Below are 53421 nucleotides of genomic sequence, written 5' to 3'. Positions count from 1 at the left end.
ACCGAGTGTCACGCGTCGGCGCTTGCCCGGCAAGACGGCCGGCGTAATATTGCGGGTTTGCTGGTGGCGTTTTAGGGCGAGGTGCCTGCAAGGAGGCCGGAGATGTTCGAGGACGAGGATGCGAAAAAACCGACGGCCCATGAGGTGGGCATGCCGCTCGATACCCTGTCGGTCGAGGAGCTGACGGCGAGGATTGTCTTGCTCGAGCACGAAATAGCGCGTCTCAGGGCGGCCATCGAGGAAAAGGGCAAGACGCGCTCGCAGGCCGATTCGATCTTCAAGTTCTGACAGCCGGTCCAGGAGGACCGGCTGTCAGAATTGCCTCAGCAGGAGCAGCGTACCTTCTGTACCGCGGGCAACAGCAGGCCGATGGCGACGTGCTCCCGGGTCTCGAGCTGCAGGTTGACGGGAGGTTCGGGCTGCGGGTTGAAGCCTGTCTCGTCGAGCGGGTGGACGAACTGGTGGCTTCCGGCAGGAACCTCGCCGAATTTGTGGATTGCGGCGGCGGCCGGCAAAGCCAGCGCGGCGCTAAGCGCCAGGATGCCGGCAACGGTGATGATGGATGCTTTCATGTCTTTCTCCTGCGTTACGTCGATCATCGACTGGGCGCAGGAAAGCACGGCCAACCCCAACCCCGCCGGAACGGCAGGTTCATCGACAGTTCATCGGCGGGACCCGGACTCGCGAGCTGGTTCACAAGCCCTCAAGCGGCAGGGTTAAGAAAGAGAGTCCCGTTAACGCACAATTAAGACCTTCGCGGTAACCTTCCGTTATTCAGAGCTTTTCTGGATTTCAGAGCGGTTTCTCCCTCTGTTTGACGCCTCCCTGTTAACTTCCGAGAGCCGTTTCGACGGCTCTTTTCTTTTGCGCCAGCCGTAAGCCTCTCGCATTCTGCAAGGGTCACGCTCAGCGGTTAAACCTCTCTTGAGCGTCGTGCGGCTCAGGGGGTGACGCGCAAAGCGAATGCACATAGGCTCGCGGCGTCCGGGTAGGCAGGCAGGACGGGGTTCTCTTGGCGGAAGCAGGCGAAAGCAAACCGGCGGTGGCGCTGGGTCCGAGGATCGTGGCCGCGGGAGGGTTCGATGCGCTCTACCGCGAGGGCATGGCTCTGATCGAACAGGTCGCCTCCTATCTTGATGGCGACGGGCGCGCCGACAGTCGCCTGCTGGCGCGCGAAACCTCGTTCCTCTATGCCAGTGAATCCATGCGCCTGACGACCCGGCTGATGCAGCTCGCCTCCTGGCTGCTGCTGCAGCGCGCCGTCAACGAGGGCGAGATCACGCCCGAGAACGCGCGGGTCGAAAAGGAAAAGGTCAAGTTCTCTGCCACCCCGTCGCAACGCGGCGGGCCGGGATACGAGCACCTGCCGGCAATGCTTCTCGACTATATCGCGCGCGGCGACAGGCTCTTCGAGCGGGTGCTGCAGTTCGACCGGCTCGAGCGCGGCAGCATGCCCGAGCTCGATCCGGGCACGGCCAATTCCATTGCCGACCAACTCAATCGGTTGAAAGCAGCGTTCGGCCGGCCGGATTGAGAGTTGGCGCTTTTCGTCGTCGCGAGATCTTTGCGAAACACCGGTACCCATCCCGAATCAAGCCCAGGACAGGCGTTTTCGCGTCCCGCTCTAACTTGACTTTATAGATCATAATTTATCTAACCTTCCTGTCTGATCGGACTGGAGGGAGAGAACATGAATCGCAAGATCGCTTTCGCCGCCATGATGCTGCTGCTCACGGCGGCGCCGGCAGCCGCGCAGAACTTTCCGGTAACCGTCGAGCACGTTTATGGCACCACCACTATCGAGGAGGAGCCTGTCCGGGTCGTGTCGGTCGGGATGCATGAGCAGGATTTTCTCTATGCCTTGGGTGTCGCGCCAATCGGCGTGAAGGAATGGTGGGGTGAGCGTCCCTATGCCACCTGGCCGTGGGCGGATGAGGCGCGCGAGGAACTGGGCGCCGAACCGGAGGTGATGTACGGATCGGGCATCAATTTCGAGTGGGTTGCAGCCCAGCAACCCGACCTCATCATCGCGATCTATGTCACCATGGACGAAGCAAGCTACGAGTTGCTCTCCAAGATCGCACCGGTCGTCGTCACCCCGGCTGGCTACGAGCACTGGGGTGCGCCCTGGCAGGCGGAGCTGACCATCATTGACGAGGCGACATCCGGCACCACGGAAAAGTCGCAGGCAATCATCGAGGCGTTGGCTGAGCGCTATGCCGCCGTGCGAGCCGAATACCCGGAGCTGCAAGGTAAGACGGGCACCAACATCTATTATCGAGATGGTGTCTTCATCGCCTGGGGAAGCGATGATCTGGCCAGCAAGTTCCTGGCCGACACTGGTCTTGTGCTCCCACCCGAGCTCGATACCTCGCCGAGGCGGACAACCGGATCGAAATCAGTCCCGAAAACATCCATCTCCTGGACATGGACGTCGTGATCTGGCCGATCGAGGATACGCAGAGCAGCGTGCAACCGGCCATCGAAGCCATGGGGCTTTATCAGTTGCTCGATATTGCCAAGGAAGGACGATCGGTCTGGCTCGACGATGGCGACGGGCTCGCCTACGCGGCGATGAGCTGGCAGACGCCGCTGTCGCTGGGTTACCTGCTCGACGTACTGCCGCCTAAGCTCGCCGCTGCCGTGGATGGAGATCCGGCGACGATCATACCATCATCGGATTGAGGCCGAGGGATTATTGCGGAAGTGAGGAGCGGACCATGTATCAGGTGCTGACGGGCGGGTGTCTCTGTGGCGGCGTGCGCTACCGTTATGAGGGGGAGGTGCGCGACGCCAACTATTGCCATTGCGAGGATTGCCGGCGCATTTCGGGCAGCGCCTTCGGCGTCAGCGTGCCGGTCGATGCCGCGGGCTTCGAGATCGTCAGGGGCGAGCCCAAGGGCTATACGAAGTCCGGCGACAGCGGCCGGGCGGTGACCCGCTTCTTCTGTCCGGAATGCGGTTCACCGCTGTTCACGGTTCCGCCCCTGCATCCTGAGGTCCGGTTCCTGAAGGCCGGAAGTCTCGACGATCCTTCCGCGGTGCGCCCGGCCCGGCAGAGCTGGACGCGCTCCCGGGTTTCCTGGGCGAGCATCGATCCCGAGCTGCCCTCGTTCGAAAAGGGCCGCAGTTGAAGGGCGAAAAAGCAAAAGCCCGGCGCGATGGCCGGGCCTTTGTGGAATTCCGTAAGGGCTCGGGCTCAGATGCCGAGGCCCTTGAAGCGCTCCTTGAAGCGCGAAACGCGCCCGCCACGGTCCATGAGCTGGCCGGTGCCGCCGGTCCAGGCGGGATGGGTGTTGGGATCGATGTCGAGCTGGAGCGTGTCACCTTCCTTGCCGTAGGTCGAACGGGTCTGGTAGGTGGTGCCGTCGGTCATCACCACGTTGATGGTGTGGTAGTCCGGGTGGATGTCGGTCTTCATGGGGCTCTGCCTCAAATCAAACGGGCGCCGCAGCGCCCGGTGAGCTGAATGGAATATCGTGGCGCGCTTCTTACAGAAAGCGCGGCGAAATCGCAAGGGTCAAGCTCCCGCCCCAATAGGTCGCAGGCAAGCCTGTTGCGGGCCGGGGCAGGGGAGCCTATTTAGAGGCGCCAAGTTTAGAGGCGTCAAGTTCAACCGCACGCAGGCAGCATGACAGACGAGGCCGGCAAGGTTTCCAGTTCGGCCGAGAAGGCCGTCGACGGCGCCGAGGCGCAGATGAGCAGGGTCGGGCCGCTAAGGCGCCTCCTGCCGTTCGTCCTGCGCTACCCGCTGCGCCTGGCGCTGACGGTCGCGTTCCTTCTGATATCGGCGATCGCCTCGCTCTCCATCCCTGCCATGCTCGGTGGGGTCATCGATGACGGCTTCCTCGAACAGAATCTCGAGAACGTAGCGCGCTACGGTTGGGCAATCGTTGCGATCGGCGTGGTGATGGCGGCTGCGAGCGGCGCGCGCTTCTATTTCATCTCGGTCATCGGCGAGCGGGTGGTGGCAGATCTGCGCCAAGCGGTGTTCTCGCACCTGCTCTCGCTCGACACGCGCTTCTTCGACACGCACCGGATCGGGGAGCTCACCTCCCGGCTCAACGGCGACGTGACCGTCATCCGTTCGGCTGTGGGTTCGAGTGCATCGCTGGCGCTTCGCTCTCTGGTGACCATCATCGGCGCGTTGATCATGATGTTCCTGACGAGCCCGATGCTGACCCTTGCCGTGGTCGTAGCGGGTCCGGCAATCCTCTTGCCTATCATTGCCTATGCGCGGCGGCTGCGCCGCATGTCGCGGCGTACGCAGGACGCGCTCGCCGAGCTTTCGGCCATGGCCACCGAAATGCTGGGCGCCAACCGCACGGTCAAGTCCTTCACCCAGGAGGATGAGCAGCAGCACATCTATGGGCAGCGCAGCCAGGCCAGCTATGATGCCGAGGTCAAGCGCCTTTTCGCGCGGGCGGCGCTCATTGCGCTGGTCATCTTCCTCGGCACGTCCTCGGTTGTCCTCATGGTCTGGTGGGGTGCGCGCTCGGTCTTCGACGGTTCGGTGACGGCCGGCCAGCTTGCGCAGTTCCTCGTCTATGCATTGATGGCCTCCGGGGCGCTGACCAACGTCTCAGAAGTCATGGGCATGCTGAACACCGTCGCCGGCGCCACCGAGCGGCTGATCGAGATTCTCGAGACGCAACCCAACATCCGCGTCCCCGCCAATCCCAAGCCCCTGCCGCAGCCGCCGCTCGGCACGCTCGCCTTCGAGCATGTCGGGTTCAGCTACGGTTCCGATGCGGAAGGGCCGGTCCTGCATGACCTCGTTTTTTCGGTCAGTGCGGGGCAGACGGTGGCGCTCGTCGGCCCGTCGGGCGCGGGCAAGTCGACGGTGCTGGCGCTGCTGCAGCGTTTTTACGACGTTACGAGCGGCGCGGTGACGGTCGACGGGATGGACGTGCGCGAGGTCGACCCGAAGGCGCTACGCGCCCGCATGGCCTATGTCGAGCAGGAGCCCACGATCTTTGCCGGCACGATTGCCGAGAACATCCGCTTCGGCAAGCCCGAGGCCAGCGAAGCCGAAGTAATGGAAGCAGCCAAGGCCGCACTCGTCGACGATTTCGTCTCCGAGTTGCCGGGCGGCTACGACACCGTTGTCGGCGAGCGCGGGGTGATGCTCTCGGGCGGCCAGAAGCAGCGGCTCGCCATCGCCCGCGCCATCCTCAAGAATGCGCCGATCCTGCTGCTGGATGAAGCGACCAGCGCGCTCGACGCGCAGAGCGAAAAGGCGGTGCAGACGGCGCTCGAACACCTGCGCGCCGGCCGTACGACCCTGGTCATCGCCCACCGGCTCGCCACCATCCGCGATGCCGACTCCATCCTCGTCCTCGATGGCGGGCGTCTCATCGACCAGGGCACACATGACGAACTGGTGGCCAAGGGCGGACGCTATGCCGAGCTCGCTCGCTTGCAGTTCCGTTTGCCCGAGGCCGCCGAATAGGCAGGCTCGCCTGTCATTGTCGTGAACGCGATGTGGCATTACCCATCTGCCTCACGCAGCTTGAATGAGCCTCGATCCCGGAACCGTGCCTTAGACTGAGAGGTGTTTTCAGCGAGTTCTGTATTCATCTCCAAGAGTATATTTTGAATCAAACGCCCAGTTGATAGAATATACTGTTTGCACCCGTCTCTAGTCAGGTGTATCATTTTTCAGTTTTGATAGGTCTTTACCTTCGCCAATCCCCCTTTGGCTGAGGTGCTGCGGTAGACCGCACAACAAGCCTTCGGCAACCCGGCCGACCGCGATCAGGTTGCTACCGGCTCTTTGCGAGCCGGTCGGTTTTGCTTTGGTTGCGGAGGTGTCGTTGGACGCCGGAGGAGACGAATTCTCACGCCATGCTCTGACCGCCATGGTCGTCGGGTCCATGGTCGGGGCGGGCATCTGCGGTGCGCTCCTGTTCGATGACGTGCTGTGGGGGGACGTTGCCAAGCGGGGACAGCGGGGCGAACCTCGTCTGCGTCGAATCCGGTGCGATCTTCGCCTACGACCGCAACACCTACACCAATACGCTGCTGCGCAAGGCGGGCATCGAGGTGATCACCATCTCGGGCGCCGAGCTGGCCGCGGACGCGGAGGTGGCATGACCTGTCCGATCATCCGCGACCCGGTGGAGTTCTGAACAGGCCACAGTCCAGCGAAAGGATCACCCCATGGCCGTTTCCCTCAACGCCGCGTCCGAAATCTACCGCCAGGCCCTGCAGGACAATGTCAAACGCTTCGCACTGCTCTACGCGGGCGAAGGAGTGCTGCTCGGCGTCGTCGGGCTCCTCGCCATCATCTATTCGTTCGCGACCTCCAGTGGCCTCGCCGTCCCGCTGGGTTGGCTGCTCATCGTCATCGCCGCACTGCAGGCGGCCATCCTGCTCGGCATGCGGTCGCTTCCGCATGCCGGATTCCAGCTCATCTCCGCGCTCATCACCCTCCTCATCGGCTTCCTTCTGCTACGCGACCCGCAGCAGGCGCGGCAGACCATCATCCTGCTCGCCGTTGTTTTCCTCATGCTGCAGGGCGTCTCGCGGCTGACTTTCGGCCTCAGCATACGACCCTTCCCGGGGTGGCAGTGGGTCATGGGGAGCGGCGTGCTCGGCATCCTGCTGTCCCTGGTTCTGGTCGGCAGCCTGCCGGACCCGGCCAACTGGCTGGTGGGCCTGCTGGTCGGCATCGAGCTCATCGGCGAGGGAACGGCATTGGCTCTGTTGGCGTGGCCCGGCCGGAAGGCAGCCGGGACCAAAGCATAGGAGGTGAACATGTCTTCGATGTTCTGGGAAATCATCTGGCTAATCCTGTTGAGCTTTTTCCTGCTTGCTTATCTCACGGTGCTCTTCAGGATCGTCGTCGACCTCTTCCGCGACGCGTCGATCGGCGGGTTCGCCAAGGCCATCTGGTTGATTGCCCTTTTCGTACTGCCGCTACTGACGGCGCTGGTTTATCTGGTGGTCCGTGGGCAGGGTATGGCGGAGCGGGATCTGGCCGAAGAACGCCGGCTCAAATCGGAAGCCGAGGCCTATATCAGGCAAGCTGCCGCGACGTCTCCGGCTGACCAGCTCGTACGCGCCAAGACGCTCCTGAAAGAAGGCGCCATCACCGACGACGAGTTCGAACAGCTCAAGCAAAAGGCCCTGGCCCATTAAGGCGCGATGCAATTCGTTTTCAAGCGGCGGCCTTACCCCTCGGTCAGCTTGAACTCGATGCGGCGGTTGCGGCGATAGGCTTCTTCGGTGTTGGCCGGATCAAGCGGGGCGAATTCGCCGAAACCGGCGGCGACGAGCCGGGCCGGCGGCACGCCCTGGTCGACGAGGTATTTGGCGACCGAGATGGCGCGGGCGGCCGAAAGTTCCCAGTTGGAGGGGAACTGGATGTTGGAGATCGGACGCCGGTCGGTATGGCCGTCGATGCGCAACACCCAGTTGATGTCGTCGGGTATCTCGTCTTCGAGCTGCAGGATTGCCTGCGCCAGGGCATCGAGGTCCGGCAGGCCCTGCGGCGAGATCGATGCTTCGCCCGGCGCAAAGAGCACTTCCGACTGGAAGACGAAGCGGTCACCGACGACGCGCACGTCCGCGCGTCCCTCGAGAATCTCGCGCAGACGCCCGAAGAAGTCGGAGCGGTAGCGCGTCAGATCCTGGACCCGCTGGGCGAGCGCCACGTTGAGGCGCCGACCGAGATCGGCGATCTGCGTGCGGTTCTCGGTGTCGCGGGCTTCGGAGGCTTCGAGGGCAGCCTCCAGCGCGCTGATCTGGCTGCGCAGTGCCGCGAGCTGCTGGTTGAGGAGGGCGACGGCGGCATTGGCTTCGTCCGAAAGTTCCTGCGCACCCGCAAGGTCCTCCTGGAGCGAGGCGATCTGCGCGTCCTTGTCATCGAGCCCGGTGCCCACCCCGGAAAGCTGTCCGGCCAACCGGTCGCGCTCGGCCTCGGCACCGGCAAGAGTTGCGGTCAGCATGGAGATAGTCGATTCGAGATCGTTCGAGTTGGCGCGCTCCAATTGCAAGAGTTCGGTCAGCTCGGCGATCTGGCTGTTGAGGCGCTGCAGCGCGGTGTCGCGACCCTGGATCTCCTGGCCGAGGAAGAACTGGGTGAGCATGAAGAGGCTCAGCATGAAGATGATGACGAGCAGGAGGCTCGACAGGGCATCGACAAACCCCGGCCAGTAGTTGCTCGATTCCCTGCGCCGTGCGCGTGCCAAGGTTGCCATGGGTCAGTTCCGCCGCTCGTCCTCGCCCTCGGCGAGCATGGCCTCGATGAGGTCGCGTAGCTTGCGGTTGGTCTCGCCCTGTTCAAGGATGTGGCGCCGCAAATCGTCCTGTTCGGTGCGGATGTGCTTGACCAGGCCGTCTATGCCGCGGGCAAGCTCGGCCATGGCGCGGATGGCGTTCTGCGAGGAACTGGTCGACTGCATGGTGGTGCCCAGCCGCTCGAGCATCGCCTGCATCTCGCTGCCCGAGACGCCGAGCCCGGTCGCCTGCATGGCGGTCACCGGATGGTCGAGCTCGGTCATCGAGGTCATCCAGTCCTCGAGGTCGGTATAGAAGGCATTCTGCGCCTGGCTCGTCTGCAGATCGAGGAAGCCAAGGATCAGGGAGCCGGAAAGGCCGAAAAGCGAAGACGAGAAGGCCGTGCCCATGCCGCCGAGCGGAGCGGTCAGTCCTTCCTTGAGATTGGTAAAGAGCGTGGTGGTGTCGCCGGCGGTAACGTCGAGGGCGTTGATGACGCCGGCCACCGACGTCACGGTTTCCAGAAGGCCGTAGAAGGTGCCGAGCAGGCCCAGGAACACCAGAAGACCGGTGAGGTAGCGGGAGGTATCCTTGGCCTCGTCGAGCCGGTTGCCAACCGAATCGAGAATGGAGCGCATGGCCGAGGGCGTGATCACCGCCTCCCCGATCCGCTCGCGTAAAAGTCCTGCAACGGGCGCCAACAATACCGGGGGACGTCCGCCCGGCAGCCCGCCTTCCTGCAGGGAGTTGACCCATTTGACTTCGGGGAACAGCCGCACGACCTGCCGGAAGGAGAGGAATATGCCCACCGCCAGGGTGAAGATGATCATCGAGTTGATGAACGGGTTGGCCCAGAAGAAGGTAACGAGGGTCGAATAGAGAATCGCGCCGACGAGGGCCGCCAGCACCAGAAAGATCAGCATCTTGATTAGATAGACGGTCGGGCTGCCGAGGCGATAAGGGTCGTATCCTTGCGTCATCGTCTGGTGAACCTTCGCCCCCCGGCCCTGCAAATCATCTGGAACTGTGGTTTGACACTAGTCAGACCAACGTGGCCTGACAATGACAAAGACTAACAACACGATAGCGCGTGGTGTTCCAAGTCGGTAACGCGAAACGTGAACGGGTAAGAGGTGACGAGGAGCCGATGACAGGACCATGCGGACAAACCGGTCTTCCGCTTCCATGTCGTGCTGTTTGTTCTCGACCTGATGTCGGGGCACGGGCAGCGGTTTCAAAGAAAGACCGAGCGATCCAGGGGTCCGGCAATGGTTGCAGACGGTATTCGACGGGGCCGGAGCGATGGGCCCTGCCGTTCTGACGGAGTCGGAACGGGAGCTTCAGGCTATTGTCGCGCTTTCGAGCCGCTCTATTTGACCGTCTTCAGCACCTTCATCAGCGCGGCCTGCGTGGTCTCGTTGCCGGCCACCACCTCGCCGTTCCAGATCGAGCCGGCCCCGCCCGAATAGTCGGTGACGAACCCGCCGGCTTCGCGGACCATCAACAGGCCGGGGGCCACGTCCCAGGGGGCAAGGCCGGCTTCCCAGAGCACGTCGTAGCGGCCGGAGGCCAGCCAGGCCATGTCGACGGAAATGGAACCCGAGCGGCGCATGCCGGCGACGGCCGGGTTGACTGCGGCGACCTGGCGGAGCGAGAGGGTGTCGTTGGCCGTCCCCTGCGTCTTGATACCGGTCACGGCGACGCAATCGGCCAGGTGCCGGCGGCCGGAAACGCGCAGGCGCTTGCGGTCGGAGAGCCACGCCCCGCCGCCCTTCTCTGCGGTATAGAGTTCCTCGAGGATTGGGTTGTAGATGACGGAGGCGACAATTTCATCACCCCGCTGCAAGGCGATGGCCACGGCAAACAGCGGGATCGAATGGAGGAAATTGGTGGTGCCGTCGAGCGGGTCGACGATCCAGCGGTGCTGGCCGTCGGTGCCCACGACCTCACCGCCTTCCTCCATCAGGAAAGCATAGGTCGGGCGGGCCTTCCTCAGTGCCTCGAAAACGATCTCCTCGGCACGCCGATCGGCGGCAGAGACAAAGTCGGCCGGACCCTTGCGCGAGACCTGCAGGTTCTCCACCTCGCCGAAATCGCGCGTCAGCGACTTACCCGCCTTGAAGGCGGCCTGGACCATGATGTGGAGAAGCGCGGAGCGGGCCATGCGGTGAGGTATTCCTGATTGGAATGGGGGGCGAACGAGCTAGCCGGCACGTCTGTCGAGGCCGGCGGTTGAGCCGGGATTGCGGGCAGGGCGCCTATTTGCCCGAGAACGCCGCCCGGTTCAAGGGCTTTGGGTCTCGCCTTCCTCTGTCGCCGCCTCGGGTCCGTCCGCATCGTCCTCGGCCGGCGGGTCTTGCGTTGTGGTTGCAGGCTCATCTGCGCCTGCGGCAGGACCTGGTACGAAGCCGGACGCGGGCGGCACGCCGTCGCTGGGCGGTTCGGCCGGCCAATAACGGGCGCGCAGTTCGGCACGGGCGATGGTTTCGGGCGGGACGGCGGCAAGCATCTCATCGAGGGCGGTGTCGTTGACGCCCTGCCGGCGAGCGAGTGCGCGCCACATGGCGGCCGTTTCGAGGTCGGGCTCGATGCCCTCGCCGGCGGCCAGGAGCTTGGCGTAGCGGTTCTGGGCGACCGGATTGCCGGCGTCGGCTGCGCGCCGGTACCACTCGACGGCGCCTTCGAGGTCGCGCTCCACGCCCTGACCCATATAGAGAATGGTGGCGTAGTCGACCTGGGCGGGGGGGAGGCCCTCTTCGGCGGCGCGCGCAACATAGCTCACGCCCTCGGCGGGGTTCGGGGCGATGCCCGCGCCTTCCATCAGCATCACGCCATAGTCGTATTGCGCCTGGGCAAGCTCGGCATCGGCCGCTTCTTTCATCAGCGCGGCGGCACGGGTGAGGCTGGGCTCGACATAGACGCCCTCCACATGCAGCAGCGCCAGATTGTATTTTGCCTCGATGCTTCCGGCCTCGGCCGCCTGGCGGAAGAGATCGGCGGCCCTCTGACGGTTGCGCGCGACGCCACGGCCGTCCTGGTAGAGGAGGGCGAGCTCGAAGGTGGCCAGCATGTCGCCGTTGTCGGAGGCGAGCTGATACCAGCTGGCTGCCCGCTCCACGTTCTGCCCGACGCCGAGCCCTTTGGCGAAGATCTCGGCGATCAGCGTCTGGGCGACGGCGTCATGCTCGGCCGCGCGCGGCAGGGCGCGCTCGAGCGCGGTCAGATAATAGCCGCGCTGGAAGGCGCCATAGGCCATGTCGACCGGCCGGCGGGACCCGAAGATGTCATTGCTGATGTCCCGGGCGGCCTCAGCGTCGGCGGGGTCCGGCGCCGTCGCGTCGGGGATCGGGGTGTCCTGCGCGGCCACGCTCACGGCGCCGAGGGCAAGGATCATAGCAAAGAGCAGCCCGCGGCCGGCCATCACGCGGTTTCCAACGTCTTGGCGGCGCGGACCGCGAGCGCGGCGGGCGATTCGGCGCCCGTCCAGAAGCTTTCGCCGAGTGCCAGGAACTCGCAGCCGGCCGAATCCTCGCCGGCGCGCCCACTCAGCACCGACGGGACCTCGAAAGTCTCGGCCCACCAGGCGCCCATCTCGCGCGCGTTGGCGTCGGCGGGGTCTGAAAGGTCGCCGAAGAACAGATAGTCGACGTTGAACTCGCCCAAGGACATGGCCTCATGACGGCTGCGGATCGGCCCGGCACCGACGATGAGGCCGGGTTTGACTGCCGCTACCGCGTCCTTGACGGAGCGGGCGTTGCCGGTCACGTGCACGCCGTCGGCCCCGATCCGCCGGGCGAGCGCCGCATCGTCCTCGACGAGCACGGCGCAGTCCGCGCCTTGCGCGGCCGGAAGCACCGCCTGCACCAGCGCGCGATAGGCCGCGTCGGTCCGCTCATGCCGGCGCACCAGGAGCGCGGCGACGGGTGCGGCGGCCAGCACTTCGGCAAGCGCCGGACCGAAGGTCGCCGGTTCGGCGGATTGCGGTGTGACAAGAAAGATCTGTGCAGCAGCCATGGTTTACCGGACGACGACGAACGCGCTCTCTTGCTCGGCCAATTTGGCGAGAAAAGGGTTCGCGCAGCAATAGAGCGTTTCGAGCAAAAGTGGATACCACTTTTGCGACTCAAAAACGCGGCAGGCGCAAAAAACTGCGTGACTGGTTGTAAATGCAAAGAAAACGGGCGCATGCCGTGACATGCGCCCGAAGCGACGTTGGGACGTCGAAAGGCTCTAAGTTAATTGTCGCGTTTTCGAACCGCAAAAAGTGGTATCAGCTTTTGCTGAAAACGCTCTAGGCGGCCGCCCGGTCGAGGGTGTTGCTCCACTGGCCGAGGGCGGCAAGGGAATTCATGTGAGCGCGATGCGTGAAGGCCGCCTGCGCCTGGGGGAAGTTCTCTCGCCGGCCGGCCCAGAGGCGCAGCGCCACGTTCTGCAGGGCGCGGCCATAGGAGAAGGTCAGCGGCCAGGGCTTGCCATCGATCTGGTTCATCGCCGAAAGGTGCGCGGTTGCTTCCTCGTCGGTCTGGCCACCCGAAAGGAAGGCGATGCCGGGCACCGCGGCCGGCACCTGCTCGCGCAGTACCTCGACAGTGCGGCGGGCGACCTCGTCGATGGAGGGGCGTTCGCGCGAGTTGATGCCGGGCAGGATCATGTTGGGCTTCAACAGCATGCCGGAAAGGTCGACACCGGCGAGACGCAACTCCTTGAAGACGTTCTCCAGGACCTCGGCGGTCACCTGCGCGCAGCGCTCTATCGAGTGGTTGCCGGGTTCGCCGTCGCCCACCACCTCCGGCTCGACCACCGGCACGATGCCCGCTTCCTGGCAAAGGATGGCATAGCGGGCGAGCGCATGGGCGTTGGCGCGGATATTGTTGCGGGTCGGGGCGATGTCGTTGATGGTGATGACGGCGCGCCACTTGGCAAAGCCGGCACCCAGTTCAGCATAACGGGCGAGGCGCTGGCGCAGCCCGTCGAGCCCTTCGGTGATCTTTTCGCCCGTGTCGCCGGGCATCGGAAAAGCGCCGCGGTCGACCTTGATGCCGGGAACGACGTCGGCATCGGCAAGGATGGCGCGGAAAGGGGTGCCGTCGGCGGCGGACTGCTCGAGGGTCTCCTCGGTCAGGATGACGCCGGAGATGTAGCTCTGCATCGCCTGGTTCGAGCGGAACAGCATCTCGCGGTAGTCGCGGCGCAGTTCCAGCGTCGAGGGCAGGTTGATCTTGGCGAAGCGCTTGGCGATGGTAGGTTCGGACTCGTCGGCGGCAAGGATACCCTGCCCCGGCGTCATCAGCTTCTGGGCAACGGCATTCAATGACATGGCGGGCATTTTCGTCTCTCGAAGGGTTGAGGCGGGAGCTTGAACTCAACGATAGAGCCGAAGGTTGCAGAGCGTCGATTAGACCAAGGGATATACGACGAAGGTGGGAGAAATGGACGTTGCCGGTCTGGCTATCCGCGCTGCGCAACCCGCGGATTTCGAGGCGATCCGTGATCTTCACGAACGCGCTTTCGGTGGCGAGACAGTTCCCCGCCTCGTCGAAGCATTGCTCGATGCGCCGGCCGCCATCGCGCCCGTCTCCCTCGTTGCAACCCGCGAGGGCGAAAAGGTGGTCGGCCACGTCCTCCTCAGCGCCGCGCGGCTTGATGCGCCGCCTCGCCTTGTCGACGTGGTTACCCTTTCTCCGCTGGCCGTCGCCGAAGAGGTCCGGCGGCAGGGGATCGGGGCCCGGCTGATCGAGAGCGCTCTCGCCGAGGCCGACAAGCTCGGCATCCCGCTGGTCTTTCTGGAAGGATCGCCGCGGTACTACTCGACGCGCGGGTTCGAGAATGCGGTTTCGCTCGGCTTCCGCCGGCCATCCCTGCGCATCCCGGAGGCGGCGTTTCAAGTGGCGCGGCTATCGGCCTACGAGCCTTGGATGACCGGCAGCTTCGTCTATTCGGAGACCTTCTGGGCCCACGATTGCGTGGGCCTCCGATAGGGGTAGGGGTCAGTTGGCCAGGGCGCGCTCGATCTCGGCGGCGAGCCGGTCGAAACCCTGTTCGGTACCCATCTGCCGTTCTGCCGCCCCCGCTCCCTCGAGCATCGCCAGGTGCTCGGTATAGAGCATGCGGGTGGCGGTGCCCTCCGGGACGAGAGCGATGGTCACCAGCGAGGCCGACACTGCCGTCTCGTCCAACCGCATGCTGTAGGCATAGACGATCCGTTCGCCCGGCAGGAGATCGAGGTAGTGGATGTCGACGGTCTGCACGGCTCCGTCGCCGCGGCGCAGGCGGGTCGTTTCGTTTCCGCCGATGCGGAAGTCGAAGGCCTCGTCCACAACCGTCCAGTCCGGGTGGCACTCGGTCCAGCGCCGCTTGAGGTCGGGTTCGGCAAAGAAGCGATAGGCGTGAGCGGGGCGCCCCGGCAGCTGCCTTTCGATGGTGAAGCTCGAATGCGCGCCGGCGGTGCCGGACATCATTGGGCGGTTCATTGCGAAGGTTCCTCGGGCATGCTGCGCATCAGATGTTCGAGCCGGTCAAAGCCCGCCTCGAGCTGGCGCCGGTGTTCGGCGAGCCAGTCCTCGATCGTCTCCAGGCCCTGGCGCTCGATGGCAAAGGTTCGTACCCGGCCGGCCTTTTGCGAGCTGACGATGCCCCCGCTCTCCAGCACCTGGAGGTGTTTGAGTGCCGAGGGCAGGGCGATGCCAAGCGGCGCCGCCAGTTCCTTCATCGAAGCGGGACCACGCACCAGCCGTGCGACCATGGCCCGCCTGTGTGGGTCGGCGAGCGCTTGAAAAAGCCGGTCGAGATTTGCGGTTTCAGCCTGCAGATCAGTCTCCGTCACTCGGCAAAAAAGCGTGCGGGGATGGCTTCGCGATAGGGGAACATAGCAAAATAGGACCGGGCTTCGGCAAGTACCCGCTGGATGCTCGGGCGCGCCATCAGCCGCTCAAAATAGCCGGCAAGGTGAGTCTTGTCTGCCGGCAAGGGTTCGACAATCATGGAATAGAACAATGCAGGTGCAGCGGCGCAATCGGCAAGGCTGAACTCGGCACCGATCGCCCAATTCTTACCGGAAAGATGCGCGTCAAGCATGTCGTAGGCGGTGCGCAGCGTCGCGCGGGCGCCGGCGACGCCGTGAGGATCGGCGGCGCCGGCCGGCCGGATGCGATCGGTCACGATCTTCTGCACCGGCACGGACACGTAGTGATCGAAGAACCTGTCCCACAGGCGCGCTTCGAGCTCTCCGTCGACGTCGCGCGGGAGCAGGCGGACCGGGCCGGGATGGTGTTTATCGAGGTATTCGATGATGACGCTGGTTTCCGGGACGATCCGGTCATGAGCCGTGTCCTCCAGAAGCGGGATCTTGCCGACGGGCCAGCGGTCGAGAACCTGCCGCGCCGACTGGGGATCCATCAGGTCGACGATTTGAGGCGTGAACGGCGTTCCATTTTCGTAAAGTGCGATGAGCACCTTGTGGCAGAACGAGGCCAGCGGATGAAGGTATAGCGTCAGGGACACGGCACGGCTCCAGATAGTTTCCAGATGCGGAAACTATCTGGCTTGGGCTTGCGGCGCAATATAAAGTTTCCGATCTCGGAAACTTTTATGCCCGCAACGCCTCCACACCCGGAAGTGCCTTGCCTTCCATCCACTCGAGGAAGGCGCCGCCGGCGGTCGAGACATAGGTGAAGGCGTCCTTGACGCCGGCGTGGGCGAGGGCGGCAACCGTATCGCCGCCGCCGGCGACGGATACGAGTTTCCCGGCCTTGGTCCGCTCGGCCACATATCTGGCGACTTCGACAGTGCCCCTGTCGAACGGGGCCAACTCGAACGCCCCCATGGGTCCGTTCCAGACGACGGTTTGCGCTTCGTCGATGGCGCCCTTGATGCGCTCGACCGAGCCCGGACCGATGTCGAGCACCATGCCGTCCGGATCGAGGCTGTCGACGCCATAGAGCCGGTGCGGCGCGTTGGCTTCGAAGTGCCAGGCGACTTGGGCGTCGATGGGCAGGATCACCGCGCAGCTCGCCTTGTCGGCCTTGTCGAGGATGCGCTGGGCAGTGTCGGCCAGGTCCTTTTCGGCCAGCGACTTGCCGATGCCGTAGCCCAGGGCATGAATGAAGGTGTTGGCCATGCCGCCGCCGATGATGAGCGCGTCAACCTTGGTCACCAGGTTCTCGAGCAGATCGATCTTGGAGGAGACCTTGGCACCGCCGACGACGGCGACCACGGGTTTCCGCGGCGCGCCGAGCCCGGCCTCCAGTGCCTCGAGCTCGGCCTGCATGGCGAGGCCCGCCGCAGCCGGGAGCGCATGGGCGAGGCCCTCGGTCGAAGCATGGGCGCGGTGGGCGGCCGAGAAGGCGTCGTTGACGTAGACGTCGCCGAGGCTTGCCATGCGCGCGACAAGCTCGGGGTCGTTGGCCTCCTCGCCCGGGTGGAAGCGGGTGTTCTCGAGAACCAGCACGCTGCCCACGGGAGCCTGGTCGATAGCCCGTGCGGCCTTGGCGACGTCAGTCCAGTCGGTGGCGATGAAGCCAACCGGGTGGCCGGTGGCGTCGGCAATGGCGGGGACGACGATTTCTAGGGAGAATTCGGGATCGACCTTTCCCTTGGGACGGCCGAAATGGGAGAGCAGGACGACCTTGGCATCATGCTTAACCAGTTCGCGGATGGTCGGGACGATGCGCTCGATACGGGTCGCGTCGGTGACCTTGCCGTCGGCGACCGGCACGTTGAGATCGGCCCGCAGCAGCACGCGCTTACCCCCAAAATCGAGATCTTTGAGGGTTTTGAAAGCCGAGGTCATAGGGTCACCGTTATCGTTGCCAAGCCGCGCCCACTCTAGCGCAAATCGGCGCTGGCGTAACAGAAGCGGGCGCGATGGAAAAGCCCGCAAGCGGCGGGAGAGGTGTTTCCGCCGTTCAGGCGAGTCCCAGCCGCTGGCGGGCGAGACCGGCAATCAGGAAGACGAGGACGTTGCCGGCGGCGTTGCGCAGCACAAGGGCGACGTCGGCAACGACGAGGAAGCGGGCGAACCCGTCGCTCGCCCAGGCTGCCGAGCCGATGCGTGAGCGGATCGCCTTGTCGCGCCAGACGACATAGGCGAGATAGCAGGCCGGCGGCACCGCAAGCCACCAGGCCTGCTGGTGCCAGCCGAAGAGCACGCTGCCGAGCGTGCCGGCGATGGCGATCCAACGCCCGGTTGCGAACATGATCCACTCCGATGCGATCGACGTGGGTGCGTTTGCACTGATTTGGTTTCGAGCGTGTGACGACTGTATGTCAGCTCGGTGACGGGGGTGGAGCTGCGCCCTCAGCCTTTCAGTCACACCCGCTCGAACAGCGGATCGTATCTCAGTACCAGCCCGTCGGAATCGACGGTGATGGTGCCCTCGAAGTCGGTCTCGTCGGACTGGTAGCGATAGCGGCCGTCGCCGAGGGCAGTGTAAACCTGGCCGTCGCGGAAGGGCTTCAACGTATCGAGGGGGATCCAGGCCATGTCGAAGCGGCGCGGCTCGCCGAGCTCGAGACCGACGCGGCGGATCGGCAGGGAATTGGTGAAGGCGCTCGCCGACATGTCGATGTCGACGCAGCCGCCGAGTTCAGGCAGGTCGATGCCATCGGCCGTCCAGTTGCCCAGGTCGTCGCGAACGAGATGCAGCTGGGTGCCTTCGACCGTCTCTATGGTGGCCTCGCGGAATCCCCAATCAGGCGAGAGCGTGACGGTGTAGTGTGCGGCAAACCTGCTGCCGTCATTGTCGCTGACGATCATGCCATGGGCGAGCAGACCGTCACCGGTCGCGGAAATGAAGAGATGTTCAAGGCCGTTGCCGTCGAGGGTGCGCCAGCGGATGGATCGGGAGAACATGGGGGGCCTCGCGTCTGAGTTTGCGGTGGAAGCCTAACGCGCTGGCGGCTGCGTTGTCTCCATCGCAAAAGAAAAGCGCCCCGTGTGGGGCGCGTTTCAAATCACATCCCAGAAGGGAGCTCTCAGAGCGTCTTGGCGAAGGCAGTCGTGACGTCGCACATGCGGTTGGAGAAGCCCCACTCGTTGTCGTACCAGCCGAGCACGTTGACAAAGTTGCCGTCCATGACCTTGGTCTGGTCGAGCAGGATCGTGGCTGAATGCGGGTCGTGGTTGAGGTCGCTCGAAACCAGCGGGTAGTGGGTATAAGTCATCACGCCCTTGAGCTTGCCGTCCGAGGCGGCGACCAGCGCCTCGTTGACTTCCTGTGCCGTCGTCGACTTCTTTGCGATGAACTTGAGGTCGACCAGCGAAACGTTCGGGGTGGGGACACGGATCGAGATGCCGTCGAGCTTGCCCTTGAGTTCGGGCAGGACGAGACCGATAGCCTTGGCCGCGCCGGTCGAGGTCGGGATCTGCGAGAGCGCCGCGGCGCGCCCCCGATAGAGGTCCTTGTGCATGGTGTCGAGCGTCGGCTGATCGCCGGTATAGGAATGGATGGTGGTCATCATTCCCTTTTCGATGCCGACGAACTGGTCCATCACCATGGCCATCGGTGCGAGGCAGTTGGTGGTGCACGAGCCGTTGGAGATCACGACGTGCTCCTTGGCGATCTTGTGGTGATTGATGCCGTAAACGACGGTGAAGTCCGCGCCTTCAGCGGGAGCGGAGATCAGCACCTTCTTAGCGCCGGCGGTGAGGTGTGCCGAAGCCTTGTCCTTGCTGGTGAAGAGGCCTGTGCATTCAAGCACGATATCGACGCCCATATCGCCATGCGGCAGCTCGGCCGGGTTGCGCACGGCTGTCACCTTGATCGGGCCGCGGCCGACGTCGATAGTGTCGTCCTTGACCGTCACCGTCCCCGGAAATCTGCCGTGTACGCTGTCGAAGCGGATGAGGTGGGCATTGGTCTCGACCGGGCCGAGATCGTTGATGGCCACGACTTCGATGTCGGTGCGGCCGGATTCGATGAGGGCGCGCAGAATGTTGCGGCCGATGCGGCCAAATCCGTTGATGGCGACGCGGACTGCCATGTGAGACGCTCCTTGGGGGACAAGGGTGGGAGGGGAGGGGTCGGGCGCTCTCTTACAACTGAGCGGTCGCCGCTTCAACAACGGCTTTAGGTGTAAGACCGAAGTGTTCGTAGAGGTCGCCGATAGGACCGGAAGCGCCGAAGGAGTGCATGCCGACGAACCGGCCCTTTTCACCAAGGAACTTGCCCCAGCTCATCTCGACACCCGCTTCGATGGCAACGCGGGCTCTGGCCGAGCCGAAGATTTCGGCCTTGTAGGCCTCGGACTGCTTGGCGAACAGTTCCATTGAGGGTACGGAGACGACCCTGGCGGAAATCCCCTGCTCGCCGAGCGCCTTCATGCCGTCGACGGCGATGGCCACTTCCGAGCCGGTGGCGAAGATCACCACATCCGCGTTCGCGTCGCCGGCGAGCGTGTAGGCGCCAAGCGCCGCCTTGTTCTCGGAGGAATACTCAGCGCGTACAGCCGGCAGGTTCTGCCGGGAAAGGGCGAGTATGGAGGGGCCCTGGTGCTCGAGCGCCAACTGCCAGCACTCGGCAGTCTCCATCGCATCGGCCGGACGAAAAACGGTAAGCCCCGGGATGGCGCGCAGTGCCGAGAGGTGCTCGATAGGCTGGTGGGTCGGGCCGTCTTCGCCAAGACCAATGGAATCGTGCGTCATCACATAGACAACGCGCTGGCCCATGATGCTGGCGAGGCGGATCGAGGGGCGCGCATAGTCGGTAAAGACGAGGAACGTCCCGCCATAGGGGATGAGACCGCCATGCAGCGCAATGCCGCTCATGGCGGCGGCCATCTCATGCTCGCGGATGCCGTACATCATGTAGCGGCCGCTGCGGTCGGCAGCGGTGAAGGGCAGGGTCTCGGGCGTGTTGGTGAGGTTGGAATGGGTCAGGTCCGCTGAGCCGCCAACGGTCTCGGGCACGACCTTGTTGATGACCTCGAGCGCCATCTGGCTCGACTTGCGGGTCGCAACCTTCGGTTTGTCCTCGGCGAGCTTCTTCCTATAGGCGTCCATGGCTTCGGCAAGGCCCGCGGGCAGGGTGCCGGCGATGCGGCGCTCGAACTCTGCCCTTTTGGGGGAAGCGGCCAGCCGTGCCTGCCATTCGCCGCGCACGTTCTGGCTGCGGGTGCCGGCGGCGCGCCATTTGGCCAGCGTTTCGGCCGGGATCTCGAAGGCGGGGTAGGTGATGCCGAGGTTTGCTTTGGCGGCGGCCAGTTCTTCGGCCCCCAGCGGGTTGCCGTGCACTTTCTCGGTGCCGGCTTTCTTGGGGGCGCCGAAGCCGATGGTGGTCTTGGCAGCGATCAGCGTCGGCCTGTCGGCGGCCTTGGCGGCAAGAAGAGCGGCTTCGGCGGCGGCCTGATCATGGCCCTCGATCTCGATGGTGTTCCAGCCACAGGCCTTGAAACGGGCAACCTGGTCGGTGGAATCGGCGTTGGAGACGGCCCCGTCGATGGTGATCGAGTTGTTGTCCCAAATGACGGTCAACTTGTTGAGCTTCAAATGCCCGGCAAGCGAGATGGCTTCCTGGGAGATGCCTTCCATGAGGCACCCATCACCGGCCAGCACCCAGGTGTGATGGTCGACGAGGTCGGCGCCGAATTCGGCGGCGAGCTTGGCTTCGGCGACGGCAAAGCCGACCGAGTTGCCGAGGCCCTGGCCAAGCGGACCGGTCGTCGTCTCGATGCCCGAGGCGTGGCCGTATTCGGGGTGGCCGGCGGTCCGGTGATTGAGCTGGCGGAAGTTGCGGATCTCCTCGATCGTCATGTCCTCATAGCCGAGTAGGTAGAGCGAGGCATAAAGCAGCATCGAACCGTGGCCGGCCGAGAGAATGAAGCGGTCGCGGTCGGGCCATTTGGGGTCAGCCGGATCGAACTTCATGACCTTGGTGAAGAGGACTGTCGCGACGTCGGCACAGCCCATGGGCAGGCCCGGATGGCCGGAATTGGCTTTCTCGACCGCGTCCATGGCAAGGGACCGGATGGCATTGGCCAATTCGTTCTGCTCAGACGTGTTGGTCATGATCGCTCGCTCTTAAATTCGCTCGAATCTGGGGAGAAGAAGGCCAAATGCCTCCTCGCCAAGGCGGGACAAGGGCATAACAGGTTCAAAAGCACTGTCAATGACAGGACGATGACGATCCGGACCTTGCCGGTTGCATTCGGTAAAGGGGTCGGGCTTACTGGTCAGGCCGGAGTCGGTGCGGGGGCGGTTCGGGGAGCCATGAGCGACAGCGAAAAGGACAGCGAGCTCGAGGTAGCCATCGCCCGTTTCGACCGGTCCGTTGGCCGGCTCGAGGCGAGCCTTCAGGGTCTTGAAGCGCGGGTGCGCACGCTCGCCCGCATCGAGGCGGACACCAGGCAGCTCATCAACGAGCGCGCCCGTCTTGCGACCGATCTCGACAAGGCTTCTGCACGCGCCAAGCGCCTCGACGATAGCGCCCATGACGTCTCGCGCCGGCTGGTGGTTGCCATGGAAACCGTGCGCGAAGTCCTCGCCAAATAATCGAACAGGAGTGCCGCATTGCCCGAGGTCAATGTCGAGATCAACGGTCGCAAATACCGTATGGCCTGCGAGGAGGGGCAGCAACAGCATCTCCTGGGTCTGGCCGATCGCTTCAACGCGCAGGTCGAAGGTCTCAAGGGGTCCGTCGGCGAGATCGGCGACGGGCGGCTGACGGTGATGGCCGGCATCGCCGTTCTCGACGAATTGGCCGAGGCGGAGCGGCGTATCGCCGCGCTCGAAGGGCACGTGGCCGAGCTTACGCGTGCCGGCGAGGCGCTCTCGGCCGAGATCGAGCGGATCGAGGGGCGGTTCGCCGCGACGCTCGACGAGGCTGCGGCAAGGATCGAGACGGCAGCCAGCGGCATCGACGAGTCGGCGGCACAGATTCCGCAGGGATGATTGGCAAGCTTTGCCAATTTTTGCTACTCTCCGGCTGAAGGAGAATAGCCATGGCCACCATGAACATTTCCCTGCCCGAGCAGATGAAGGAGTGGGTGGAAACCCAAGCCAGGTCTGGCAAGTACGGCAATGCCAGCGACTATGTGCGGGATCTGATCCGGCATGATCAGGAGCGGGCGGACAAGATCGCCGAGTTCCAGCGGCTGGTGCAGGAAGGAATCGATAGCGGTCCCAGCGACCTTACGATGGAGGACGTTCGTCGTCTGGCGCGTAAGGACCTGGGAATAAACGATTGAAGACGAACTATCGCCTGACTGCTCAGGCTTCGCGGGATCTCCGCGGGATATATCGCAAATCGGCCGAGCAATTTGGCCTGGCTCAGGCGGACAGATATTACGATGCACTTTTTGAGGCCATTCGGCTCCTGGTCGACTTTCCCGAAGCGGCTCCCGAACGCGACGAAATTCGGCCGGTAGTGAGAGCGTATCCGAAGGGATCGCATCTCATAGTCTATCGGGTCGATTCCAGAGGGATCGAGATCGTCAGGGTGTTCCATCAGAGCCAAGACTGGATCAACAAACTCTGACCCTGCTGTTCATCCCCTTTGCACCCACTCCGCAAACGTCTTATATCTCGCCTGCTGCCCGGCGCGTGTAGGACACCAATATCCCCGGGGCCTTATCGATCCTTAAGGGAGCTGTTCCTGACCGGGCCCGTGGGCTCGGACATACGGCGCCCACCTACGTGAGTAGGTTCCCGGGATCGACTGTCCCACGGCCAGGGCGGCACCTGAATTCTGGAGCTCCGGCTCCTTTGTTGTGTCGCGTTTCGGTCCAAAAGGCTGAATCGAAACGCACCAAATAACGGACCGGCAGCCGCCATGATCGATGACGATATCGAACGCGCCAAGGCGGCGCTGCGGGTAAAGGCCCATGACCTGCGGGCGGCGCTGTCGCATTCCGCGCGCGAAGAGGCCTCCAAGGCGGCGTGCCTGCATTTCTTCGAAGGCGTTCCCCTGGCCGAGGGCGAGGTCGTGGCCGCCTACTGGCCCATTCGCGACGAAATGGACTGCCAGCCGATCCTGGTGCGGCTGATGGATTCGGGCCAGCCGGTCTGCCTGCCGGTCGTCATCGGTGACGGCGCACCGCTGGAACTGCGGCTCTGGGAGGAAGGGGCGCCGCTCTATCCTGCCGGTTTCGGTACCCTCGCGCCCGAGGACCTGGCGCCAAAAGCCGAGCCTGACGTCATCCTCATCCCGCTCCTCGGGTTCGACGATCGCGGTACGCGGCTCGGCTATGGAGGCGGTTACTACGACCGCACGCTGGCGCAGCTCGCCAAGAGACCACGGCTCGTCGGCCTTGCCTTCGCCGCCCAGCAAGTCGACCTTATCCCGCGAGATGCCCATGATATTCCGCTCGATGTCGTGGTCACCGAGAACGGCGTGACGCATTTCGGCGCGGCGCAATGAGGCTATTGTTTCTGGGAGACGTCGTCGGCCGGGCCGGGCGCGATGCGGTGGCCGAGCGGCTGCCGGGCCTCATCGAGCACCTCGATCTCGATTTCGTCGTCGTTAACGGCGAGAACGCCAGCCATGGGCGCGGGCTGATCGAAAACCACTTCCTCGGCCTCAAGAATGCCGGCGCCGACATCGTGACGCTCGGCGACCATGCCTTCGACCAGCGCGACACCATAACCTTCATCGAGCGCGAGCCCAGCCTGCTGCGGCCGATCAATTTTCCGCCGGGGACGCCCGGCCGTGGCGCCATGCTCGCCGAGGGGCGCAGGGGCCATCGCGTGCTGGTGATCAATGCGCAGGGGCGGGTCTTCATGGATCCGATCGACGATCCGTTCCGCGCCGTCGAGGCGGCGGTCGCCGCCTGCCCGTTGAGCGAGCAGGCCGATGCGATCATCGTCGACTTCCATACCGAGGCGACCTCGGAAATCCAGGCCATGGGACATTTCCTCGACGGGCGGGTCAGCCTAGTCGTCGGCACCCACACCCATATCCCCACCTCCGACCACCGCATCCTCAGGGCCGGTACGGCGCTGATGGCGGATGCGGGCATGTGCGGGGACTACGATTCGATCATTGGCGTCGACGCGGAAGAGCCGCTCGGCCGGTTCCTGACCGGTATCGCCAACGCCCGCTTCACCCCGGCCGAAGGCGAGGCGACGCTCTGCGGGGTCGTGGTCGAGACCGATCCGGCGACGGGACTTGCCCTGCGAGCTGAGCCGCTACGCGTCGGCGGGGTCCTGGCCCAGGCGATCCCCGAGTTCTAAGCCGGACCACGCGGCGCCCGACTTTATTTTTGCCTTTTGTGCCCCTATAAGGCGCCAACTCCCAACTCACCACGTCGACCGAGGATCCGAATGGCTGGCCATTCACACGCCAAGAACATCATGCATCGCAAGGGTAAGAGCGATGCAATCCGCTCGAAGATCTTCTCCAAGCTCGCCCGCGAAATCACCGTGGCGGCCAAGCTCGGCGTGCCCGACCCCTCGATGAACGCGCGGCTGCGCCTGGCAGTAACCAATGCGCGCGCCCAGTCCATGCCCAAGGACAATATCGAGCGCGCCATCAAGAAGGCGGCGGGTAGCGACAGCGAGAACTATGAGGAGATGCGCTACGAAGGCTATGGGCCCGGCGGCATCGCCATCATCGTCGAGACCCTGACCGACAACCGCAACCGTACCGCATCCAACCTGCGCTCGTACTTTTCCAAGAATGGCGGGGCGTTGGGTGAAACCGGCTCGGTATCGTTCATGTTCGACCGGGTCGGGGAGATCTTCTATCCGGCGAGTGCCGGGGACGCCGATACGGTGATGGACGCGGCGATCGAAGCCGGGGCCCAGGATGTCGAGAGCGACGAGGAAGGCCACACAATCTACACGACCTTCGAAGGGATAGGCGAGGTCGCCAGCGCGCTGGAGAAGGCGCTCGGCGAAGCCGAGTCGGTCAAGCCGGTGTGGAAGCCGCAGAACCTGACGCCGGTCGACGACGAAAAGGGCGCAACGCTCCTGAAGCTCATGTCGATCCTCGAAGAGGACGATGACGTCCAGGACATCTATGCCAATTACGATATGAGCGACGAGACCGTGGAGCGCCTGTCCGCGTAGGCCGTCAGGCTGCCTGCGTCAGCGCGATGCAGTCGCGTCCGTTGCTCTTGGCCATGTAGAGGCGTTCGTCGGCCAGCCGGTAGATGTCTTCATAGGTTGCGGGCTTGGCAAAGCTGATGCCGCCGATGCTGACCGAGAGCGGACAGAGCACTTCGCCTGGCGCGAAAACGACAGCGGACACCGCGCGCCTGATACGCTCGGCTACCTGGTCGACGACGGCGTGGTCGGCCTCGGAAAGGTAGATGCCGAACTCCTCGCCGCCGAGGCGCCCGACGAGATCGCTCTGCCTGACGCTCAAGCGGATGGCCTCAGCTATCAGGCAGAGGGCCTCGTCTCCCCTCTGATGGCCGAAGCGGTCGTTGACCCGCTTGAAATCGTCGGCATCGACCATAAGCAGCGCGCCCGTACGGCCCGCCTGCGCGGGATCAGCGAGATCGGCCTCGACCTTTGCGGTGAAAGCACCGCGGTTAAGGCACGCAGTCAGCCAGTCGGTTTCGGCAATGACCCGCAACTGCCGGTTGGCGTGGCGCAACTGCTCGTGCCGCAGCGACAGGTAGAACATCATCGGCCCGCCGAGGACGATCGGCATGATCACCGCCGATGCGAGGCCCGGCACGTTGAGGCCGTTCGAGAAGACCTCGAGGATGAAATTGGTGATCAGCACCGACACGGCGACGGACGCCATCGTCAGCAGCCCGGTGAAGCGCCGGATGCGGATCCAGGCAGCCGGGGGCAATCTGCTGTTGATCTCGATCAATCTCGTCCCTCTTTAGCTTCCCGCACGGGAAGCTAAAGCGCACGCGTTGAAGAAGAACTTCCCTTAACGGCTGCAAGTTTATCCAATCCACAGCCCGCCGTTCTCGTTGCCTCTTTGTTCACTTCCGCCTTGGTAGGTTTGCCCAGCATGCGTAAGAGTGGTGAATGGGCGATTTCGTGCGAATCATCGGCATAGATCCGGGACTGCGGCGCTGCGGCTGGGGCGTCATCGAGGCCGAGGGCAACAGGCTGCGCTATGTGGCCTGCGGCGTTTTGACGCCAAAGGTCGATGCGGAGCTGTCCGTGCGCCTGGCGGAGCTCAATTCCGGGCTTGCCGACCTGCTCGACCGGTTCGTACCGCATGAGGCGGCGGTGGAAGAGACTTTCGTCAACCAGGGGGCACGCTCGGCGTTGATTCTCGGACAGGCCCGGGGTGTGGCGCTGATGACGCCGGCGGCGCGCGGGCTGCCAGTCGCCGAATATGCGGCCAATCTCGTCAAGAAATCGGTCGTCGGCACGGGGCATGCCGAGAAGGCGCAGGTCGGGCTGATGGTCAAGACGCTGCTGCCGGCCGCTGACTTCAAGGGCGCCGATGCGGCCGACGCGCTTGCTATTGCCATCTGCCACGCCCATCACCGCATTTCGCGCCAACGCTTGAGGTCTTTTGCATGATCGGCAAGTTGAAGGGTCTCATCGACAGTTTCGGAGACGACCACGTGCTCGTCGATGTGGGGGGCGTTTGCTATGAGGCTTTCTGCTCGGCAAAGACGCTGCAGTCCCTACCGCGGGTTGGCGAGGCGGCGGTCCTCTTTATCGAGACGATCGTGCGCGAGGACATGATCCGGCTCTTCGGCTTTGCCAGCGAAGCCGAGAAGGCCTGGTTCAACGTGCTGATGACGGTGCAGGGGGTCGGCGCACGCGTGGCGCTCGCCATCCTTTCGGTGCTCACGCCCTCGGAGCTCTCGAGCGCCATTGCCTTGCAGGACAAGGCCATGGTCGGGCGGGCCAACGGCGTCGGGCCGAAACTCGCCCTGCGCATCGTCTCGGAACTGAAGAGCAAGGTACCGGCTCTGGGCGCAGCGGAGGCCGGCGTGCTTGGGTTGCAGACAGCGCTGGGCGCGGGTGTTGCCGGCGGCAACGTTGCCGACGCGGTTTCGGCGCTGACCAATCTCGGCTATTCGAGCGCCCAGGCCTCGGCGGCGGTGGCGCGGGTAGTGGCGCAGGAAGGCGACGGGACTGCAACGGAGCGGCTGATCCGGCTGGGGCTCAAGGAACTGAGTGCGTGATTTTCTTGAAATTCCTGCGCCTCCTTACTATCTTCAGAAAGTAAGGAGAATGGGTATGCCTACGGCCACCGTGACAAGCAAAGGGCAGATTACGCTGCCCAAGGATGTTCGAGACGATTTGAAGCTCAGACCCGGTGACAAGGTCGAGTTTGAGAAGCGCGATGGTCGATACGTGCTGAGGCCTCGAAACCGGTCAATCATGGAGCTTGCTGGCATTCTACATCGGCCCGGCTCGAAGGCCATGACAATCGAAGAAATGGACGAGAAGCTCGCTCAGGCTCTCGCTGAAGACGACGAGCGTATCCGTGCTGGGCGTTGACACGAATGTTCTTGTCCGCTTCGTGACGCAGGATGATCCGCAACAGTACCGATTGGCGAGTGAGCTATTTGCGGGGGCGGGTGACGATGGACTATTTGCCAATCCCGTCGTCTTCGTTGAGCTCTATTGGGTGCTGAGGCGGGTCAAGAAAATGCCCAAAGTTGATATTCTTGCCGTGCTGGAGGGGCTGCTGGATTCGCGCGAATTGCTCGTGGAGCGTCGCGACCTGGTGATTGAAGCACTAGACCTTGCTGCGCGGCTTGGCGTCGATTTCAGTGACGCAGTGATCGGCCTGCTCAACCGGCAGTTCGGCTGCTCAGTTACGGCAACCTTCGACAAAGAGGCTCTTCGCCTGCCCCAGTTCCAATCGGTTCAGGACGCGATCGCGTGACTTCCCTTACCTCCGCCTCCGCTGGCCGCGACGATAGCCTCGATGTTTCGCTGCGCCCTTCCGGGTTCACCGATTTCATCGGGCAGGCTGATGCGCGTGCGAACCTTCAGGTGTTCATCGAGGCGGCCAGGCAGCGGGGCGCCGCGCTCGACCATGTGCTGTTCGTCGGCCCCCCGGGGCTCGGCAAGACGACGCTTGCCCAGATCATCGCCAAGGAACTGGGGGTCGGGTTTCGCGCCACGTCCGGCCCGGTCATCGCCAAGGCCGGGGATCTTGCGGCGCTCCTGACCAATCTCGAAGAGCGCGACGTGCTCTTCATCGACGAGATCCACCGGCTGAACCCGGCGATCGAAGAAGTGCTCTATCCGGCCATGGAAGACTTCCAGCTCGACCTGATCATTGGAGAAGGGCCGGCGGCGCGTTCGGTAAGGATCGATCTCGCCAAGTTCACGCTTGTCGGGGCGACGACGCGTGCGGGGCTTTTGACGACACCGCTGCGCGACCGTTTCGGCATTCCAGTGCGCCTCAATTTCTATACGCCTGAGGAACTGGTGAAGATCGTCGAGCGCGGCGCCAGGCTCATGGGGCTAGCGATGTCGCCGGACGGGGCGATGGAAGTCGCGCGCCGCTCGCGTGGCACGCCCCGCATTGCCGGGCGTTTGTTGCGCCGCGTCACCGATTTTGCCTTGGTGGACGGCGCCAAGGAAATCACCAGCTCCGTCGCCGATAAGGCGCTGTTGCGGCTCGATGTCGATGCGCGCGGGCTCGACCAGCTCGATCGGCGGTATCTGACCACCATCGCCGATTTCTACGGTGGCGGGCCGGTCGGCATCGAAACCATCGCGGCCGCGCTTTCCGAGCCGCGCGATGCGATCGAGGAGATCGTCGAGCCCTATCTTATCCAGCAGGGCTTTATCCAGCGCACGCCGCGCGGGCGATTGCTGACTGCCATTGCCTTCCAGCACCTCAACATGGCCGTGCCGCAGGGGTTCGTCGGGCTGCAGGCGAGCCTCTTCGAGGAGGATGGGGAGTGAAACGCCGCGCGGTATTGGCGGGACTCTTCGGAAGCTTGCTGACGACGCTGGGCGTCGGGGGTTACGCGACGGCAGTCGAGCCGAACTGGCTGCGGATCGCGCGTTACGATCTCGACCTGCCGGCCTGGCCGGCTGGCCTGACCTTGCGAGCCGCGGTGCTGAGCGACTTTCATGCATGCGAGCCATGGTTGAATGCCGATCGCCTCAATGCGATCTGCGACAGCGTCGCCGACCTCGAGCCGGATATCGTCCTGTTGCTGGGCGACTATTGCGAGGGGCCGCGTTTCAGCCGCTCTCTCAAACCTGCCGAATGGGGCGCGTGCCTCGCTCGGCTGCACGCGCCGCTCGGCGTCCATGCCGTTCTTGGCAATCACGACTATTGGGCGGACGCGGCGGTGCAAGCGGCCGGAGGCGGGTCGACAGAGGCGGAAGGTGCGCTCACCGCCGCGGGCATCGACGTCTACGTCAATCGTGCGAGGCGAATGGAAAAGGACGGGCGCGGCTTTTGGCTGGCCGGACTTGGCGACCAACTCGCCTTCATACGCAGCCGGCGCGGCCTCGACGACCTCGATGCAACCCTCGATCAGATCGAAGGTGATGAACCGGTCCTGTTGATGGCGCACGAGCCCGATATCTTTCCGCGTGTACCCCCACGCGTAGCTCTGACCCTGTCCGGCCACACGCATGGCGGCCAGGTCAGGCTTTTCGGCCATTCGCCCGTCATACCCTCTCGATACGGCGACAGGTACCGGCATGGCCACGTGACCGAAGATGGCCGCCATCTCGTCGTTAGCGCAGGTCTGGGCCTGACGTGGCTGCCGGTCCGCCTGGGCGCCCCGCCCGAAATCGTGCTGCTCGAACTGGGTGGAAGGCGCACGGCATAAACGCCGACGGTGATATCGGTCTATCATTGGGCGATTCGCGTAGTTTCCAGGCGAACCTCCTCGGGAAAAGATGGCATGCCATGAGCGGGCGGCACATGATCAGCTATGACCTGCCGCCGGGGCGGTTCAACCTGCGGGCGGCCGCAATCGCCATTCGTGACGGACACGTGCTCATACATCGTGCCACGTTCCAGGACTTCTGGTCGTTGCCCGGCGGGCGTGTCGAGTGGGGCGAGTCTTGCGAGCAGACGGTGGCGCGAGAACTCGAGGAGGAACTGGGCGTGCGCGGTGAGGTCGCCCACCTGCTTTTCGTCCGCGAGAGCTTCTTCAGCGACCAGGGCAGACGGTTCCACGAACTCGGCTACTATTTCCGCGTGTCGCTTCCGGACAGCTTTCCGTTCCGCACGGACGGCGAAATATGCCACCGTTGCCGGGATGGCGAGGCGGACCTCGAGTTCAAATGGGTGCCGATCGCCGGAGACACTCTCGCCGAACATGCGTTCGTGCCGGCAAGCTTACGGGAGCGGTTTTCTGCGCTGAGCAACGACATCGAGCACCTCGTCTTCTTTGAGAGTGAGGCGGGGGTGATCCAATGAACGAGCGTGTCGTCCTCAGCTATCCGCATGGCGGGCGGCGATTTAACTATCGGGTGGCGGCTATCGTCCTGGTTGATGGACACGTGCTCGTCGACCGCCAAGATGATGACGACTACGTCATGCTGCCAGGCGGGCGGGTGGAACTGGGCGAGCCCAGTGTGCTCTCGCTCGAACGTGAGATCGCCGAGGAACTTGCCATGAACGCACGGATCGGTCCGTTGCTTGCGACTTCGGAAAGCTTCTATCGCCGTGTGGATGAGGATTTCCATGAGATCGGTCTGTTCTACAGAGCCGCGCTTGCGGATGCCCGTCCGAATGGAAAGTCGCCTTGGCTTGTACGGCAGGACGAGGGGCATGAGCTGAAGTTCTACTGGGTGCCACTCAACGGCAACGCGCTGGAGTACATGAACCTTCTGCCGCGTTGGCTGCCGAGCTTCCTGCGGAATCTGCCTGGCACCGCCACGGATATCGTGCACGACGAGCGGATGGTGGCATCACAATGATTGCGGCCTCCGACCGCATCGCCGAGACGATCAAGCTCAGCCGGCCGGCCCATCGCGCGTTGATGGCCGCGGGGATCGTGAGCTTTGCCGATCTGACGAAATGGACACGCCAAGACATCGCAAACCTGCACGGCATCGGTGCCAGGACCTTCGTTTTTCTCGAACCGGCCATGGTTGAGCGCGGGGTGACGTTCAAGGCATGAGCGCGCATCGCATGTCCGTCCGCGTCTACTACGAGGACACCGATTTTTCCGGCAACGTCTATCACGCGGCCTATCTCAAGTTCTTCGAACGCGGGCGCACCGAATTCCTGCGCGATCTCGGCATCCACCATTCCGAACTTATCAGGGATGGCATCGCGTTTGCCGTGCGCGCGATGCATATCGATTTCGCCGCAGCAGCCCATATCGACGATCTGCTGACGGTCGTGACCGAGGTTGCCGCTTTCACCGGGGCGCGGCTGACGCTGAAGCAGGCGATCCTTTCCGGCACAAACGTTCTCATCAGCGCCGAGGTGACGGTCGTCGCCATCAAAGTCGGGGGAGGCGCCGCGCGCATGCCGTCGGACCTGCGCGAGCGCCTCGCCATTGAGATGAAGGGTTGAGAGAGGGGCGTTGGTCCCTCTCTTTGGCTCAGGATGACGTGCTTACATGCCGCCAGCCGTCATCACCTGGCCGCGGATCTCACCGTCCGGATACTGTTCGGTGTGAATGTTGAAGTACCACATGCCCGCCTGCAGGTCAGTCGCCTGCTCCTCGGTCAGCGTTGCGCTGCCTTCGATGGGACTGGCGAGATCGCCTTCGATCGGAACCACCGGGCCGGCACTCTCCTCGGGGCCGGCCGGGCCGTGGAAGTGGGCGGCGGTCGCGTCGCCCGTCAGACCCTCATAGGTCACGGTCCAGGTCAGTTCCATGCTTTCGGTGTCGTACGTGCCTTCGAGGGTGCCGGTGCCGGCGGAATCGTTGGCGGGCACCTGGGCAGCGCCGGACAGTTCGGCGGTGAGGTCGACGACTTCGGCTTGGGCGGCGCCCGTTGCGAAAAGCGCGGCAAGCGCAACGCCTGCCGCGGATACGAAGCGGATGGTCATGGGGTTCTCCTCCTGTTGAAGCAGCGCGCATAGCGCAGGAGCAACAACGGTTTCGCCCGGTCCGGCGTTCCCCATGACAATCGTGGTCCGGCATCAGCCATGACAATAACGTGATGGTGCCTCGGAGACCCTTTCTTAACCACTTGTTGACCATGATCGGGCGATAGGGATAAAGCCCGCGAGAGCTCCGGAAATCCGGGAATTTTCTCTTAAATTTGACAAATTTCGACCGCATCGGGGACCTCTCTGGCTCATGCGGTCGTAGTGGCCGAGCCGAAAAGGGACCACTCAATGGAAGCGATGGATGCCGTGGGTCAGGTGGCGACCCACACCGACTTTTCGATCTGGGGCCTGTTCTGGGCAGCCGACATCGTGGTCAAGACGGTGATGCTCGGGCTTTTGTCCGCCTCGATCTGGTGCTGGGCGATCATCGTCGACAAGACGATCCATTATCGCCGCGCCAAGTCGGAGATGAACCGGTTCGAGCGCCTCTTCTGGTCCGGACAGTCGCTCGAGGAGCTCTATCAGGCGCAGTCGCAAAAGGTTTCGGGCGGGCTCGGATCCGTGTTCGTTGCCGCCATGAAGGAGTGGAAGCGCAGTCACGAGCAGAACGCGGCCTCCTTCATAGGCGTGCAGGCCCGGCTCGAAAAGGTGCTCGACGTCGCCATCGCGCGCGAGAGCGAGAATCTCGAAAAGCGGTTGAGCTTCCTCGCAACCGTCGGCTCGGCGGGACCCTTCATCGGGCTTTTCGGCACGGTTTGGGGCATCATGAACGCCTTTACCGGCATCGCTCAGGCCTCCAGCACCAACCTGGCGGTCGTTGCCGGACCCATTGCCGAGGCGCTTTTTGCCACCGCGATCGGACTGGTGGCCGCCATTCCCGCGGTCATTGCCTATAACAAGCTTTCTTCCGATGCCGGCAAGATGATCGGCAGGCTCGAAGGCTTTGCCGATGAATTCTCGACGATCCTGTCGCGTCAGCTCGAAGCACGGAGCCCCCGCTGATGGGCATGTCGGGCGCAGGCGGCTCGGCCAAGCGCCGGGGACGGCGCGGGCGGCACTCGGGCCTGATGAGCGAGATCAACGTCACGCCGATGGTCGACGTGATGCTGGTGCTTCTCATCATCTTCATGGTGGCCGCGCCCCTGATGACGGTCGGCGTGCCTATCGACCTGCCGCAGACGCAGGCGCGCGAGCTCAATGCCGAAACCCAGCCGATCACGGTCTCGGTGACGCCCGATGGGCTGATCTATATCGAGAACGAGCAGATCCCCTACGAAAACCTGGCGGGCGTCATCAACGAGCGCGCGGCCGGCAACACCGAGGAGCGCATCTTCGTTCGCGGCGACACCACCGCCAATTACGGTTCGGTGATGCAGGTCATGGGGCTGCTTTCGGGCGCCGGCTACACGCGGATCGGGCTCATCACCGAGCAGGAACCCAGGCAATAGCGTGAGAACGGGCGTTGCAGTATCGGTCACCGCGCATGCGCTGCTGATAATGGTCGGCCTCATCACCTTTGCGCCCGGGCGCGACCTCGAGCCGTCGATGGTACAAGCGATCGCAGTCGATCTGGTGCCGGTCGAGGAGTTCACCAACATCCGCGTCGGCTCGCTCGACAGCCAAATCGTGGAGACGCAGACGCCTTCTCCGGTCGAGTCCGATGAGCCGCCGGAGCTGGCAACACCCGCCGGCAATACGCAGGAGGACCAGCCGACCCCGCAGGACGCGCCGACGCCGAGCCCGCGCCCGGTTGAGAACACGGCGCCCGCACCCGAGGCGCCGCCCGAACCCCAGCCGGAACCCGAACCGGAGCCGGAGCCGGAGCCAACCCCGGAGCCGGAGCCAGCTCCCGAGCCGGAACCAGCCCCCGAGCCGGAACCGACGCCGCAACCTCCGACGCCGCCCGTCCCGGCGACGCGCCCGGAGCCGCGGCCGGCTCCCGAGCCAGAGCCGCAACCAGAGCCCGCTCCCGAGCCGGAACCGGCCCCGGAGCCGCGGCCGGCTCCCGAACCGGAGCCAGAGCCGCAACCGACACCCGAACCGGAGCCCGAGCCTGAGCCTGAGCCTGACCCTCAACCACCGACCAATGTCGCACCGCAGCCGGCCATGCGCACCGCCGCGCTCGACAGGGCGCGCGAAGAGTTTGCGCGTCAGCAGGCGCAGCGCCAGCGCGAGGAGGAGGAGCGTCGACGCCGCGAGCAGGAGGAACGCGCCCGCGCCGCGGCCGCCGCTCAGCAGCAGGCGAGCCAGCAGACCGCCAACACAAGGCCTGCGGATGACATATCATCGATCATCAACCAGGAAACCTCTCGCGGTGGGACCACAGGCCAAGGCGGCTCGCCGACCCTGGGCGACACCACCGGCACCTCGGCGCGCTTGAGCCAGTCGGAAATCGACGGGCTGATCGGCCAGATCAAACGGTGTTGGAACCTGATGCCAAGCGAGATCGATGCGGGCCTCTCGGTGCGGCTCCTCGTCTCGCTCAATCGGGATGGGACCGTTTCCGGCACGCCGCAGGTGCTGCAGGCCGACAGCTCGATGATCGGCGGTTCGATGGCGCGCGCGGCCCAGCGCGCGGTGATGCAGTGCGGGCCCTACCGGCTTTCGGCGGAGTCCTACAGCGAGTGGCAGCAGATCGATGTCACGCTGCGGCCATGAAGTGTGAACATGACGCGGCTGCATGCGGGTATCGTTGACGTAGAAACAGGTGCTGTGCGCAGTCGCAGATACCTAAGGAATTGAATTGTCGCATTTGCGGACCACAATGACCCCCGAACGTCCGCAGGAGCGCGTGATGGAGACCAAGATGACCCTTTTGACCCGGCGCGATGCCCTGAAGCTCGGTCTTGCTGGCGGCGCGGCCCTTGCCGCGAGTCCTGCCCTGGCACAACTGCAGATCGTTGTCGAAGGCGCCAATTTCCAGCCCTTGCCGATCGCCATTCCCGATTTCGCCTCGTCCGATCCGACCTTTGGGCGCGAAGTCGCCGAGATCGTCAGGAACAATCTGCGCCGCTCGGGCCTCTTCCTGCCGCTCGATCCCGCCTCCCTTCCCATCCGGGTCGGCGACGTCAATGCCCAGCCGGATTTCGCCTCCTGGCGTGCAGTCAACGTCGATGGCGTCGTCATGGGCGCGGTCGAGCGCGGCGCCCAGATCCAGGCCTCGGTGCGCGTGTGGGACACCGCCCAGGCCGTACAGGTGGTCGGCAAGCAGCTTGGCACGGATGCCCAGAGCTGGCGGCGGATCGGCCACATTGTCTCTGATGCGATTTACGAGTCGCTTGCCGGCGAGACCGGGTATTTCGACACGCGCGTCATCTACGTCGCCGAGAGCGGCCCCAAGGCCAACCGCGTGAAGCGCCTCGCCATCATGGACCAGGACGGGGCCAATGTTCAGTATCTGACCAATGGCAACACGCTGGCGCTCACCCCACGCTTCTCGCCCAACAACGACCTCGTCGCCTATATGAACTTCGATAGCGGCAACTGGCAGGTCTATGTGCTGCAGCTTTCGACCGGCCAGCAGCAGCGGTTGGGCTCCTTCGGGCAGATGACTTTCTCGCCGCGCTTTGCGCCGGACGGACGCCGCGTCGTGTTTTCGGTCGAGCAGGGCGGGGCAACCAACATCTATGCGCTCGATATCGGCTCGAGCCAGCCGGTGCAGCTGACCTCGGGCGCGGCGATCGACACCAGCCCCTCCTATTCGCCGGACGGCAGCCGCATCGTCTTCGAAAGCGATCGCGGCGGCTCGCCGCAGCTCTATGTGATGGGCGCCGGCGGCGGGCAGGCCCAGCGCATCAGCTATGGGCAGGGCAGCTATTCAACGCCCGTATGGTCGCCCAAGGGCAACCTCATCGCCTTCACCCGCCAGTCGGGCGGGCAGTTCTCGATCGGCATCATGAACCCCGACGGGTCGGGCGAGCGCCTCCTGACCACCAGCTTCCACGCCGAAGGACCGACCTGGGCGCCCAACGGGCGTGTCATCATGTACTTCCAGGATCCGGGCGGCAATGACGGGCCGCGCCTGCATTCGATCGACATCTGGGGCCGCAATCCCCAGACCGTGCCCACCGAGAGCTTCGCTTCGGATCCGGCCTGGTCGGCGCTGCGGGCGTAGCCCCGGCCGGTCGGAGCCTCTTCAGCTTTCCTTGAGGTCCTTCAACACGTAGCGGGCTGCCGCCTATCCACTTTAACCGTACTTCTGAAGCGCACACCCTGCGCGTCTCATGGAAACGTCACGAAATAGCCCCGATTCCCGCCACATTGGCGCCCGAGTAGCCAACGATTAACCAAGCGGGCAAACCCGGCCTTAAGACTAGCAGGGTAAATACGGGGTCAAAGAGTTTAGCTTTTCAGGAGCCGTACCCGGATGCATATCGCTGCACCCATTTCCGGGGTTGTGCGCTTTTTCGCGCTGACCCTCCTCGTCGTCGCGCTCGCGGCCTGCTCGCGTGCCCCCAACACCATGCCGACGGGTGTCGGCAATGTCGGGGCAGGAGCCGCCACCCCCGGCAGCCAGCAGGAATTCCTGGTGACCGTGGGCGACCGCGTCTTCTTTGACACCGATTCCTCGGCACTGACCACGGAAGCCCAGGCAACGCTCGACAAGCAGGCGGCCTGGCTCAACCGCTACACCAACTATCGGATCATGATCGAAGGCCATGCCGACGAGCGGGGCACGCGCGAATACAACATCGCGCTCGGTGCCCGGCGCGCCTCGGTCGTCGTCAACTACCTCGCTTCGCGCGGGGTCGCCGCCAACCGCATCCAGAGCCAGTCCTTCGGCAAGGAGCGGCCGGTCGCGATCTGCAACGACATCTCCTGCTGGAGCCAGAACCGCCGCGCGGTGACGGTCGTCCAGTAGCGCAAACCGGTCCCATCGCGGACCGCCGATCCAGCGGAAAACTGGAGGCATGGGGCGCCGGGACCGCGTAATTGGTCCCGGCGCTTTCCGTTTCACGACGAGTTGCGACACCAAAGCACCAAAATTGCGCTTTATTGCGCGCGCAATCCCAATCTCTTCGGGTATGACGCAGTCATTTGGAGGCTCGATGGTGACTTTCGAATACAAACGCAAATCAAGGCGAATGCGCCTGGCCGCGCTGGCGGTGGGTCTCGGCCTTGCCGGCCCTGCACTGGGCTTCGAGGCATTGCCCAGCCTGCCGCCGGCACGCATCGAGATTGCCCAGACGCAGGAGGCAGCTCAGCTCGCCGTGCGCATCCAGCAGCTCGAGGAACAGATGCGGGCCCTAAACGGGCAGATCGAGGGGCTGACCTTCCAGATCACCCAGATGCAGACGCTCATCCAGCGCATGCAGGAAGACAACGAGTTCCGCTTCCAGCAGCTCGAAGGGGGCGCCCCCGCAAACCCTAATGGGGCGGCGACCGGGGCCGGGGGCGCGATGCCGTCCGGTGGCTCGCCGCAGGATCAACCGGACGTCGCGCCGACCGTCATTCCCGAGCAGGGGGTAAGGCCCCTGCCGGGCGAACAGGAGTTCGACCCGACTTATGACGACGGCACCGCCGCGCCGCCGCCTTCGGGGGATTCGGGCATGATCGAGGGAGGCAGCGTCGCGCCGTCTCCCGAAACGACGGGAGCCATCGGCCCATCGGTCGATCCGCTGCTCGGCACCGGCCAAGGCCAGACAGGCGCGGTGCTCGGCGAATTGCCGGTCGATCCGGTCGTCGCCGGTGCCCAACCCCTGGACCTGAGCTTCAAGCCGGGCATGGATACCGGCGACCCGGATGCCGATGCGCAGTTCGCCGCCGCCTACGAAGCGGTGCAGCGCGGCGATGTCGCCTTCGCCGAGGACCAGTTCGGCCAGTTCATCGAGCTTTACCCCGACAACCCGCAGGCCCCGGATGCGGCCAACTGGCTGGGGGAGGCGCTGCTCAAGCGCGGCGCCAACCAGGAAGCGGCAGAGGTGCTGCTCAACGCCTACCAGGCGGCGCCGGAAAGTCCGCGCGCACCCGACCTGCTGCTGCGGCTCGGCATCGCCCTTGCGCAAGCCGACGAGCGCGACACGGCCTGCCGCACCTTCAACGAGATCCCGCAGCGCTTTTCCAATCTGACCGAGGCGTTTCGGGCCCGGCTGGAAACGGAGAGGGCGAGCGTCGAATGTCCGCCCGCGTGACCCCGCCGCTCTCCGACCCGACTGTGTTCGAGGAGCTCTTCGCGCCCGTCGCCGGCAAGGCGGTGCTCGGTCTCGCCATCTCGGGCGGGGCCGACAGCCTGGCGCTGATGCTCCTGGCGGCGCACTGGGCGAGCGGGCGGGCCGACCGGCCCCGGCTCATCGTCTATAGCGTCAATCATGGCCTGCGGCCCGAAGCGGCCGACGAAGTGCGTATCGTCCTCGCCCAGGCGGCCAAGCTCGGGCTCCCGGCCCGGGGGCTTGCCTGGCGCGACGGACATCCAGCCACAGGCCTGCAGCAGGCGGCGCGCGAAGCGCGTTACCGGCTCATTGGCGCGGCCATGGCCGAGGACGGGGCGGAAATGCTCATGACCGCTCATCACCGTAACGATCAGGCCGAGACGGTGTTGATGCGCCTTGCACATGGCAGCGGCATCGAAGGCCTCAAAGGCATGGAGCCGTTCTCGCTCGTTGCGGGCGTGCCGATTTTCCGGCCGCTGCTCGAGGCCGACCCGGCCGAGCTCGCCGGCCTGGTTGCGCAAGCAGGGCTCACCCCCGTCGCCGACCCTTCCAATGCCGATACGGCCTACGAGCGGGTGCGCTGGCGCGCCCTGCTGCCGCAGCTTGCCGAGATGGGCCTGGACGCCCCGACCCTTTCACGCTTTGCCCAGCGCATGGGCGAGGCGGACCGGGCGCTCGCCGGCATTGCCGATGCCGCGTTCGAAAGTCTCGTGGTTCTCGACGGGTTCGGGGCCGCCCGGCTCGACCGCACCGCCTTCCGTGCGCTCTCGCCGGCCATCGGGGCACGGGTCCTTAGCCGGTTGCTCAATATCGTCGGGGGCCGGCAGAAGCCGCGCGCGCTCGGCCAGGTCGAGCGTCTGACGCAGGGGCTGGTCGCACCGGAACCGGTCAAGGCGACGACGATGCTGGGTTGCGTTACGCGGGCCGACGAGGGGGCGATCATCGTTGCACGCGAACCGGGGCGGCAGACACCGCCGGATCTCGCTCTGGTACCGGGGGGTGAGATCATCTGGGACCAGCGCTTCCGCATCCGCAACGTGTCACCCGATACGGCGTTCACGGCGGGCGTCGCCGACTACCTGCCGCGCCATCGCCTCCAGGATTTCCTCGGCTTCAAGGTCACCGCACCCGCCGAGGCGCTGCGGACGGCGCCAATTGTCAGGGACGAGGCGGGAGGTGTGCTTTCGCTGGGAGGCTGGTCGTTCGACGAGAGGATTGCAGTCGAGTTGCTGATCGATTGAGCCAAGTCAAAATGGCGCGCGCCTTCCCACGCCAAGGAACGCACGGTCCACACGGCCCGTTAACTGCAAAGTGACTGGATAGCTGGACGTAGCGGCGAAACGGCCGCACGTCTTGCCCTTGTAACGCCTGAGTGGTGGTCATACATTCGGGCTAACATGCCGGGTCCTCTTGGACCGGCGCCCCCGGGACGGATTTTTAATGAACGGAAACTTCCGCAACTTCGCCATCTGGCTGGTCATCCTCTTCATGCTGATGGGCCTGTTCCAGGTCTTTCAATCCTCGACACGCTCCATCTCGGTGATGGACAAGAGCTATAGCCAGTTCGTTTCCGACATCAACGCGGGCAGCGTCCAGGCCGTCACCATCACCGACAACATCGTTTCGGGGACATTGCGCGACGGCACGCGCTTCCAGACCATCATTCCCGATGGGGCTGACGTCATCAACCGGCTCGAGGACAAGGACGTGTCGATCACCGCGCGCGAGCCTGAAGGTTCGCCGTTCTGGTCGATCCTGCTCTCCTCCTGGCTCCCGTTCCTCGTCATCATCGGTGTCTGGTTCTTCTTCATCCGCCAGATGCAGGGCGGGGGCCGCGGCGGCGCCATGGGCTTCGGCAAGTCGCGGGCAAAGCTCCTGACCGAGACGCAGGGCAAGGTCACTTTCGAGGATGTTGCCGGCGTCGACGAGGCCAAGCAGGACCTCGAGGAAATCGTCGAGTTCCTGCGCGATCCGGGCAAGTTCCAGCGGCTGGGCGGGCGCATTCCGCGCGGCGTGCTGCTGGTCGGTCCGCCGGGCACCGGTAAGACGCTGCTTGCGCGTTCGGTTGCGGGCGAAGCCAATGTGCCGTTCTTCACCATTTCCGGCTCCGACTTCGTCGAGATGTTCGTTGGCGTCGGCGCCAGCCGCGTGCGCGACATGTTCGAGCAGGCCAAGAAGAACGCCCCGTGCATCATCTTCATCGACGAGATCGACGCGGTCGGCCGCCAGCGCGGCGCGGGCCTGGGCGGCGGGAACGACGAGCGCGAGCAGACCCTGAACCAGCTCCTCGTCGAGATGGACGGGTTCGAGGCCAATGAGGGCGTCATCCTCATCGCCGCCACCAACCGTCCCGACGTGCTCGATCCGGCGCTGCTGCGTCCGGGCCGTTTCGACCGGCAGGTGGTGGTGCCCAATCCGGACGTTTCGGGCCGCGAGAAGATCCTCAAGGTCCATGTGCGCAAGGTGCCGCTGGCGCCCGACGTGGACCTCAAGATCCTGGCGCGCGGCACGCCCGGCTTTTCCGGTGCCGACCTTATGAACCTCGTCAACGAGGCGGCGCTGATGGCTGCCCGACGCAACAAGCGTTTCGTTACCCACCAGGAGTTCGAGGACGCCAAGGACAAGATCATGATGGGCGCCGAACGGCGGACCATGGCGATGACGGACGACGAGAAGAAGCTGACGGCCTATCACGAGGCCGGCCATGCGCTCATCGCGCTCAAGCTCACCGGCATCGATCCGATCCACAAGGCGACGATCATCCCGCGCGGACGCGCGCTCGGCATGGTCATGACTCTGCCCGAGAACGACAGCTACTCGTTCAGCCGGGAAAAGGCGGTATCGCGACTGGCCATGCTCTTTGGCGGACGCGAGGCCGAGATCCACAAGTTTGGGATCGAAAAGGTAACAAGCGGTGCCTCCGGCGACATCCAGATGGCGACCAACCTCGCCCGTTCGATGGTCATGGAATGGGGCATGAGCGAGAAGCTCGGGCGTGTGCGCTACAAGTCCAACGAGCAGGAAGTGTTCCTCGGGCACTCGGTGACGCAGTCGACCCTTATGTCGGACGAGACGGCCAAGCTCATCGACGAGGAGGTGCGGCGCCTGATCGAGGACGGCGAGCGTACGGCCCGCGAGCTCATCACCGGCAACGCCGAGCAGTTCGAGGCCATCGCCCAGGCGTTGCTCGAATACGAGACGCTGACCGGCGACGAACTGCGCGCGCTGATGGACGGCAAGCCTCCGGTGCGTCCGGAGGATACTGAGACCGCCACAGTCAAGCATTCGAGCGTGCCGAGCGCCGGCAAGAACGCCAAGAAGCGCCCGGGGCCCGAGCCCGAGGGCGGCGGCCTGGAGCCGCAGCCGGGGAGCTGAACATAGAAAGGCCGCCAAGAGGCGGCCTTTTTGTTGGCAGTGTTGCGTAAATCCCTCGAGCACGGCGCTGGCCACCTGCCGGGAAAAGACGGTGGACGGCAAGTACTTCGTTAACCCGCGCTATCGATTTTCTGCCCAATATGGATATTAACGCTCGCGAGCGTGAAATTCGCACGGGCGCGCGGGTCGCGCTATAATGCGCGCCATTTCTGTTGAGAGGCTTTCCATGGGCAGGAAATATTTCGGAACCGACGGTATCCGAGGCAAGGCTAACGGGGCCAAGCTCACGCCCGACCTTGCCATGAAGGTGGGCATGGCCGCGGGTCTGAAGTTCGTCAACGGCGACCACCGCAACCGCGTCGTCATCGGCAAGGATACGCGCCGGTCCGGCTACATGATCGAATACGCGCTCGTTGCCGGCTTTACGGCCGTCGGCATGGACGTTTATCTGCTTGGTCCCATGCCGACTCCGGCGGTCGCCATGCTGACGCGGTCGCTGCGTGCCGATCTCGGCGTGATGATCTCGGCCTCCCACAATCCGTTCGAGGACAACGGCATCAAGCTCTTCCGGCCGGACGGCTACAAGCTTTCCGACACCGTCGAGGCCGAGATCGAGCGCCTTATCGATTCCAACCTCCTACCCAAGCTCGCGCAGGGACATGACATCGGACGCGCCTATCGCGACGACGAGGCGCGCACGCGCTATATCGAATACGCCAAGCGCACCCTGCCGCGGAACATGGACCTGACAGGCATTCGTGTCGTGCTCGATTGCGCCAACGGCGCGGCCTACAAGGTCGCTCCCCTTGCCCTGTGGGAACTCGGGGCGGAGGTCATCACCATTGGTGACAACCCGGACGGTTTCAATATCAACCACAAGGTGGGTTCGACCGCGCCCGAGGCGGTCTGCGCCAAAGTCAAAGAGATGCGCGCCGATATCGGCATCGCGCTCGACGGGGACGCGGACCGGGTCATCATCGTCGACGAGAAGGGGCAGGTGGTTGATGGCGACCAGTTTATGGCGGTCATCGCCCAGAGCTGGCTGAGGCGCAACATGCTGCTCGGCGGCGGGATCGTCGCCACCATCATGTCCAATCTGGGGCTCGAACGGTATCTTTCGTCGATCGGCCTCAAGCTCGAGCGCACTCAGGTCGGTGACCGCTACGTGCTCGAGGCGATGCGGTCCGGCGGCTTCAACGTCGGCGGCGAACAGTCCGGCCACATCATTCTCTCCGATTTCACCACGACCGGCGACGGTCTGGTGGCCGCGTTGCAGCTCCTCTCCGTCATCAAGGAGGAGGAGCGCTCGGTCTCGGAGGTCTGCTCGCGGTTCGAGAAGGTGCCGCAGCTCCTGCGCAACGTGCAATTCAAGGCCGGCCGGCCGCTCGAAGACAAGATGATCAAGAAGCTCATCGCCGACAGCCAGGCGCGCCTCGGCTCCGCGGGCCGCCTCGTCATCCGCGAATCGGGCACCGAACCCGTCATCCGGGTTATGGGCGAAGCGGACGACGCCGCGCTCGTCACTTCCATCGTTTCCGAGATCGAGGCGGCCATCCAGCAGGTCGCCTAGGGTCTCGAAAACGGCCATTTTCGCCTCTGCCTGACCTGAATCCCAACACACCTGGAGCGCATCGCCGTCCTGGAACGTCCGAGGCTGCTGGCCGCCTTAGCTGCCCATCAGCGCATGGATGTTGCCGTCCGGATCCTTGAACCAGGCGAGCTTGAAGCCTTCCATGTCGTGAATGTCGCCGTCGCGTGAGACGCCGGGAAAATCGTAATGCTCGAACGTGACGCCTTTGGCGCGCAGATGGTCCAGAACAGGCTTGATGTCGCCCCCGACATCCCAGCTCACGGTCGTTGCCTGGTTGGTGCCGGCATATTGAGACTGGTAGACGAAGAGCGGCGTGCCGCCGGTGGCGTAGGTCGCCGCATCCCGGGTCTCGGTCCCCGTGGGTTTCAGTTCCAGCGTCTTCTCGTAGAAGTCGCGCGCACGCTCAAAATCGGCGACGGCAACCGTTGCCATAGCGGCTTTGGTGCTGATCATTTGCTCCTCCCATTCCGGCGCCTGACGCCGGTTTCCGACTAAGCCTGGGAGAGAGCTTTCGTTCCCGCCGAGAACAAATTTATGAAGTACCGCTCCGTTGAAACCTGCGGCGTAGGCGATCTTTACCGATAACTTTGCCGCTCGTTAGGGTTAAGTGGCGTGGTTAAGCGTCGTTTAAGGAAATTGCTCGATATTGTTCGCGATTCCACTGCCTTTTTGGCAATATTGAAGGATCGTGACATGCGCAAGCTCATCGCCGCGATCATGGTGGCAGGAGCCGCCCTGATCGCTGCCCCCGTCCAGGCGGCCGACATTCCGGTCTATCCGCCGGTCATCGAAATTCCCGAACTTCCCCCGGTCGACTACGGTCTGCAGGGCGCGTTCTACCTGCGCGGCAGCGCCGCCGGGAACGTACTTTGGGCCAAGGAAGTGACCGCCTTTGGCTGCGAACCCTGCGGTGCGTTCGTCGAGCGGACCTGGGACGTGGACGAAGTCGGCTACGGCTATAGCGTGGGCGCCGGTCTCGGTTTCGAGACGGGCACAGGCCTGCGGGTCGACGCGACGGTCGATTACCTTTCCAATGAGGGTGCCTCGATCACCAAGGGACCGACCTCCGACTTTCCGGGCGAATACTCGCTCAACCTGCGCTCGACGGTGGTTTTGGCCAACGTCTACTATGACTTCAGCTTCTCGGATGCTTATGGCTACGGCGGCTATTCGGCCGCGGGCGGCCCCTTCGCTTATGTAGGCGCCGGCGCGGGCGTTGCCTTCAACGAGGTCGATGTCGACGCTCCGGCCGGCAATCCCATCGATAGCGGCAATAATACCAGCTTTGCGGCGGCTGGCATGGTCGGCCTCGGGTACGACTTCGGTGCCTTCACCGCCGATCTCGGCTATCGTGCCCTCTATATCGCCGAAATCGCCAACGAGGCGGCGGCTCCTCAAGGCTTCTCGGTTTCGGACGCCTGGGTCCACGAAGTCCGCGGCACCGTCCGTTACCGCTTCAACTGACCCCGACAGAACGCCGGATTGTCACGATCGACGACGGCGCCCACGGGCGCCGTTCTCTTTTGCGCGAACGTGAATAGACTGGCGGATAGGCCAGCAGGGAGGACAGGCAATGAAAGTTCTGGTGATCGGCGCAGCCGGTATGATCGGGCGCAAGCTGACGGCGCGGATTGCAGCTGACGAGGCTATCGGCGGCACGCCGGTATCGGACCTGGTGCTCGCCGACGTGGTAGCGCCGTCGGCGACCGAAGGGCCGATCCCGGCAGATACAATCGCTGCAGACCTGTCGCGGCCGGGCGTCGCCGAAAGCCTTATCGCCGGCCGCCCGAACCTCATCTTCCACCTGGCGGCGATCGTTTCGGGCGAGGCAGAGGCCGATTTCGACAAGGGCTATACGATCAATCTCGACGGCACGCGATTCCTCCTCGAGGCGATCCGCCGGGCGCATATCGAGGATGGGTACGTGCCTCGCCTTGTCTTCACCTCCTCGATCGCGGTGTTCGGCGCGCCGTTCCCGGAAGAGATTGGCGACGAATTCCACCTGACGCCGTTGACCAGCTACGGCACGCAGAAGGCTGTCGGCGAACTGCTGCTGGCCGACTATTCGCGCCGCGGCTTCCTCGACGGCGTCGGCATCCGCCTGCCGACCATCGCCATCCGCCCGGACAAGCCCAACAAGGCAGCCTCGGGCTTTTTCTCGGGCATCATCCGCGAGCCGCTGATGGGCGAAGAGGCGGTGCTGCCGGTCGCCGATACGGTCAGGCACTGGTTCGCCAGCCCCCGGGCCGCGGTCGGGTTCCTGCTGCACGCGGCGGCGATGGAGACGTCATCACTGGGCGCGCGGCGGAGCCTCACCATGCCCGGCGTTGCCGCAACCGTCGCCGAGGAGATCGAGGCGCTGCGCCGGGCGGCCGGCGACAAGGCGGTGGCGCTGATCCGGCGGGAGCCGGACGAGACGATCGCGCGGATCGTTGCCGGCTGGCCGCAGACATTCAAAGCCGAGCGCGCGACAGCGCTCGGCTTTACCGCGGACCGCGACTTCGACGAGATCGTCGCCACCCACATTGCCGACGAACTCGGCGATTAGTGCCCTATTCCGCCTTGGACTCGAAGCGGCGGCCGGAGATGTGCGAGATCACCGTGTAGCTCAAGACCCCGAGGCCGTAATAGGAGGAGGCGGAAGCCTGTTCGCGCGGCATGACGATCATCTGGTTCGTCCGGCAGGCGTGGAGGAACTTGCAGAAATTGGGCATGACCGCCTCGAGATGTCCGATGGCGTCGGCCGGGGTCTCGAGCGTGTCGGTGCGGTAGGTGACGAAGAGGAAGTCGGCGTCGAGCTCGGGCAGGGTCTCGGCGCTCATGCGCTCGAACTCACCCTCGGGGGATCGCCTCGACCCGCTCGGGAAAGGTGAAGCCTGAATCGCGCAGCACTTTGCCGAGCGCACCATAGGTGTGCCAGCTCAGCACCTGCCCGTCGACGCCCTGGATGACATTGACGGAGATGTCGCCGGTGTCGATCAGGCGCCTGATCTGTTCGACCTGGCCGGCATAGCGGTCCTTGAGCACGGCCAGACGGTCCTGCGTCCCGGTGATCTCGGCAAGGACATCATAGATCTCGAAATCGCCGCGTGCCTCGTCATCGAGGACGATGGTCGGGGCGATCGCTTCGAGCTGCTCGACCGGCGCGGTCTGCCACGGCGTGGTGATGATGAGGTCGGGCTCGGCGGCCGCGACCGCCTCGACATCGACCGGCAGGTTGCCGAGGAACTCGATATCGGAATTGTCGAAGTCGACCCCGGTCAACACCCTGCTGGCGCGAATGAAGCCCTCGCCCTCCGGGGTAGTGCGGCCGTGGTTGGCGATGGGCATCACGCCGAGTTCGATGAGCGGCACGGTGAGGGCGAGATCCTGGAGCGAGGCAATGCGCTGCGGCGCGACCGGGATTTCCACAGTGCGGCCGAGATCATCGGTGAAGCTGCGCGTCTCCTGAGCAAAGGCGGCTGGGACAAGAAGCGCGCTGATGGCGGCGACAAACAGACGGGCGATCTTCATCGGAGGGGTCCTTTTCCGGAAAGGGAACTATTGGCCGGCCGGCGGCGTGGTGAGGCCGAGCACGGTATAGGCGAGCATGCCGAGGGCGCCGTAGGAGGAGACGAATGTCTCGTCGCGCGGAATGGCGATCAGCCGGCCGTTCTGGCAGGCGGTGAGGAACGCACAATAGCCGGGGACGAGCGCTTCGAGCTGTCCGTAAGCGTCCGCGGGTGTCTCGCCGAACTCCGCGCGATAGGTGACGAAGACGAGGTCAGCATCCATCTGCGGCAGCAGTTCGGGGCTGAAATCGGCGTACTGGCCGTAATCGACGTTGGCCACGGCATCGGGCATGGCAAAGCCAGCATCGCGCAGTACGCGCCCGAGAGCCGCGAAATGGCTGTAGGAGCGTACCTGACCCTCGACGGCGGCGATAACGTTGACCGACACGTTGGCGGTGTCGACGAGGCTGCGCAACTGGCCGATCTGCTGTTCGTACCGCGCCTCGAGCAGGGCCAGTCGGTCCTCTCTGCCGGTGATCTCGGCCAGACGCTCATAGAGTTCGAACTTGTCGCTGCGGTTGAAGTCCAGGAGGATCGCCGGGGCAATATGGGCGAAGAGCTCGGGGTCCTGGTTAGTCGAGAGGATGATGAGATCCGGTTCGATTTCGGCGACGGCTTCCGGGTAGATCTCGGTCCCCGTGCCGAGGAAGGCGACGTCGGCGGTGTCGAAATCGACGCCGGTCATCATCTTGGAAGAGCGCATGAAGGTCGCCCCGTCGTCCCCTGCGCGGCCATGGCTGCCGACAGGCAGCACACCGAGCTCGATCAGCGGCACGGAAAAGAAGAGGTCGTGAAGCGAGGCGATGCGCTGAGGATCGGCGGGAATCTCGACGGTGCGGCCGGCGTCGTCGATAAAGCTGCGGGTCTCATCAGCGAGCGCGGGCAGGGCGGCGAGCAGGGCCAGCGCCGCAGCGGCAAGGCGGGACAGGATGCGCATTGGTTAGGTTCCTTTCTCGGACGTCATCGGCTCTGCGCGGCGAAGGCTGTGACCCGCCAGCGCGCGGTGATTTCCGGTTCTTTGCCGGCCGCGAGTGCGTCGCAGCGGCCATGGACCGGGATTGCCTCTGCTCCGAGGCGCATGCTGAGAGGCGTGCCCGCGGCAGTGACGGTCACAGCGAACTCGGCGCCGGCCGCCTCGTCGTCGGGCCAGGCGATGTCGGGCAGGCTGACGCTTGCCTGGGGAAGGCCGTGGGCCTGCGCCCACGCCATGGCGGCGTGTTCGGCGACCTGCGCGGTCTGTGGCAGTCCCGGGCGACCACGATAGGCGGGGAGATAGATGTCGCCGCGCGCGAGGGTGGCGAGGAATTCGTCCGCCTCCTCGGGAGCAACGCGCCCATAACGCTGGCGCTGCGGCAAGACGACGAGCGAGGCGGCGAAGCGGCAGCCGCCGACATGGGTTGCCTGCAAGAGGTTGAAACGGCCAGGGTCGGCCGCCGCCTTCAGCGTCTTGAAGGTTGCAAAGCCATAGCGGGCGCAGCAGGCGTCGCGCCGGCTGTCGGTGCAGCAGAGGACGACCGTACGCGGGTCGGCACGACCCTCGAACATCTCGCCGGCGGTGAAGTGGGAAATCGCCTGCGCCAGCGCCTGCTGGTCGGGGAAGTCGGCAGCGATCCCGTCAGCCTGAAGGCTAGGCAAGGCATCGCTTTCGCCGACACGGTCGACGAGGGCGACGTGGATACCGGCTTTCATCGCCAGCCGCACTGCCTCGCGCAACGGCTCGTCCATGCCGACCGACTCGAAGCGCGGCACGCGCCATTTGCCGCGCGGCCAGGCGAGGAGCAGCACACGTTCGGCGAGGTTGCCGGTGCCGGGGAGGGGCTCGCCCCGCTCGAGGCAAAGATCGCGGCAGAAGACGTGACCGGCCATCACTTGCCTTCGTCGAACGGAGTGAAGGGACGGGCGGCGATATGTGCCTCGACGAGTTCGAGCGCGAGCTCCAGCGAGGTCATGGTGCTGCCGAAGGCGGGAGCCGGCAGGAGGACGAGTTGCCCATTGCGGCAGGCGGAAAGCGCCTGGCACCAGCCGGGGGCGAATTTCTCGTAGGCGGCGTTGATCGCTTGTGGGGTCGCGTCCGGCTGCTGGCGATAGAAGCCGAAAATGAAGTCGGCATTCAGCTCCTCGATCAGCTCGCGGCTGAACGAGGCCTGCGTCTCCTGAAGCGCGGCAACGGCCTCGGGCCGGGCGAAGCCGACATCGGCGACGACCCGCGTCATGGCGCCGAGATTATCGCGGTAGACCCACAGCTCTTCGCCCGCCGGAAACATGAAGGTGAGCGTCACCGAGATGTCCCCGGCGCTGCCGAGGAAGGATTTCAGCCGCTCGACATTGGCGAGATAACGCTCGAAGCGCGGCTCGAAATTGCTTGTGGTGCCGGTGATGTCGGCAAGGGTCTTGAGCGTATCGACCAGGCCGAGGGTGGCATTGTCGATAACGAGGGTCGGGGCGACCGACTGCAGCTGATCGACGACATTGGGGTCGGTATAGGTACCGCCGATGATGAGGTCGGGCTGGAGCGCGGCGATCGCCTCGACGTCGAGGGCGTTGAACTGGCCGACGAAGGCGATGTTTGTGTTGGCGAAGTCGATGCCGAGGGTATCCATACCCGCTCGCATGTAGTGGCTGCCGTCCTCGGCTAGCCGTCCGGCGCTGCCGACCACCGGCGCGCCGAGCTCATATAGCGGGAGCGTGAGGATCTGGTCGTTGAGCGCCACGATGCGCTGAGGGGAGACTGGGATGTCGAACGTGCCGTTGGCGGCGGCGATGCTGCGGGTCTCTTGACCGAGAGCAGGCGGGAGGAAGGCTGCAAGGATGAGGGCGAGGGCTGCGAGCAGGCGGTGCATCGGTCGGTTTCTCAGTACGATTGGGTCTTGGCGCGGGCGAGCAGCACGATGAAGACCGGCACGCCGATAACGGCGGTCAGCAGCCCGGCCGGGATCTGGATGGGGGCAAAAAGCGCACGCCCGGCAAGATCGGCGGCGCCGACCAGCAGCGCGCCGACAAGGGCGGTGATCAGCAGGTTGAGCCCCATGCCGGCATGGGCAAGGCGGCGTGCGGCGTGCGGGGCGATGAGACCGACGAAGCCGAGAGGTCCGACGACCGAGGTGGCGATGGCGGCAAAGCCGACAGCGATGGCGACGAGTACGGGCCGGATCCAGTGCACCGGCGCGCCGAGCCCGGTGGCCGCGGCCTCGCCCATGCGCAACGCCGCCATGGCGCGGCTCATCATGAGCATTGCGGGCAGCAACACCGTCGACCAACCGGCTAGCGTCCACACGTCGCGCCAGGAGGCGGCGTTGATCGAGCCGGCGAGCCAGGAGAGCGCGGCCATGGCCCGGTCGATCTCACCATAGGTCATCAAGGCCGAGGTGATCGAAGAGATGAAGGCGGAAATGCCGATGCCCATCAGGATGAAGCGGATGGCGTTGCTACCCTCTCTTGTATGGGAGAGCCACTGGATGAGAACGGCAACGCAAATCGAGCCGGCAAAGGCGAGCCAGGGCCGGTAGGCTGGGCTGAGTTCGGGAAAGAGCACAGTCAGGGCAACGACGGCAAGCGCGGCGCCCTGGCTGACGCCGACGAGGGAGGGATCGGCGAGCCCGTTGCGGGTGACGGTCTGCAAGGCGGCGCCCGAGAGCGCCATCATCGCGCCGACGAGGGCTGCGGCGATGGTGCGGGGCAAGCGAAACTCCCAGACGACATTGTCGATGGCCCGGCTGATGCTGATGCCGCGCAGCGTCTCGGTGAGTTCGGAGAGGGACACGCCGTAGCTGCCAGTCGCGAGACTGACCGCCGAGAGGGCGACGATTGCCAGTACGAGAAGGCCGAGGGCCGCGAGCGCGCGCACCGGCAGGCGCAGCGCAATGCGCTCGCCGGGTGAACGCAGGACAAGGTGGCGAGGCGCGGTGAAAGCGGTCATCGCGCTCTCCGGCGCACCAGGTGGACGAAGAGCGGCGCGCCGACCATTGCGGTGATGATGCCGGTCGAGACCTCCTGCGGCGCAATGGCGATGCGCGCCACGATATCGATGGCAAGAAGGTAGGCGGCGCCGGCGAGGGCGGAATAAGGGACGATCCAGCGATAGTCGGCGCCGACATAGAGCCGCACCACGTGGGGAATGACGAGGCCGATGAAGCCCAGCGGTCCGGCGAGCGCCACCGAGCAGGCGGTGAGGACGACGACGGCCAGGAGCAGTTGTACCTTGAGGAAGCCTGTCTTGACGCCGAGGCCCCGCGCCACCTCGTCACCCATGGCAAGAACTGTCACCTGCCGGGCAAGGGCGAGCGCCAGCAGCATGGCGAGCGCCATCCACGGACCGGTGACGGCAAGGATGCCGATGTCGCGGCCGGCAAGCGAGCCGGTGAGCCAAACTCGCAGGTTCTCGAAGGTGTCCTGGCTCAAAAGATGGGCGATGGACACGCACGCGGCGAGGAAGGCGCTGATCGCGGCGCCAGCGAGGGTGAGGCTCAAGGGCGTCGCGCCACCCGGAACCCATCGTGCGATGAGATAGACGATGAGGGCAGCGGCGAGCGCCCCGCCGGAGGCGACCCAGGGAACCCACATAGTGCTGGAAAGGCCGAACCAGGCCGTGCCGACGACGACCGCAAAGGAAGCGCCGGCGGTGAGGCCGAGCAGGCCCGGGTCCGCCAGAGGGTTGCGGGTCACGCCTTGCATGAGCGCGCCGGCGACCGAGAGCGAGGCGCCGACGACGACGGCGACCATGGCGCGCGGCAGACGCAGGTCGCGCACGATGACGTGGTTGAACTCCGTCGGGTCGTAGGAGACCAGGGCGTCGAACACGGTGCCAACCGGCAGGCCCTTGGCACCCACGGCAATATGGAAGATGAAGACGAGGACGAGGCCGGCAAGGAGCAGCGGCATGCCGGTCCAGGCGCGGGCTTGATCGGTGCGCGGAACGGGGCTGTCGACGATCCCGGTCATGCCGGTTGCGGCGTGCGGGCGGCGGCGCGGGCGCCGAACGGCACGCAGACCAGCCGTCCGGTTACCGGATCGTGGAGCACGTGAGCCTCGAGGTCGAACACTTCGCGCAAGTGCTCCGTGGTGAACACGGCGCTGGGCGCGCCGGCGCAGGCGATGCGACCGTCGCGCATCATCACCAGGTAGTCGGCATAGGCGGCGGCAAGGCTGAGTTCATGGAGCACGACGACCAGCGTACGGCCGGTGCGATGTGCAAGCCCGGCGAGCAACTCCATCAGGTCGACCTGCACCTTGAGATCAAGGAAGGTTGTCGGCTCGTCGAGCAGCAGCAGGTCGGTTTCCTGGGCCAGAACCATGGCGATCCAGCAGCGCTGGCGCTGACCTCCGGAAAGCGTATCGACCGGGCGGTCGGCGAAATCGGCAACGCCAGCGATGTCCATGGCATGGATCACCGCCGCTTCGTCGGCCCGAGACCATTGACGCAGCAGCGACTGGTGCGGGTAGCGGCCCTGGGCGACAAGCTCGCGCAGGGTCAGGCCCTCCGGCGCAACGGGCCCCTGCGGCAGCAGGCCGAGCTTTTCGGCAACGGTACGGGTATTGGTGCGGTGGATGTCCTTGCCGTCGAGAAGCACGGCGCCGGCGCTTGGCGACAGGATGCGGGCGAGCGTCTTCAGAAGGGTGGACTTGCCGCTGCCGTTGGGGCCGATGAGGATGGTGACCTTACCGGAGGGAACGGCGAGGTCGACGCCCCTAAGGATATCCGCCCCGGCATAGCCGGCGTCGATACCGAGAGCCTCCAGCCGCGAAGGCGCTTCGCTATCGCTTTCGTTTCTGCCTTGCCTCGCGTGCACGGTCTGTCCCCGCATAGCTGACTCTCGTCGTCAGGTTTTGCGGTGACTACCAAAGCTGACAGCACCTATCAAGATAAAAGCAAGGGCGGGGCGGACTTGGTCCGGCCCGCCCTCCAGCAGTATCAATCGAATCAGCGGGTCGAGGCGACGCTGTAGATCTTCTCGATGTCGTCGAGCAGCAGATTGGCGGCGATATAGCCGCCGGCGGTGTTCCAGACGGCGTCGTCCACCTGGTGTGCCTTGCCCGCCTTGACCACTTCGAGGCTCTGCCAGAGCGGATCGACTGTCCATTCGGCTTCCTGGGCGTCACCGCCGCCGTCGCCGGTTTCATAGGTGAAGTAGAACATGCGGTCGCCCTCGAAATCGGGGATGCGTTCCTTTCCCACGTCGTCGGCAAATTCCTGCTTGTTCTGGATCGCCGGCCGGGCGAAGCCGATCTCGCCGAGGATGAGGCCGGCGAAGGTATCGAGATAGTAGATGCGGGTCATGGCCGAGCCGAAGCGCACCAGCGAGATTTCCTCGTTGAGCGCGTCGCCGAGTTCCTCGGCGAGCTTGGCCTCGCGGGCGGCAAAGGCATCGAGCGCGGCCTGCCCTTCTTCGCCCTTGCCGGCGGCGTCGGTGTAGAGCGCCATGTTGATCTTCCAGTCGCCGCGCAGGCGTTCGGCCATCACGGTCGGTGCGATGGCGGAAAGCTGCTCGTAGATCTTCTCCTGACGAGTCTTGTTGCCGATGATGAGGTCGGGCTGAAGCGCCGCGATCGCCTCGAGGTTGACCGCCGACTCCTCGCCGACGACGGTCACGTCCGCCATCTCGTCGGCGATGTGACTGTACCAGGGGTCGCCGGTCCAGGAGCGGACCGCACCGACCGGGGTGATGCCGACGGCG

At 64.7% G+C, this 53421-nt stretch carries 66 protein-coding genes, 1 other RNA gene and 1 pseudogene (1 of these 68 running past the window's edge); 39 read left to right on the top strand and 29 right to left on the bottom strand.

The genetic code is table 11. The annotated features are described in order from the left end of the window. Positions 1–102 precede the first annotated feature (102 nt). Complete coding sequence (locus tag QQK18_RS20505; protein WP_284342241.1) at positions 103–288, top strand: DUF1192 domain-containing protein; 186 nt, start codon at positions 103–105, stop codon at positions 286–288. A 35-nt stretch (positions 289–323) separates the two neighbouring features. On the opposite strand, the gene QQK18_RS20500 is transcribed toward QQK18_RS20505, so the two are convergent. Continuing rightward, the gene (locus tag QQK18_RS20500) at positions 324–572 is read right to left on the bottom strand and encodes a hypothetical protein (RefSeq protein ID WP_284342240.1); all 249 of its coding nucleotides are present in this window, start codon (positions 570–572) and stop codon (positions 324–326) included. A 440-nt stretch (positions 573–1012) separates the two neighbouring features. Between QQK18_RS20500 and rcdA the strand changes: the two genes are divergently transcribed. The 4 genes from rcdA to QQK18_RS20480 all read left to right on the top strand — a co-directional run bounded on the left by rcdA (position 1013) and on the right by QQK18_RS20480 (position 3134). Beyond that, on the top strand, positions 1013–1534 hold the full coding sequence (gene rcdA / locus QQK18_RS20495) for a protease adaptor protein RcdA (protein WP_284342239.1): 522 nt from the start codon (positions 1013–1015) through the stop codon (positions 1532–1534). 156 nt (positions 1535–1690) lie between these two features. After that, a complete protein-coding gene (locus tag QQK18_RS20490) occupies positions 1691–2440 on the top strand; it encodes an ABC transporter substrate-binding protein (protein ID WP_284342238.1) in 750 nt (249 codons plus the stop codon). Then, positions 2437–2685 carry a hypothetical protein gene (locus QQK18_RS20485; protein ID WP_284342237.1) on the top strand — a complete coding sequence of 83 codons (249 nt, stop codon included), beginning with the start codon at positions 2437–2439 and terminating at the stop codon, positions 2683–2685. The genes QQK18_RS20490 and QQK18_RS20485 overlap by 4 nt, the downstream gene beginning before the upstream one ends. Before the next feature lie 35 nt (positions 2686–2720). Next, positions 2721–3134 (top strand): GFA family protein, encoded by a 414-nt coding sequence (locus QQK18_RS20480; RefSeq protein WP_284342236.1) that lies wholly within the window; start codon positions 2721–2723, stop codon positions 3132–3134. 65 nt (positions 3135–3199) lie between these two features. On the opposite strand, the gene rpmE is transcribed toward QQK18_RS20480, so the two are convergent. After that, the gene (gene rpmE, locus QQK18_RS20475; protein ID WP_046110649.1) at positions 3200–3421 is read right to left on the bottom strand and encodes a 50S ribosomal protein L31; all 222 of its coding nucleotides are present in this window, start codon (positions 3419–3421) and stop codon (positions 3200–3202) included. A 210-nt stretch (positions 3422–3631) separates the two neighbouring features. On the opposite strand from rpmE, the gene QQK18_RS20470 reads away from it, so the two are divergent. Next, the gene (locus tag QQK18_RS20470; protein ID WP_284342235.1) at positions 3632–5452 is read left to right on the top strand and encodes an ABC transporter ATP-binding protein; all 1821 of its coding nucleotides are present in this window, start codon (positions 3632–3634) and stop codon (positions 5450–5452) included. A gap of 189 nt (positions 5453–5641) precedes the next feature. On the opposite strand, the gene QQK18_RS20465 is transcribed toward QQK18_RS20470, so the two are convergent. Beyond that, complete coding sequence (locus QQK18_RS20465; protein ID WP_284342234.1) at positions 5642–5893, bottom strand: hypothetical protein; 252 nt, start codon at positions 5891–5893, stop codon at positions 5642–5644. Positions 5894–5946: 53 nt separating this feature from the next. Between QQK18_RS20465 and QQK18_RS20460 the strand changes: the two are divergent. The 3 genes and pseudogenes from QQK18_RS20460 to QQK18_RS20450 form a co-directional block, all read left to right on the top strand. After that, positions 5947–6131: pseudogene (locus QQK18_RS20460) on the top strand (arginine deiminase family protein); the annotation flags it as partial. A 31-nt stretch (positions 6132–6162) separates the two neighbouring features. Continuing rightward, positions 6163–6750, top strand: a complete 588-nt coding sequence (locus QQK18_RS20455; protein ID WP_284342233.1) for an HdeD family acid-resistance protein — start codon at positions 6163–6165, stop codon at positions 6748–6750. A 9-nt stretch (positions 6751–6759) separates the two neighbouring features. Continuing rightward, complete coding sequence (locus tag QQK18_RS20450) at positions 6760–7143, top strand: SHOCT domain-containing protein (protein ID WP_284342232.1); 384 nt, start codon at positions 6760–6762, stop codon at positions 7141–7143. Positions 7144–7175: 32 nt separating this feature from the next. On the opposite strand, the gene QQK18_RS20445 is transcribed toward QQK18_RS20450, so the two are convergent. The 6 genes from QQK18_RS20445 to QQK18_RS20420 all read right to left on the bottom strand — a co-directional run bounded on the left by QQK18_RS20445 (position 7176) and on the right by QQK18_RS20420 (position 13540). Next, complete coding sequence (locus QQK18_RS20445; protein ID WP_284342231.1) at positions 7176–8204, bottom strand: peptidoglycan -binding protein; 1029 nt, start codon at positions 8202–8204, stop codon at positions 7176–7178. Between the two features lie 3 nt (positions 8205–8207). Next, complete coding sequence (locus QQK18_RS20440) at positions 8208–9203, bottom strand: flagellar motor protein MotA (protein ID WP_284342230.1); 996 nt, start codon at positions 9201–9203, stop codon at positions 8208–8210. A 389-nt stretch (positions 9204–9592) separates the two neighbouring features. Beyond that, complete coding sequence (locus tag QQK18_RS20435; RefSeq protein WP_284342229.1) at positions 9593–10387, bottom strand: inositol monophosphatase family protein; 795 nt, start codon at positions 10385–10387, stop codon at positions 9593–9595. Positions 10388–10507: 120 nt separating this feature from the next. Next, entirely contained in the window at positions 10508–11644 is a 1137-nt protein-coding gene (locus QQK18_RS20430) for a tetratricopeptide repeat protein (protein WP_284342228.1), read from the bottom strand. Then, positions 11644–12237: a thiamine phosphate synthase gene (locus QQK18_RS20425; protein ID WP_284342227.1), complete on the bottom strand. Its 594-nt coding sequence runs from the start codon at positions 12235–12237 to the stop codon at positions 11644–11646. Before QQK18_RS20425 ends, QQK18_RS20430 begins: the two co-directional genes overlap by 1 nt. 277 nt (positions 12238–12514) lie before the next feature. Next, complete coding sequence (locus tag QQK18_RS20420) at positions 12515–13540, bottom strand: class I fructose-bisphosphate aldolase (RefSeq protein WP_284342526.1); 1026 nt, start codon at positions 13538–13540, stop codon at positions 12515–12517. Positions 13541–13652: 112 nt separating this feature from the next. Here QQK18_RS20420 and QQK18_RS20415 point away from each other — a divergent pair, with 112 nt between their 5' ends. Next, positions 13653–14201 (top strand): GNAT family N-acetyltransferase, encoded by a 549-nt coding sequence (locus tag QQK18_RS20415; RefSeq protein ID WP_284342226.1) that lies wholly within the window; start codon positions 13653–13655, stop codon positions 14199–14201. A 9-nt stretch (positions 14202–14210) separates the two neighbouring features. On the opposite strand, the gene QQK18_RS20410 is transcribed toward QQK18_RS20415, so the two are convergent. The 8 genes from QQK18_RS20410 to tkt form a co-directional block, all read right to left on the bottom strand. Further along, positions 14211–14693 carry an SRPBCC family protein gene (locus QQK18_RS20410; protein WP_284342225.1) on the bottom strand — a complete coding sequence of 161 codons (483 nt, stop codon included), beginning with the start codon at positions 14691–14693 and terminating at the stop codon, positions 14211–14213. Beyond that, positions 14690–15046: an ArsR/SmtB family transcription factor gene (locus QQK18_RS20405; protein WP_284342224.1), complete on the bottom strand. Its 357-nt coding sequence runs from the start codon at positions 15044–15046 to the stop codon at positions 14690–14692. Before QQK18_RS20405 ends, QQK18_RS20410 begins: the two co-directional genes overlap by 4 nt. Then, entirely contained in the window at positions 15043–15723 is a 681-nt protein-coding gene (locus QQK18_RS20400) for a glutathione S-transferase family protein (RefSeq protein ID WP_284342223.1), read from the bottom strand. Before QQK18_RS20400 ends, QQK18_RS20405 begins: the two co-directional genes overlap by 4 nt. A gap of 85 nt (positions 15724–15808) precedes the next feature. Next, complete coding sequence (locus tag QQK18_RS20395) at positions 15809–17011, bottom strand: phosphoglycerate kinase (RefSeq protein WP_284342222.1); 1203 nt, start codon at positions 17009–17011, stop codon at positions 15809–15811. A gap of 115 nt (positions 17012–17126) precedes the next feature. Further along, positions 17127–17417, bottom strand: coding sequence for a hypothetical protein (locus QQK18_RS20390; protein ID WP_284342221.1), 291 nt, complete (start codon positions 17415–17417; stop codon positions 17127–17129). Between the two features lie 113 nt (positions 17418–17530). Continuing rightward, positions 17531–18073, bottom strand: coding sequence for a putative glycolipid-binding domain-containing protein (locus tag QQK18_RS20385; protein WP_284342220.1), 543 nt, complete (start codon positions 18071–18073; stop codon positions 17531–17533). Between the two features lie 122 nt (positions 18074–18195). Then, positions 18196–19203: a type I glyceraldehyde-3-phosphate dehydrogenase gene (gap, locus tag QQK18_RS20380; protein ID WP_284342219.1), complete on the bottom strand. Its 1008-nt coding sequence runs from the start codon at positions 19201–19203 to the stop codon at positions 18196–18198. 52 nt (positions 19204–19255) lie between these two features. Further along, entirely contained in the window at positions 19256–21226 is a 1971-nt protein-coding gene (tkt, locus tag QQK18_RS20375) for a transketolase (RefSeq protein WP_284342218.1), read from the bottom strand. A 201-nt stretch (positions 21227–21427) separates the two neighbouring features. Between tkt and QQK18_RS20370 the strand changes: the two genes are divergently transcribed. The 8 genes from QQK18_RS20370 to QQK18_RS20335 all read left to right on the top strand — a co-directional run bounded on the left by QQK18_RS20370 (position 21428) and on the right by QQK18_RS20335 (position 25225). Then, on the top strand, positions 21428–21709 hold the full coding sequence (locus QQK18_RS20370; protein ID WP_284342217.1) for a DUF4164 family protein: 282 nt from the start codon (positions 21428–21430) through the stop codon (positions 21707–21709). An 18-nt stretch (positions 21710–21727) separates the two neighbouring features. Further along, the gene (locus QQK18_RS20365; protein WP_284342216.1) at positions 21728–22108 is read left to right on the top strand and encodes a cell division protein ZapA; all 381 of its coding nucleotides are present in this window, start codon (positions 21728–21730) and stop codon (positions 22106–22108) included. Between the two features lie 50 nt (positions 22109–22158). Beyond that, positions 22159–22404 (top strand): type II toxin-antitoxin system ParD family antitoxin, encoded by a 246-nt coding sequence (locus QQK18_RS20360; RefSeq protein ID WP_284342215.1) that lies wholly within the window; start codon positions 22159–22161, stop codon positions 22402–22404. Further along, positions 22401–22694, top strand: a complete 294-nt coding sequence (locus QQK18_RS20355; RefSeq protein ID WP_284342214.1) for a type II toxin-antitoxin system RelE/ParE family toxin — start codon at positions 22401–22403, stop codon at positions 22692–22694. Before QQK18_RS20360 ends, QQK18_RS20355 begins: the two co-directional genes overlap by 4 nt. Before the next feature lie 48 nt (positions 22695–22742). Next, positions 22743–22901, top strand: a non-coding RNA gene (gene ssrS, locus QQK18_RS20350) — 6S RNA. Positions 22902–22988: 87 nt separating this feature from the next. Next, entirely contained in the window at positions 22989–23576 is a 588-nt protein-coding gene (locus tag QQK18_RS20345; RefSeq protein WP_284342213.1) for a 5-formyltetrahydrofolate cyclo-ligase, read from the top strand. Further along, positions 23573–24388 carry a TIGR00282 family metallophosphoesterase gene (locus QQK18_RS20340; protein ID WP_284342212.1) on the top strand — a complete coding sequence of 272 codons (816 nt, stop codon included), beginning with the start codon at positions 23573–23575 and terminating at the stop codon, positions 24386–24388. The genes QQK18_RS20345 and QQK18_RS20340 overlap by 4 nt, the downstream gene beginning before the upstream one ends. Before the next feature lie 90 nt (positions 24389–24478). Continuing rightward, the gene (locus QQK18_RS20335) at positions 24479–25225 is read left to right on the top strand and encodes a YebC/PmpR family DNA-binding transcriptional regulator (protein ID WP_284342211.1); all 747 of its coding nucleotides are present in this window, start codon (positions 24479–24481) and stop codon (positions 25223–25225) included. A 4-nt stretch (positions 25226–25229) separates the two neighbouring features. Here the strand turns inward: QQK18_RS20335 and QQK18_RS20330 are convergent, their stop codons facing one another. Then, the gene (locus tag QQK18_RS20330) at positions 25230–25982 is read right to left on the bottom strand and encodes a GGDEF domain-containing protein (RefSeq protein ID WP_284342210.1); all 753 of its coding nucleotides are present in this window, start codon (positions 25980–25982) and stop codon (positions 25230–25232) included. A 164-nt stretch (positions 25983–26146) separates the two neighbouring features. Here QQK18_RS20330 and ruvC point away from each other — a divergent pair, with 164 nt between their 5' ends. The 10 genes from ruvC (at position 26147) to QQK18_RS20280 (ending at position 31598) form a co-directional block, all read left to right on the top strand. Next, the gene (ruvC, locus tag QQK18_RS20325) at positions 26147–26653 is read left to right on the top strand and encodes a crossover junction endodeoxyribonuclease RuvC (protein ID WP_284342209.1); all 507 of its coding nucleotides are present in this window, start codon (positions 26147–26149) and stop codon (positions 26651–26653) included. Further along, positions 26650–27267 (top strand): Holliday junction branch migration protein RuvA, encoded by a 618-nt coding sequence (gene ruvA / locus QQK18_RS20320; protein ID WP_284342208.1) that lies wholly within the window; start codon positions 26650–26652, stop codon positions 27265–27267. The genes ruvC and ruvA overlap by 4 nt, the downstream gene beginning before the upstream one ends. Before the next feature lie 55 nt (positions 27268–27322). Further along, entirely contained in the window at positions 27323–27586 is a 264-nt protein-coding gene (locus QQK18_RS20315; protein ID WP_284342207.1) for an AbrB/MazE/SpoVT family DNA-binding domain-containing protein, read from the top strand. Then, the gene (locus QQK18_RS20310) at positions 27573–27977 is read left to right on the top strand and encodes a type II toxin-antitoxin system VapC family toxin (protein WP_284342206.1); all 405 of its coding nucleotides are present in this window, start codon (positions 27573–27575) and stop codon (positions 27975–27977) included. The genes QQK18_RS20315 and QQK18_RS20310 overlap by 14 nt, the downstream gene beginning before the upstream one ends. Further along, the gene (gene ruvB / locus QQK18_RS20305) at positions 27974–29011 is read left to right on the top strand and encodes a Holliday junction branch migration DNA helicase RuvB (protein WP_284342205.1); all 1038 of its coding nucleotides are present in this window, start codon (positions 27974–27976) and stop codon (positions 29009–29011) included. The genes QQK18_RS20310 and ruvB overlap by 4 nt, the downstream gene beginning before the upstream one ends. Then, the gene (locus QQK18_RS20300) at positions 29008–29895 is read left to right on the top strand and encodes a metallophosphoesterase (RefSeq protein WP_284342204.1); all 888 of its coding nucleotides are present in this window, start codon (positions 29008–29010) and stop codon (positions 29893–29895) included. The genes ruvB and QQK18_RS20300 overlap by 4 nt, the downstream gene beginning before the upstream one ends. A gap of 80 nt (positions 29896–29975) precedes the next feature. After that, entirely contained in the window at positions 29976–30491 is a 516-nt protein-coding gene (locus tag QQK18_RS20295; RefSeq protein WP_284342203.1) for an NUDIX hydrolase, read from the top strand. Further along, a complete protein-coding gene (locus QQK18_RS20290) occupies positions 30488–30994 on the top strand; it encodes an NUDIX hydrolase (RefSeq protein WP_284342202.1) in 507 nt (168 codons plus the stop codon). The genes QQK18_RS20295 and QQK18_RS20290 overlap by 4 nt, the downstream gene beginning before the upstream one ends. Beyond that, complete coding sequence (locus QQK18_RS20285) at positions 30991–31197, top strand: helix-hairpin-helix domain-containing protein (protein WP_284342201.1); 207 nt, start codon at positions 30991–30993, stop codon at positions 31195–31197. Before QQK18_RS20290 ends, QQK18_RS20285 begins: the two co-directional genes overlap by 4 nt. Before the next feature lie 11 nt (positions 31198–31208). Further along, positions 31209–31598: a YbgC/FadM family acyl-CoA thioesterase gene (locus QQK18_RS20280; protein WP_284342200.1), complete on the top strand. Its 390-nt coding sequence runs from the start codon at positions 31209–31211 to the stop codon at positions 31596–31598. Positions 31599–31640: 42 nt separating this feature from the next. Here the strand turns inward: QQK18_RS20280 and QQK18_RS20275 are convergent, their stop codons facing one another. Then, entirely contained in the window at positions 31641–32081 is a 441-nt protein-coding gene (locus tag QQK18_RS20275; RefSeq protein ID WP_284342199.1) for a CHRD domain-containing protein, read from the bottom strand. 300 nt (positions 32082–32381) lie between these two features. On the opposite strand from QQK18_RS20275, the gene tolQ reads away from it, so the two are divergent. The 9 genes from tolQ (at position 32382) to glmM (ending at position 43178) form a co-directional block, all read left to right on the top strand. Then, positions 32382–33086 (top strand): protein TolQ, encoded by a 705-nt coding sequence (tolQ, locus tag QQK18_RS20270; protein ID WP_284342525.1) that lies wholly within the window; start codon positions 32382–32384, stop codon positions 33084–33086. Next, positions 33086–33532 (top strand): protein TolR, encoded by a 447-nt coding sequence (tolR, locus tag QQK18_RS20265; protein ID WP_284342198.1) that lies wholly within the window; start codon positions 33086–33088, stop codon positions 33530–33532. Before tolQ ends, tolR begins: the two co-directional genes overlap by 1 nt. A gap of 1 nt (position 33533) precedes the next feature. After that, on the top strand, positions 33534–34742 hold the full coding sequence (locus tag QQK18_RS20260; protein ID WP_284342197.1) for a hypothetical protein: 1209 nt from the start codon (positions 33534–33536) through the stop codon (positions 34740–34742). A 136-nt stretch (positions 34743–34878) separates the two neighbouring features. Next, complete coding sequence (tolB, locus tag QQK18_RS20255) at positions 34879–36198, top strand: Tol-Pal system beta propeller repeat protein TolB (RefSeq protein WP_284342196.1); 1320 nt, start codon at positions 34879–34881, stop codon at positions 36196–36198. A gap of 252 nt (positions 36199–36450) precedes the next feature. After that, on the top strand, positions 36451–36945 hold the full coding sequence (gene pal, locus QQK18_RS20250; protein ID WP_284342195.1) for a peptidoglycan-associated lipoprotein Pal: 495 nt from the start codon (positions 36451–36453) through the stop codon (positions 36943–36945). Positions 36946–37132: 187 nt separating this feature from the next. Then, on the top strand, positions 37133–38215 hold the full coding sequence (gene ybgF / locus QQK18_RS20245) for a tol-pal system protein YbgF (RefSeq protein ID WP_284342194.1): 1083 nt from the start codon (positions 37133–37135) through the stop codon (positions 38213–38215). Beyond that, positions 38200–39474 carry a tRNA lysidine(34) synthetase TilS gene (gene tilS / locus QQK18_RS20240; protein WP_284342193.1) on the top strand — a complete coding sequence of 425 codons (1275 nt, stop codon included), beginning with the start codon at positions 38200–38202 and terminating at the stop codon, positions 39472–39474. The genes ybgF and tilS overlap by 16 nt, the downstream gene beginning before the upstream one ends. A 199-nt stretch (positions 39475–39673) precedes the next feature. Continuing rightward, complete coding sequence (gene ftsH, locus QQK18_RS20235) at positions 39674–41608, top strand: ATP-dependent zinc metalloprotease FtsH (RefSeq protein WP_284342192.1); 1935 nt, start codon at positions 39674–39676, stop codon at positions 41606–41608. Between the two features lie 226 nt (positions 41609–41834). Next, positions 41835–43178, top strand: coding sequence for a phosphoglucosamine mutase (gene glmM / locus QQK18_RS20230; RefSeq protein WP_284342191.1), 1344 nt, complete (start codon positions 41835–41837; stop codon positions 43176–43178). Positions 43179–43274: 96 nt separating this feature from the next. Here glmM and QQK18_RS20225 read toward each other — a convergent pair whose 3' ends face one another. Beyond that, complete coding sequence (locus tag QQK18_RS20225; protein WP_284342190.1) at positions 43275–43652, bottom strand: VOC family protein; 378 nt, start codon at positions 43650–43652, stop codon at positions 43275–43277. Between the two features lie 240 nt (positions 43653–43892). On the opposite strand from QQK18_RS20225, the gene QQK18_RS20220 reads away from it, so the two are divergent. Together QQK18_RS20220 and denD are read left to right on the top strand one after the other, a co-directional pair. Beyond that, a complete protein-coding gene (locus QQK18_RS20220) occupies positions 43893–44663 on the top strand; it encodes an outer membrane protein (RefSeq protein ID WP_284342189.1) in 771 nt (256 codons plus the stop codon). Positions 44664–44772: 109 nt separating this feature from the next. Next, positions 44773–45747, top strand: coding sequence for a D-erythronate dehydrogenase (gene denD / locus QQK18_RS20215; protein WP_284342188.1), 975 nt, complete (start codon positions 44773–44775; stop codon positions 45745–45747). A 4-nt stretch (positions 45748–45751) separates the two neighbouring features. Here the strand turns inward: denD and QQK18_RS27460 are convergent, their stop codons facing one another. The 9 genes from QQK18_RS27460 to QQK18_RS20175 form a co-directional block, all read right to left on the bottom strand. Further along, positions 45752–46021 carry a substrate-binding domain-containing protein gene (locus QQK18_RS27460; RefSeq protein WP_348523246.1) on the bottom strand — a complete coding sequence of 90 codons (270 nt, stop codon included), beginning with the start codon at positions 46019–46021 and terminating at the stop codon, positions 45752–45754. Positions 46022–46031: 10 nt separating this feature from the next. Further along, entirely contained in the window at positions 46032–46712 is a 681-nt protein-coding gene (locus QQK18_RS20210) for an ABC transporter substrate-binding protein (protein WP_348523245.1), read from the bottom strand. A 27-nt stretch (positions 46713–46739) separates the two neighbouring features. Further along, a complete protein-coding gene (locus QQK18_RS20205) occupies positions 46740–47687 on the bottom strand; it encodes an ABC transporter substrate-binding protein (protein ID WP_284342187.1) in 948 nt (315 codons plus the stop codon). A gap of 23 nt (positions 47688–47710) precedes the next feature. Beyond that, positions 47711–48616, bottom strand: a complete 906-nt coding sequence (locus QQK18_RS20200; protein WP_284342186.1) for a sucrase ferredoxin — start codon at positions 48614–48616, stop codon at positions 47711–47713. After that, a complete protein-coding gene (locus QQK18_RS20195; RefSeq protein WP_284342185.1) occupies positions 48616–49590 on the bottom strand; it encodes an ABC transporter substrate-binding protein in 975 nt (324 codons plus the stop codon). The genes QQK18_RS20200 and QQK18_RS20195 overlap by 1 nt, the downstream gene beginning before the upstream one ends. Before the next feature lie 11 nt (positions 49591–49601). Further along, the gene (locus QQK18_RS20190; protein WP_284342184.1) at positions 49602–50666 is read right to left on the bottom strand and encodes a FecCD family ABC transporter permease; all 1065 of its coding nucleotides are present in this window, start codon (positions 50664–50666) and stop codon (positions 49602–49604) included. Further along, positions 50663–51688 carry a FecCD family ABC transporter permease gene (locus QQK18_RS20185; protein ID WP_284342183.1) on the bottom strand — a complete coding sequence of 342 codons (1026 nt, stop codon included), beginning with the start codon at positions 51686–51688 and terminating at the stop codon, positions 50663–50665. The genes QQK18_RS20190 and QQK18_RS20185 overlap by 4 nt, the downstream gene beginning before the upstream one ends. Beyond that, entirely contained in the window at positions 51685–52551 is an 867-nt protein-coding gene (locus tag QQK18_RS20180) for an ABC transporter ATP-binding protein (RefSeq protein ID WP_284342182.1), read from the bottom strand. The genes QQK18_RS20185 and QQK18_RS20180 overlap by 4 nt, the downstream gene beginning before the upstream one ends. A 116-nt stretch (positions 52552–52667) precedes the next feature. Further along, positions 52668–53421, bottom strand: the 3' portion of a protein-coding gene (locus QQK18_RS20175) for an ABC transporter substrate-binding protein (RefSeq protein WP_284342181.1). 167 nt of this gene lie beyond the right edge of the window; the window shows 754 of its 921 coding nt (coding positions 168–921); the start codon falls outside the window, past its right edge; its stop codon occupies positions 52668–52670.

This window comes from Devosia nitrariae, assembly GCF_030160115.1.
GTDB classification, from domain to species: Bacteria; Pseudomonadota; Alphaproteobacteria; order Rhizobiales; family Devosiaceae; genus Devosia; species Devosia nitrariae.
This window is presented reverse-complemented; position numbering and strand designations above follow the sequence as displayed.

Coding starts and splice junctions, on each gene's coding strand:
- QQK18_RS20315 (WP_284342207.1), top strand. CDS start 27,323: ATGCCTACGGCCACCGTGACAAGCAAAGGGCAGATTACGCTGCCCAAG.
- QQK18_RS20195 (WP_284342185.1), bottom strand. CDS start 49,590: ATGCACCGCCTGCTCGCAGCCCTCGCCCTCATCCTTGCAGCCTTCCTC.
- QQK18_RS20425 (WP_284342227.1), bottom strand. CDS start 12,237: ATGGCTGCTGCACAGATCTTTCTTGTCACACCGCAATCCGCCGAACCG.
- denD (WP_284342188.1), top strand. CDS start 44,773: ATGAAAGTTCTGGTGATCGGCGCAGCCGGTATGATCGGGCGCAAGCTG.
- tolB (WP_284342196.1), top strand. CDS start 34,879: ATGGAGACCAAGATGACCCTTTTGACCCGGCGCGATGCCCTGAAGCTC.
- ybgF (WP_284342194.1), top strand. CDS start 37,133: ATGGTGACTTTCGAATACAAACGCAAATCAAGGCGAATGCGCCTGGCC.
- QQK18_RS20500 (WP_284342240.1), bottom strand. CDS start 572: ATGAAAGCATCCATCATCACCGTTGCCGGCATCCTGGCGCTTAGCGCC.
- QQK18_RS20435 (WP_284342229.1), bottom strand. CDS start 10,387: ATGGCCCGCTCCGCGCTTCTCCACATCATGGTCCAGGCCGCCTTCAAG.
- QQK18_RS20420 (WP_284342526.1), bottom strand. CDS start 13,540: ATGTCATTGAATGCCGTTGCCCAGAAGCTGATGACGCCGGGGCAGGGT.
- QQK18_RS20295 (WP_284342203.1), top strand. CDS start 29,976: ATGAGCGGGCGGCACATGATCAGCTATGACCTGCCGCCGGGGCGGTTC.
- ruvC (WP_284342209.1), top strand. CDS start 26,147: ATGGGCGATTTCGTGCGAATCATCGGCATAGATCCGGGACTGCGGCGC.
- QQK18_RS20390 (WP_284342221.1), bottom strand. CDS start 17,417: ATGTTCGCAACCGGGCGTTGGATCGCCATCGCCGGCACGCTCGGCAGC.
- pal (WP_284342195.1), top strand. CDS start 36,451: ATGCATATCGCTGCACCCATTTCCGGGGTTGTGCGCTTTTTCGCGCTG.
- QQK18_RS20440 (WP_284342230.1), bottom strand. CDS start 9,203: ATGACGCAAGGATACGACCCTTATCGCCTCGGCAGCCCGACCGTCTAT.
- QQK18_RS20360 (WP_284342215.1), top strand. CDS start 22,159: ATGGCCACCATGAACATTTCCCTGCCCGAGCAGATGAAGGAGTGGGTG.
- QQK18_RS20370 (WP_284342217.1), top strand. CDS start 21,428: ATGAGCGACAGCGAAAAGGACAGCGAGCTCGAGGTAGCCATCGCCCGT.
- ftsH (WP_284342192.1), top strand. CDS start 39,674: ATGAACGGAAACTTCCGCAACTTCGCCATCTGGCTGGTCATCCTCTTC.
- tkt (WP_284342218.1), bottom strand. CDS start 21,226: ATGACCAACACGTCTGAGCAGAACGAATTGGCCAATGCCATCCGGTCC.
- QQK18_RS20220 (WP_284342189.1), top strand. CDS start 43,893: ATGCGCAAGCTCATCGCCGCGATCATGGTGGCAGGAGCCGCCCTGATC.
- tolQ (WP_284342525.1), top strand. CDS start 32,382: ATGGATGCCGTGGGTCAGGTGGCGACCCACACCGACTTTTCGATCTGG.
- tolR (WP_284342198.1), top strand. CDS start 33,086: ATGGGCATGTCGGGCGCAGGCGGCTCGGCCAAGCGCCGGGGACGGCGC.
- QQK18_RS20465 (WP_284342234.1), bottom strand. CDS start 5,893: ATGCCCGCCCCGACCATGGACCCGACGACCATGGCGGTCAGAGCATGG.
- QQK18_RS20455 (WP_284342233.1), top strand. CDS start 6,163: ATGGCCGTTTCCCTCAACGCCGCGTCCGAAATCTACCGCCAGGCCCTG.
- tilS (WP_284342193.1), top strand. CDS start 38,200: ATGTCCGCCCGCGTGACCCCGCCGCTCTCCGACCCGACTGTGTTCGAG.
- QQK18_RS20335 (WP_284342211.1), top strand. CDS start 24,479: ATGGCTGGCCATTCACACGCCAAGAACATCATGCATCGCAAGGGTAAG.
- QQK18_RS20385 (WP_284342220.1), bottom strand. CDS start 18,073: ATGTTCTCCCGATCCATCCGCTGGCGCACCCTCGACGGCAACGGCCTT.
- QQK18_RS20200 (WP_284342186.1), bottom strand. CDS start 48,616: ATGGCCGGTCACGTCTTCTGCCGCGATCTTTGCCTCGAGCGGGGCGAG.
- QQK18_RS20345 (WP_284342213.1), top strand. CDS start 22,989: ATGATCGATGACGATATCGAACGCGCCAAGGCGGCGCTGCGGGTAAAG.
- QQK18_RS20340 (WP_284342212.1), top strand. CDS start 23,573: ATGAGGCTATTGTTTCTGGGAGACGTCGTCGGCCGGGCCGGGCGCGAT.
- QQK18_RS20395 (WP_284342222.1), bottom strand. CDS start 17,011: ATGACCTCGGCTTTCAAAACCCTCAAAGATCTCGATTTTGGGGGTAAG.
- QQK18_RS20470 (WP_284342235.1), top strand. CDS start 3,632: ATGACAGACGAGGCCGGCAAGGTTTCCAGTTCGGCCGAGAAGGCCGTC.
- QQK18_RS20450 (WP_284342232.1), top strand. CDS start 6,760: ATGTCTTCGATGTTCTGGGAAATCATCTGGCTAATCCTGTTGAGCTTT.
- QQK18_RS20415 (WP_284342226.1), top strand. CDS start 13,653: ATGGACGTTGCCGGTCTGGCTATCCGCGCTGCGCAACCCGCGGATTTC.
- QQK18_RS20490 (WP_284342238.1), top strand. CDS start 1,691: ATGAATCGCAAGATCGCTTTCGCCGCCATGATGCTGCTGCTCACGGCG.
- QQK18_RS20225 (WP_284342190.1), bottom strand. CDS start 43,652: ATGATCAGCACCAAAGCCGCTATGGCAACGGTTGCCGTCGCCGATTTT.
- QQK18_RS20410 (WP_284342225.1), bottom strand. CDS start 14,693: ATGAACCGCCCAATGATGTCCGGCACCGCCGGCGCGCATTCGAGCTTC.
- gap (WP_284342219.1), bottom strand. CDS start 19,203: ATGGCAGTCCGCGTCGCCATCAACGGATTTGGCCGCATCGGCCGCAAC.
- rpmE (WP_046110649.1), bottom strand. CDS start 3,421: ATGAAGACCGACATCCACCCGGACTACCACACCATCAACGTGGTGATG.
- QQK18_RS20185 (WP_284342183.1), bottom strand. CDS start 51,688: ATGACCGGGATCGTCGACAGCCCCGTTCCGCGCACCGATCAAGCCCGC.
- QQK18_RS20290 (WP_284342202.1), top strand. CDS start 30,488: ATGAACGAGCGTGTCGTCCTCAGCTATCCGCATGGCGGGCGGCGATTT.
- QQK18_RS20190 (WP_284342184.1), bottom strand. CDS start 50,666: ATGACCGCTTTCACCGCGCCTCGCCACCTTGTCCTGCGTTCACCCGGC.
- QQK18_RS20445 (WP_284342231.1), bottom strand. CDS start 8,204: ATGGCAACCTTGGCACGCGCACGGCGCAGGGAATCGAGCAACTACTGG.
- ruvA (WP_284342208.1), top strand. CDS start 26,650: ATGATCGGCAAGTTGAAGGGTCTCATCGACAGTTTCGGAGACGACCAC.
- QQK18_RS20210 (WP_348523245.1), bottom strand. CDS start 46,712: ATGAAGATCGCCCGTCTGTTTGTCGCCGCCATCAGCGCGCTTCTTGTC.
- QQK18_RS20280 (WP_284342200.1), top strand. CDS start 31,209: ATGTCCGTCCGCGTCTACTACGAGGACACCGATTTTTCCGGCAACGTC.
- QQK18_RS20430 (WP_284342228.1), bottom strand. CDS start 11,644: ATGGCCGGCCGCGGGCTGCTCTTTGCTATGATCCTTGCCCTCGGCGCC.
- QQK18_RS20285 (WP_284342201.1), top strand. CDS start 30,991: ATGATTGCGGCCTCCGACCGCATCGCCGAGACGATCAAGCTCAGCCGG.
- QQK18_RS20205 (WP_284342187.1), bottom strand. CDS start 47,687: ATGCGCATCCTGTCCCGCCTTGCCGCTGCGGCGCTGGCCCTGCTCGCC.
- QQK18_RS20275 (WP_284342199.1), bottom strand. CDS start 32,081: ATGACCATCCGCTTCGTATCCGCGGCAGGCGTTGCGCTTGCCGCGCTT.
- QQK18_RS27460 (WP_348523246.1), bottom strand. CDS start 46,021: ATGAGCGCCGAGACCCTGCCCGAGCTCGACGCCGACTTCCTCTTCGTC.
- QQK18_RS20180 (WP_284342182.1), bottom strand. CDS start 52,551: ATGCGGGGACAGACCGTGCACGCGAGGCAAGGCAGAAACGAAAGCGAT.
- QQK18_RS20505 (WP_284342241.1), top strand. CDS start 103: ATGTTCGAGGACGAGGATGCGAAAAAACCGACGGCCCATGAGGTGGGC.
- glmM (WP_284342191.1), top strand. CDS start 41,835: ATGGGCAGGAAATATTTCGGAACCGACGGTATCCGAGGCAAGGCTAAC.
- QQK18_RS20480 (WP_284342236.1), top strand. CDS start 2,721: ATGTATCAGGTGCTGACGGGCGGGTGTCTCTGTGGCGGCGTGCGCTAC.